The sequence below is a fragment of the Amycolatopsis sp. WQ 127309 genome, assembly GCF_023023025.1.
In the GTDB taxonomy this organism is placed as follows: Bacteria; Actinomycetota; Actinomycetes; order Mycobacteriales; family Pseudonocardiaceae; genus Amycolatopsis.
This window is the reverse complement of sequence record NZ_CP095481.1, coordinates 1193085-1249075: the sequence shown is the minus strand read 5'-3', so window position 1 is coordinate 1249075 and position 55991 is coordinate 1193085. Positions and strand designations below refer to the sequence as shown.

Annotated in this window: 55 protein-coding genes and 1 riboswitch (2 of these 56 cut by a window edge); of the genes, 31 read left to right on the top strand and 24 right to left on the bottom strand. The window is 71.2% G+C overall.

Annotated elements, in window-relative coordinates; genetic code table 11:
* Positions 1-261: the 5' end (the start) of an MBL fold metallo-hydrolase gene (locus MUY22_RS05265; protein ID WP_247057636.1), read on the bottom strand. It extends 363 nt beyond the left edge of the window; only the first 261 of its 624 coding nucleotides appear in the window; its start codon is at positions 259-261; the stop codon falls past the left edge of the window.
* A 102-nt stretch (positions 262-363) separates the two neighbouring features.
* On the opposite strand from MUY22_RS05265, the gene MUY22_RS05260 reads away from it, so the two are divergent.
* The gene (locus MUY22_RS05260) at positions 364-1578 is read left to right on the top strand and encodes an NADH:flavin oxidoreductase/NADH oxidase family protein (protein WP_247057635.1); all 1215 of its coding nucleotides are present in this window, start codon (positions 364-366) and stop codon (positions 1576-1578) included.
* Between the two features lie 15 nt (positions 1579-1593).
* On the opposite strand, the gene MUY22_RS05255 is transcribed toward MUY22_RS05260, so the two are convergent.
* The 4 genes from MUY22_RS05255 to MUY22_RS05240 all read right to left on the bottom strand — a co-directional run bounded on the left by MUY22_RS05255 (position 1594) and on the right by MUY22_RS05240 (position 6281).
* The gene (locus tag MUY22_RS05255; RefSeq protein WP_247057633.1) at positions 1594-2268 is read right to left on the bottom strand and encodes a Pr6Pr family membrane protein; all 675 of its coding nucleotides are present in this window, start codon (positions 2266-2268) and stop codon (positions 1594-1596) included.
* A 130-nt stretch (positions 2269-2398) separates the two neighbouring features.
* On the bottom strand, positions 2399-3523 hold the full coding sequence (locus tag MUY22_RS05250) for a S8 family serine peptidase (RefSeq protein ID WP_247057631.1): 1125 nt from the start codon (positions 3521-3523) through the stop codon (positions 2399-2401).
* A gap of 289 nt (positions 3524-3812) precedes the next feature.
* On the bottom strand, positions 3813-5360 hold the full coding sequence (locus tag MUY22_RS05245) for an ATP-dependent DNA ligase (protein WP_247057629.1): 1548 nt from the start codon (positions 5358-5360) through the stop codon (positions 3813-3815).
* 66 nt (positions 5361-5426) lie between these two features.
* Positions 5427-6281 carry a helix-turn-helix domain-containing protein gene (locus MUY22_RS05240; RefSeq protein ID WP_247057627.1) on the bottom strand — a complete coding sequence of 285 codons (855 nt, stop codon included), beginning with the start codon at positions 6279-6281 and terminating at the stop codon, positions 5427-5429.
* Positions 6282-6383: 102 nt separating this feature from the next.
* Between MUY22_RS05240 and MUY22_RS05235 the strand changes: the two genes are divergently transcribed.
* Entirely contained in the window at positions 6384-7409 is a 1026-nt protein-coding gene (locus tag MUY22_RS05235; protein ID WP_247057625.1) for an aldo/keto reductase, read from the top strand.
* Between the two features lie 4 nt (positions 7410-7413).
* Here MUY22_RS05235 and MUY22_RS05230 read toward each other — a convergent pair whose 3' ends face one another.
* Positions 7414-8811 carry a class II fumarate hydratase gene (locus tag MUY22_RS05230; RefSeq protein WP_247057623.1) on the bottom strand — a complete coding sequence of 466 codons (1398 nt, stop codon included), beginning with the start codon at positions 8809-8811 and terminating at the stop codon, positions 7414-7416.
* Positions 8812-9364: 553 nt separating this feature from the next.
* On the opposite strand from MUY22_RS05230, the gene MUY22_RS05225 reads away from it, so the two are divergent.
* On the top strand, positions 9365-10354 hold the full coding sequence (locus MUY22_RS05225) for an NAD(P)/FAD-dependent oxidoreductase (RefSeq protein ID WP_247057621.1): 990 nt from the start codon (positions 9365-9367) through the stop codon (positions 10352-10354).
* Position 10355: 1 nt separating this feature from the next.
* Here the strand turns inward: MUY22_RS05225 and MUY22_RS05220 are convergent, their stop codons facing one another.
* From MUY22_RS05220 to MUY22_RS05195, 6 genes are all read right to left on the bottom strand, one after another.
* Positions 10356-11108 (bottom strand): trypsin-like serine protease, encoded by a 753-nt coding sequence (locus MUY22_RS05220; RefSeq protein ID WP_247057618.1) that lies wholly within the window; start codon positions 11106-11108, stop codon positions 10356-10358.
* 9 nt (positions 11109-11117) lie between these two features.
* Positions 11118-12173, bottom strand: coding sequence for a class II fructose-bisphosphatase (gene glpX / locus MUY22_RS05215; protein WP_247057616.1), 1056 nt, complete (start codon positions 12171-12173; stop codon positions 11118-11120).
* Positions 12174-12259: 86 nt separating this feature from the next.
* The gene (locus MUY22_RS05210) at positions 12260-12487 is read right to left on the bottom strand and encodes an exodeoxyribonuclease VII small subunit (protein WP_247057614.1); all 228 of its coding nucleotides are present in this window, start codon (positions 12485-12487) and stop codon (positions 12260-12262) included.
* Positions 12484-12852 (bottom strand): hypothetical protein, encoded by a 369-nt coding sequence (locus MUY22_RS05205; protein ID WP_247063663.1) that lies wholly within the window; start codon positions 12850-12852, stop codon positions 12484-12486. The genes MUY22_RS05210 and MUY22_RS05205 overlap by 4 nt, the downstream gene beginning before the upstream one ends.
* Positions 12853-12884: 32 nt before the next feature.
* Positions 12885-14135 (bottom strand): exodeoxyribonuclease VII large subunit, encoded by a 1251-nt coding sequence (gene xseA / locus MUY22_RS05200; protein WP_247057612.1) that lies wholly within the window; start codon positions 14133-14135, stop codon positions 12885-12887.
* Positions 14132-14869 carry a lipid droplet-associated protein gene (locus MUY22_RS05195; protein ID WP_247057610.1) on the bottom strand — a complete coding sequence of 246 codons (738 nt, stop codon included), beginning with the start codon at positions 14867-14869 and terminating at the stop codon, positions 14132-14134. The genes xseA and MUY22_RS05195 overlap by 4 nt, the downstream gene beginning before the upstream one ends.
* 151 nt (positions 14870-15020) lie before the next feature.
* Here MUY22_RS05195 and MUY22_RS05190 point away from each other — a divergent pair, with 151 nt between their 5' ends.
* A complete protein-coding gene (locus MUY22_RS05190) occupies positions 15021-16019 on the top strand; it encodes a 4-hydroxy-3-methylbut-2-enyl diphosphate reductase (RefSeq protein WP_247057609.1) in 999 nt (332 codons plus the stop codon).
* 78 nt (positions 16020-16097) lie between these two features.
* Here MUY22_RS05190 and MUY22_RS05185 read toward each other — a convergent pair whose 3' ends face one another.
* Positions 16098-17033: a DUF6542 domain-containing protein gene (locus MUY22_RS05185; protein WP_247057607.1), complete on the bottom strand. Its 936-nt coding sequence runs from the start codon at positions 17031-17033 to the stop codon at positions 16098-16100.
* Positions 17034-17634: 601 nt separating this feature from the next.
* Positions 17635-18549, bottom strand: coding sequence for a DNA recombination protein RmuC (rmuC, locus tag MUY22_RS05180; protein ID WP_247057605.1), 915 nt, complete (start codon positions 18547-18549; stop codon positions 17635-17637).
* Positions 18550-18776: 227 nt separating this feature from the next.
* Here rmuC and MUY22_RS05175 point away from each other — a divergent pair, with 227 nt between their 5' ends.
* The 3 genes from MUY22_RS05175 to MUY22_RS05165 are packed head-to-tail and all read left to right on the top strand — an operon-like array spanning position 18777 to position 23089.
* Positions 18777-19928, top strand: coding sequence for an exonuclease SbcCD subunit D (locus MUY22_RS05175; protein ID WP_247057603.1), 1152 nt, complete (start codon positions 18777-18779; stop codon positions 19926-19928).
* Positions 19925-22876, top strand: coding sequence for an AAA family ATPase (locus MUY22_RS05170; RefSeq protein WP_247057601.1), 2952 nt, complete (start codon positions 19925-19927; stop codon positions 22874-22876). The genes MUY22_RS05175 and MUY22_RS05170 overlap by 4 nt, the downstream gene beginning before the upstream one ends.
* A 21-nt stretch (positions 22877-22897) precedes the next feature.
* Positions 22898-23089, top strand: a complete 192-nt coding sequence (locus MUY22_RS05165; RefSeq protein WP_247057598.1) for a DUF1737 domain-containing protein — start codon at positions 22898-22900, stop codon at positions 23087-23089.
* Here MUY22_RS05165 and MUY22_RS05160 read toward each other — a convergent pair.
* Positions 23086-24525, bottom strand: coding sequence for a DNA-3-methyladenine glycosylase 2 family protein (locus tag MUY22_RS05160; protein ID WP_247057596.1), 1440 nt, complete (start codon positions 24523-24525; stop codon positions 23086-23088). The two genes, MUY22_RS05165 and MUY22_RS05160, sit on opposite strands and share 4 nt — an antisense overlap.
* 114 nt (positions 24526-24639) lie before the next feature.
* Between MUY22_RS05160 and ychF the strand changes: the two genes are divergently transcribed.
* From ychF to MUY22_RS05125, 7 genes are read left to right on the top strand one after another with little or no spacing between them, the layout of a single operon-like run.
* Positions 24640-25722, top strand: a complete 1083-nt coding sequence (gene ychF / locus MUY22_RS05155) for a redox-regulated ATPase YchF (RefSeq protein WP_247057595.1) — start codon at positions 24640-24642, stop codon at positions 25720-25722.
* A 36-nt stretch (positions 25723-25758) separates the two neighbouring features.
* The gene (locus tag MUY22_RS05150) at positions 25759-26034 is read left to right on the top strand and encodes a hypothetical protein (protein ID WP_247057593.1); all 276 of its coding nucleotides are present in this window, start codon (positions 25759-25761) and stop codon (positions 26032-26034) included.
* Between the two features lie 51 nt (positions 26035-26085).
* Entirely contained in the window at positions 26086-26667 is a 582-nt protein-coding gene (locus MUY22_RS05145; RefSeq protein ID WP_247057591.1) for an ArsR family transcriptional regulator, read from the top strand.
* Positions 26667-27134, top strand: a complete 468-nt coding sequence (locus tag MUY22_RS05140) for a hypothetical protein (RefSeq protein ID WP_247057590.1) — start codon at positions 26667-26669, stop codon at positions 27132-27134. Before MUY22_RS05145 ends, MUY22_RS05140 begins: the two co-directional genes overlap by 1 nt.
* On the top strand, positions 27131-27514 hold the full coding sequence (locus MUY22_RS05135; RefSeq protein WP_247057588.1) for a hypothetical protein: 384 nt from the start codon (positions 27131-27133) through the stop codon (positions 27512-27514). Before MUY22_RS05140 ends, MUY22_RS05135 begins: the two co-directional genes overlap by 4 nt.
* Positions 27511-27798, top strand: a complete 288-nt coding sequence (locus MUY22_RS05130) for a DUF1330 domain-containing protein (RefSeq protein WP_247057586.1) — start codon at positions 27511-27513, stop codon at positions 27796-27798. The genes MUY22_RS05135 and MUY22_RS05130 overlap by 4 nt, the downstream gene beginning before the upstream one ends.
* Positions 27799-27808: 10 nt before the next feature.
* Entirely contained in the window at positions 27809-28174 is a 366-nt protein-coding gene (locus MUY22_RS05125) for a helix-turn-helix domain-containing protein (protein ID WP_247057583.1), read from the top strand.
* A 409-nt stretch (positions 28175-28583) separates the two neighbouring features.
* On the opposite strand, the gene MUY22_RS05120 is transcribed toward MUY22_RS05125, so the two are convergent.
* Positions 28584-28868, bottom strand: coding sequence for a 4a-hydroxytetrahydrobiopterin dehydratase (locus MUY22_RS05120; RefSeq protein WP_247057581.1), 285 nt, complete (start codon positions 28866-28868; stop codon positions 28584-28586).
* A 32-nt stretch (positions 28869-28900) separates the two neighbouring features.
* Positions 28901-29010: riboswitch (TPP riboswitch) on the top strand.
* A gap of 21 nt (positions 29011-29031) precedes the next feature.
* Here MUY22_RS05120 and MUY22_RS05115 point away from each other — a divergent pair.
* From MUY22_RS05115 to MUY22_RS05105, 3 genes are read left to right on the top strand one after another with little or no spacing between them, the layout of a single operon-like run.
* Positions 29032-30084, top strand: a complete 1053-nt coding sequence (locus tag MUY22_RS05115) for a thiamine ABC transporter substrate binding subunit (protein WP_247057579.1) — start codon at positions 29032-29034, stop codon at positions 30082-30084.
* Positions 30060-31685: an ABC transporter permease gene (locus tag MUY22_RS05110; RefSeq protein ID WP_371827583.1), complete on the top strand. Its 1626-nt coding sequence runs from the start codon at positions 30060-30062 to the stop codon at positions 31683-31685. Before MUY22_RS05115 ends, MUY22_RS05110 begins: the two co-directional genes overlap by 25 nt.
* Positions 31685-32692: an ABC transporter ATP-binding protein gene (locus MUY22_RS05105; RefSeq protein ID WP_247057577.1), complete on the top strand. Its 1008-nt coding sequence runs from the start codon at positions 31685-31687 to the stop codon at positions 32690-32692. Before MUY22_RS05110 ends, MUY22_RS05105 begins: the two co-directional genes overlap by 1 nt.
* Here the strand turns inward: MUY22_RS05105 and MUY22_RS05100 are convergent.
* From MUY22_RS05100 to MUY22_RS05085, 4 genes are all read right to left on the bottom strand, one after another.
* On the bottom strand, positions 32689-32955 hold the full coding sequence (locus MUY22_RS05100; protein WP_247057575.1) for a hypothetical protein: 267 nt from the start codon (positions 32953-32955) through the stop codon (positions 32689-32691). The genes MUY22_RS05105 and MUY22_RS05100 overlap by 4 nt on opposite strands.
* A gap of 75 nt (positions 32956-33030) precedes the next feature.
* Positions 33031-33909, bottom strand: a complete 879-nt coding sequence (locus tag MUY22_RS05095; RefSeq protein WP_247057573.1) for an ABC transporter permease — start codon at positions 33907-33909, stop codon at positions 33031-33033.
* Positions 33906-34880 carry an ABC transporter ATP-binding protein gene (locus tag MUY22_RS05090; protein WP_247057571.1) on the bottom strand — a complete coding sequence of 325 codons (975 nt, stop codon included), beginning with the start codon at positions 34878-34880 and terminating at the stop codon, positions 33906-33908. Before MUY22_RS05090 ends, MUY22_RS05095 begins: the two co-directional genes overlap by 4 nt.
* Positions 34877-35968 carry a DUF2092 domain-containing protein gene (locus MUY22_RS05085; protein WP_247057569.1) on the bottom strand — a complete coding sequence of 364 codons (1092 nt, stop codon included), beginning with the start codon at positions 35966-35968 and terminating at the stop codon, positions 34877-34879. Before MUY22_RS05085 ends, MUY22_RS05090 begins: the two co-directional genes overlap by 4 nt.
* A gap of 144 nt (positions 35969-36112) precedes the next feature.
* Here MUY22_RS05085 and MUY22_RS05080 point away from each other — a divergent pair, with 144 nt between their 5' ends.
* The 3 genes from MUY22_RS05080 to MUY22_RS05070 all read left to right on the top strand — a co-directional run bounded on the left by MUY22_RS05080 (position 36113) and on the right by MUY22_RS05070 (position 38737).
* Positions 36113-36829, top strand: coding sequence for a response regulator transcription factor (locus MUY22_RS05080; protein ID WP_247057566.1), 717 nt, complete (start codon positions 36113-36115; stop codon positions 36827-36829).
* Positions 36829-38139 carry a cell wall metabolism sensor histidine kinase WalK gene (locus MUY22_RS05075; protein WP_247057564.1) on the top strand — a complete coding sequence of 437 codons (1311 nt, stop codon included), beginning with the start codon at positions 36829-36831 and terminating at the stop codon, positions 38137-38139. Before MUY22_RS05080 ends, MUY22_RS05075 begins: the two co-directional genes overlap by 1 nt.
* A 208-nt stretch (positions 38140-38347) precedes the next feature.
* Entirely contained in the window at positions 38348-38737 is a 390-nt protein-coding gene (locus tag MUY22_RS05070) for a (deoxy)nucleoside triphosphate pyrophosphohydrolase (RefSeq protein WP_247057562.1), read from the top strand.
* Between the two features lie 59 nt (positions 38738-38796).
* On the opposite strand, the gene trpS is transcribed toward MUY22_RS05070, so the two are convergent.
* Positions 38797-39762 (bottom strand): tryptophan--tRNA ligase, encoded by a 966-nt coding sequence (gene trpS, locus MUY22_RS05065; protein WP_247057560.1) that lies wholly within the window; start codon positions 39760-39762, stop codon positions 38797-38799.
* A gap of 173 nt (positions 39763-39935) precedes the next feature.
* On the opposite strand from trpS, the gene MUY22_RS05060 reads away from it, so the two are divergent.
* Complete coding sequence (locus MUY22_RS05060; protein ID WP_247057558.1) at positions 39936-40235, top strand: YciI family protein; 300 nt, start codon at positions 39936-39938, stop codon at positions 40233-40235.
* Here the strand turns inward: MUY22_RS05060 and MUY22_RS05055 are convergent.
* Positions 40232-40384, bottom strand: a complete 153-nt coding sequence (locus MUY22_RS05055) for a hypothetical protein (RefSeq protein WP_247057556.1) — start codon at positions 40382-40384, stop codon at positions 40232-40234. The genes MUY22_RS05060 and MUY22_RS05055 overlap by 4 nt on opposite strands.
* Before the next feature lie 193 nt (positions 40385-40577).
* Between MUY22_RS05055 and typA the strand changes: the two genes are divergently transcribed.
* The 5 genes from typA to MUY22_RS05030 all read left to right on the top strand — a co-directional run bounded on the left by typA (position 40578) and on the right by MUY22_RS05030 (position 48824).
* On the top strand, positions 40578-42503 hold the full coding sequence (gene typA / locus MUY22_RS05050) for a translational GTPase TypA (RefSeq protein ID WP_247057554.1): 1926 nt from the start codon (positions 40578-40580) through the stop codon (positions 42501-42503).
* 363 nt (positions 42504-42866) lie between these two features.
* Entirely contained in the window at positions 42867-44603 is a 1737-nt protein-coding gene (locus MUY22_RS05045; protein ID WP_247063658.1) for an ABC transporter family substrate-binding protein, read from the top strand.
* 284 nt (positions 44604-44887) lie between these two features.
* Complete coding sequence (locus MUY22_RS05040) at positions 44888-46696, top strand: ABC transporter family substrate-binding protein (protein WP_247057552.1); 1809 nt, start codon at positions 44888-44890, stop codon at positions 46694-46696.
* 189 nt (positions 46697-46885) lie between these two features.
* Positions 46886-47902: an ABC transporter permease gene (locus MUY22_RS05035; protein ID WP_247057550.1), complete on the top strand. Its 1017-nt coding sequence runs from the start codon at positions 46886-46888 to the stop codon at positions 47900-47902.
* Complete coding sequence (locus MUY22_RS05030; protein ID WP_247057548.1) at positions 47895-48824, top strand: ABC transporter permease; 930 nt, start codon at positions 47895-47897, stop codon at positions 48822-48824. The genes MUY22_RS05035 and MUY22_RS05030 overlap by 8 nt, the downstream gene beginning before the upstream one ends.
* A 380-nt stretch (positions 48825-49204) precedes the next feature.
* On the opposite strand, the gene MUY22_RS05025 is transcribed toward MUY22_RS05030, so the two are convergent.
* Positions 49205-50983, bottom strand: a complete 1779-nt coding sequence (locus MUY22_RS05025; protein ID WP_247057546.1) for an ABC transporter ATP-binding protein — start codon at positions 50981-50983, stop codon at positions 49205-49207.
* Between the two features lie 113 nt (positions 50984-51096).
* Between MUY22_RS05025 and mshB the strand changes: the two genes are divergently transcribed.
* The 3 genes from mshB to MUY22_RS05010 are packed head-to-tail and all read left to right on the top strand — an operon-like array spanning position 51097 to position 53118.
* Entirely contained in the window at positions 51097-51942 is an 846-nt protein-coding gene (gene mshB, locus MUY22_RS05020) for an N-acetyl-1-D-myo-inositol-2-amino-2-deoxy-alpha-D-glucopyranoside deacetylase (RefSeq protein ID WP_247057544.1), read from the top strand.
* A complete protein-coding gene (locus MUY22_RS05015; RefSeq protein ID WP_247057542.1) occupies positions 51939-52331 on the top strand; it encodes a hypothetical protein in 393 nt (130 codons plus the stop codon). Before mshB ends, MUY22_RS05015 begins: the two co-directional genes overlap by 4 nt.
* Positions 52324-53118, top strand: a complete 795-nt coding sequence (locus MUY22_RS05010) for a hypothetical protein (RefSeq protein ID WP_247057540.1) — start codon at positions 52324-52326, stop codon at positions 53116-53118. Before MUY22_RS05015 ends, MUY22_RS05010 begins: the two co-directional genes overlap by 8 nt.
* A 9-nt stretch (positions 53119-53127) precedes the next feature.
* Here MUY22_RS05010 and MUY22_RS05005 read toward each other — a convergent pair whose 3' ends face one another.
* Entirely contained in the window at positions 53128-53832 is a 705-nt protein-coding gene (locus tag MUY22_RS05005) for a site-2 protease family protein (RefSeq protein ID WP_247063650.1), read from the bottom strand.
* A 318-nt stretch (positions 53833-54150) separates the two neighbouring features.
* Between MUY22_RS05005 and MUY22_RS05000 the strand changes: the two genes are divergently transcribed.
* Positions 54151-54438: a WhiB family transcriptional regulator gene (locus tag MUY22_RS05000; protein ID WP_247063648.1), complete on the top strand. Its 288-nt coding sequence runs from the start codon at positions 54151-54153 to the stop codon at positions 54436-54438.
* Positions 54439-54751: 313 nt separating this feature from the next.
* Positions 54752-55991: the start of a glycosyltransferase family 2 protein gene (locus MUY22_RS04995; RefSeq protein ID WP_247057537.1), read on the top strand. The gene runs 2039 nt beyond the window's last position; only the first 1240 of its 3279 coding nucleotides appear in the window; its start codon is at positions 54752-54754; the stop codon falls past the right edge of the window.

Sequence of the window (55991 nt, the reverse complement as noted above, 5' to 3'; positions counted from 1 at the left end):
GTGCAGCAGGATCGGCGCGCCGGTGGCCTCGGCGAGCGCCGGGGCGGCGTTGACGTGGTCGTTGTGCGCGTGCGTGCAGACGATCGCGACCAGTTTCCGGTCGCCGACGACGTTCTCGATCGCCTTCGCGTCGTGCGCGGCGTCGATCACGATCACCTCCGCGTCGTCGCCCACGATCCACACGTTGTTGTCGACGTCCCAGCTGCCTCCGTCGAGCTCGAAGACGCCGGAGGTCACCAGGTTCTGCACGATCGCGGTCATGCGGCAGACCCTAGTGGGCCGTCACCGCGTCGACGGCATACCGGCGGTATCTACTTTCAGGTAAGGTTACCGCCGGTAAGTACGCCACGAGGGGAGCACGCGATGACCCACGACCTGCTGGCCGAGCCGCTGAAGCTGCGTTGCGGCGCCGTGCTGCCCAACCGGCTGGTCAAGTCGGCGCTCAGCGAGCAGCTCGGCGACCGGCGCAACGCCCCGACCCGCGAGCTGGCCGAGCTGTACCGGACCTGGGCCCGCGGCGGCGCCGGCGCGCTGATCACCGGCAACGTCATGGTCGACCCGGGCGCGCTGGGCGAGCCGCGCAACGTCGCGCTGAGCCCCGACCCCGACGTCTACCGGCCGTGGGCGCGGTCGGTCGAGGGCACCGGCACGCAGCTCTGGGTGCAGCTGAACCACCCGGGCCGGCAGAGCCCGCGCTACTTGTCGCGTCAGCCGGTCGCGCCGTCCGCGGTGCCCTTCGGTGATCGAGGCGTGCGTACCGCCTTCGCCGCTCCGCGCGCCCTGTCCGGCGAAGAGATCGAAGCGATCATCGAACGCTTCGGCGTCGCGGCCCGCACGTTCGTCGATGCGGGCTTCGCGGGCGTGCAGATCCACGGTGCGCACGGCTACCTCGTCTCCCAGTTCCTCTCGCCGCTGACCAACCGGCGTACCGACGCCTGGGGCGGTGATACCGCCGGTCGGCGGCGGTTCCTGCTCGAGGTCGTACGGCGCGTGCGGGAGGCCGTCGGCGACGACGTCCCGGTGTCGGTCAAGCTCAACAGCGCCGACTTCCAGCGCGGCGGCTTCACCGAGGACGAGTCGCTCGAGGTCGTCCACGCGCTCGGCGAAGCCGGGCTGGACCTGCTGGAAGTCTCCGGCGGCACGTACGAGAAGGCCGTGATGATGGGCTCGGGCCGGGCGAGCACTCAAGCGCGCGAAGCGTACTTCCTGGACTACGCGGCGAAGGCGCGCAACGTCTCCGACGTCGCGCTGATGGTCACCGGCGGTTTCACCACGCCCGGCGGGATGGCCGACGCGCTCGGCTCCGGTGAACTCGACGTCATCGGCCTCGGCCGGCCGCTCGTCGTCGACCCCGGGCTGCCCGCGCGGTTGCTGGCCGGCGAGGAGGTCGAGGCGCAGCGGCGCTGCCCGAAGACCGGCATCCGGCTGGCCGACAGCCTGCTCGAGATCCAGTGGCACACCCGGCAGATGCACCGGATCGCGTCCGGCCGGCCGGTGGACCGGCGGGGTGCGGCGCTGACGCTCGTGCAGGCGGGGTTCACCGACGGGCTCAACGCGTTCCGCCGCGTCCGCGGTTAGCCGGCTGGAGCCGGGTCAGACGACTTCGCGCTGCGGCTCGGCGGTTGCGGCCCGGTGGAGCGCGCGGCGGTGGAACGCCCGGTCGGCCAGGAACAACCCCGCCGCGAGCGCGGTGAAGAGGACCCCGATGACGACGCAGTTGAGCGTCACGCGGCCGTAGCCGAGCGCGTCCGCGTCGACGAACGGGTACGGGTAGAAGCCGGTGAACGCGCCGCGCACCAGCGTGAACGCGAGCCACGCCGCCGGGTAGATCAGCGACCACCACACGGTGGGCCAGGTCAACGCGCCGCGCGGGCCGGCGAAGAGCCAGCCGAGCGTGAACAGGATCGGCGTCACCTTGTGCAGCATGGTGTCGGCGAACAGCGAAAGCCCGTTCAGCTCGTACAGGCCGGAGAGGGCGACCTGGTAGACGACGCCGGTCACGATGATGCCGGCGAGCGCGTCGAGCCAGAACACGCGGAACGGCCCGGTGACGCGGGCGGCGCCCAGCGCGACCAGCAGCGAGGTCACGGCGACCAGCAGGTTCGAGTCGATCGTGAAGAAGCAGAACATGTTCGCGATCCGCGCGCCCGCGGTGCGGTACTGCCCGTCGGTGTCGCCCGCGGTGGCGATCACCTGGCTGACCAGGCCGGTCAGCGCGACCACGGCGATGACCGCGAACGAGACACGCGTGAGCTTCGAACCGTGCATCACCGGAGAATACCGGCTGGTAACCGCTGGTGGCGCCCTTGTGGATCACTCGATCGTGTCGTGCTTGGCTGCCGTCGTTGAACCCGAGCGCGCCCCGGGCGGTGTGTGCGTCCGGAGCGCGCCCGGTGGCTTACTTCAGCGCCTTGACCAGCGCGGGAACGAAGACCGACGCGTCGACCGTGCCCCAGCCGCTGGCGACGTCGAAGCCCTTCGCCGCGGTGAAGCCGGTGACGCCGTCCTGGCTGTTGTCGCCTTCGGTCACGTCGATGATGCCCGCCTTGGTGCCGGCCGGGCCCAGCTTCGTGTACAGCGCCGGGTTGATCTGGCCGAGCTTGCCGCCCTTGGCCTGCACGGCCAGTGCGAGCACGCCGGCGAACAGCGGCGCGGACTGCGACGTGCCGAACACGCCTTCCATGCTGATGTCCGGGAACGAACGCATCTTGCTGCCGGTGATCTTCTTGACGCCGTCCTGCCAGTTCGGCCGCGCGTACGTCTTGGAGAGGCCGGCACCTTCGGAGAAGCCGTTGTCGGCGACGTTCACGACGTCGTCGGGCTTGGTGCGCGCGCCGGTCGTGTCGAGGTGCAGCTGGGTGCCGCCGAGCGTCGTGACGCGCGGGTCGGACGCCGGCCAGCTCGCGACGCGGTACGGGTAGTTGCCCGGGCCGTAGAGGTAGCCGCCGGTCGGGCCGTCGTCACCGGAGGAGGCGACCATCGTGATCCCGGCCTTGCTCGCGCGCTCCAGCGCCGGGTCGAGCGTCTTGATCGAGTCGAACGACGGGAAGTTCTCCTCGGTCGTGCCGAAGCTCATCGAGATGACGTCGGTCAGCTTGTGCTCGGTCAGGTAGTCGACCGCGTGCATCATCTCGGGCAGGCCGGTGAAGCCCTGCGTCTCGGCGACCGGGGTGGCCGCGACGATGATCTTCGCGTTCGGCGCCAAGGCGTGCATCATCGTGACGTCGAGGTCGGTCTCGCCGCCCCAGCCCTGGCAGGTCGCGGTGTCGACGCCGGGGTCGGTGCACGCCGGCACCGGACCGGACGGCTGCAGGATCTCGACGTTCGCCGGCGGCAGGCCGTGGTTCTTCGAGTAGGTGTCGAGCACCTGCTTGACCTGGTCGTCGCCGAACGACACCAGCGTCGTGACCGTGCTGCCCGCGCCGGTGATGCCCTGGTTCCAGAGCTTCGTCGCGTTGTAGGCGGTGCTCTCCTTCGGCAGCGTCGACATCGCGGCTTCCAGCTTCGCGACGCGCTTCTGCACGGTGTCCGCGCCGACGAACGACTGCGCGGCCGCCGAGAAGTTATGCTTCGACGGCTGGTGCCCGGCGTCCGGCGTGCTCGGCACGGGCGTCGCACCGGCGGGTGCGGCGAACGCGGTCACGAGCAGGGTCGTGCTCGCGAGCAAGCCGGCGGCAGCGCGCAGTCTCATGCTTTTCTCCCCTGGCTGAAGGAACTCCGTCAGCCACTCTGGTCAGGAAGGGGAGAAGACAACATCGACTTTCGTCTTTCCTTTTAGGAGGAAAGCGCCACCGACGCGCGAGATGTCGTTATCAAGACTTTCGTTGCCCGCCTCCTTCCGAGCGGTCGCCCTGCAACAGGCCGCGGACCGCGTCGATCGTGTCCGCGTCGCCGGCTTCCTTGTCCGGGCGGTAGCGGACCACCCGGGCGAAGCGCAGCGCGAGGCCTCCCGGGTAGCGCGTGCTGACCTGGGCGCTGTCCAGCTCGATCTCCACCACGACCTCCGGGCGGACGTACACCGTCCAGTCGTCGCGGTGGGTCTCGATCTCCTGGAACGTCGCCGTCTGCCAGGCGAGCAGCTCGTCGGTCATGCCCTTGAACGTCTTGCCCACCATGATCGGCGGGCCGCCGTCCGGGTCGCGGGCGCCCAGGTGCAGGTTCGACAGCTTGCCCGTGCGCCGGCCGTGACCCCACTCCGCCGCGAGCACCACGAGGTCGATCGTGTGCACCGGCTTGACCTTGAGCCACGCCCGTCCGCGCCGCCCGGCCGCGTACGGCGCCGCCAGGTCCTTGACCATCACGCCCTCGTGCCCGGCGTCCATCGCCGCCTCCAGCACCTCGGCGGCCCGCGCGACGCCCACCTCGCCGGGGATCACGTGCGCCCCGGCGACCTTGCGCAGCGCCGCGTTGCGCTCGGACAGCGGCGCGTCCAGCAGGTCGACGCCGTCCAAGTGCAGGCAGTCGAAGAAGTACGGCCGCAGCAACAGCGCCTTCACCTGCTCCTCGCGGGTGCTGCCGAACCGGCTCATCGTGTCCTGGAACGGCCGCGGCCGCCCGGCGTCGGTCAGGGCCAGCGTTTCGCCGTCGAGCACCACCGATTCACACGGCAGCGCCCGCACCAGCTCGACCAGTTCCTGGACGCTGCCGGTGATCTCGCGCAGCGTCCGCGTCCAGACGTGCACCTCGTCACCCTGGCGGTGCACCTGGATCCGCGCACCGTCCATTTTGTACTCGACGATCGCCTCGGCGTGCTCGGTGACGGCCTCTTCCAGCGACTCCGCCGGCGACGCCAGCATCGGCTTGATCGGCGTGCCCAGCGTCAGCCGGAACTCCGCCAGCGCCGCCTGCCCGCCGGTCAGCGCCGCGACGCCGGTGGTCGGCAGCTTGCCGGACAGCATGAACGCCCGCCGGACGTCCACGGCCGGGACGTCGGCCGCCGCCGCGACCGCGTCGACCATCACGCCTTCGAGCGCGCCCTGCCGCAGCTCGCCGGTGACCAGCCGGAACAGGAACTCCTGCTCGCCCTTCGTGAGCCGGACGAACAGCGCGCGCAGCACCTCCTGCCGCCGTGTCGACGAGCCGGTGCCCGCCGCCACGCCCGCAGCCTCGGTCAACGCCGTGTCGACCTCGGCGACCGTGATCGTGGGCTCGTCGGCCGGCGACGTGCCGAGCCCGGCCAGGGTGCGCCAGCCCGCACCCAGCCGGTCCTGCGCCGTCTGCCCGGTCAGGTAGGCGATCACCACGGGCAGCTCCGCGACCTCGGCCGCGCGCAGCAGCGTGGCCAGGAGGGCGATCTTCGCCTTCCTGGACCTCGTCGCCGCCAGGTCGGCGGACGCCCGGACTATCTCGCTGAGCAACACCCGGACATCATGACCCGCACCACCGACAATTTCTCGTCGGCGGGCTGTCTGCCCTGGTCAAGGCCACTACGAACGGAAGTTCACCGGCCGGTCGGCGCTGGGAGCTTCGGTGATCCAGCTGGCCAGCAGGCCGAGCGCGCGGGCGGACTCCGAGCCGGGTTCGGCGTGGTAGATCACCATGCCCTGGTCCGGGTCGTCGGGCAGGCGCAGCGTCTCGTAGCGCAGCCGCAGCTCGCCGACGACCGGGTTCCGCATGAGCTTCCAGCCCTGGGCCTTCTCCTGCACGTGGTGCTCGGCCCACAGCGTGCGGAACCGCGCGCTGGCCAGCGAAAGCTCGCCGATCAGCCGGGCGAACCCCGGGTCGCCGGGGTGCCGGCCGCTCTCGGCGCGCAGGTTCGCGACCAGCTCGCGGCACACCGCGTCGTACTCGGGGTGCAGCTGTTTCGCGCGCTCGTCCAGGAAGAAGAGCTTCGGCATGCTGCGCTCGTCGAGGTTGCCGAAGTCGAACGCGACCGCGCCGCCGAGCGCGTTCCACGCCAGCACGTCCAGGTAGCGGCCGAAGATGAACGCGGGCGCCTGGACGGCGTCCAGCATGAGCTGCAGCTCGGGCCGGACGCGCTGGGGCCTGAGCCGGTCGCGGCGCTTCGGCGCGGCGAGGTTGCGCAGGTAGGACTCCTCGTCCGGCCGCAGCCGCAACGCGCGGGCCAGCGCGTCGAGGATCGCGTCCGAGACGTTCTTCGCGCGGCCCTGCTCCAGCCGCGTGTAGTAGTCGACGCTGATGCCCGCGAGCTGCGCGATCTCCTCGCGGCGCAGCCCGGCCACGCGACGCCGGGTGATCCCCTGCGGCAGGCCGACTTCCTCCGGTTCGAGGGCGGCGCGACGCGCCTTCAGGAAGGCGCCGAGCTCGGCTGCGTCACTCATGTCGACAAGTATCCCCCGGATCCCGGCGGGGCAGCCTGGTATTGCCGGACCCAGGCAGGACGCGGCCTGGCTCGGCCCCGGAACCGCCCGCAGGGTGGCGGCATGAAACGACGAATTCTGGGTGGCACGGGGATCTCGGTCAGCGAGTACGCGTTCGGCGCCATGATGCTCGGCCAGTGGGGCAACCCGGACCACGAAGAGGGCGTCCGGATGCTGCACACCGCGCTCGACGCGGGCGTGAACTTCTGGGACACCGCGGACATGTACTCGGGCGGCGAGAACGAGCAGATCGTCGGGAAGGCGCTCAAGGGCCGCCGCGACGACGTCGTGCTCGCCACCAAGGGTTTCTTCCGGATGGGCGACGACCCGAACCAGGGCGGGCTTTCGCGGCGCTGGCTGACCCGCGCGCTGGAGGACAGCCTGCGGCGCCTCGACACCGACCACGTCGACCTCTACCAGGTCCACCGGCCGGATCCGGCGACCGACATCGAAGAGACGCTCTCGGTGCTCTCGGACTTCGTCCGGTCGGGGAAGGTGCGTGCGGTCGGGTCGTCGGACTTCCCGGCCGAGCAGATCGTGGAAGCCCAGTGGGTGGCGGAAAAGCGCGGCCTGGTGCGGTTCCGCGCCGAGCAGCCGCCGTACTCGATCTTCAACCGGGCGATCGAGGCCGCGGTGCTGCCGACCGCGCAGAAGTACGGCATGGGCGTGCTCACGTGGAGCCCGCTGGCCAGCGGCTGGCTGTCGGGCAAGTACCTGAAGCCGTCCGATGTGGACCTTTCCGAAGGCCGGCGGACGTTGCAGGCGCACAAGTTCGACCCCGCGCTGCCGGAGAACGCCGTCAAGTTCGAGGCCATCGCGCAGCTGAAGAAGATCGCCGACGACCTGGGCCGGCCGCTCACGCACCTGGCCACGGCGTTCGTCCGGGCGCACCCGGGCGTGACGTCGGCGATCATCGGCCCGCGCACGCCGGCCCAGCTCGACGACCTGCTGGCGGGCGCCGAGCTGGAGCTGGACGGCGATGTGCTGGACCGGATCGACGAGATCGTCCCGCCGGGCACCGACCTGAACTCCGCGGAGAAGGACTACACCCCGCCGGCGCTGGCGGACAAGCTCCTGCGCCGGCGGTAGCCGCTCACTTGCCGCCGCGGGCCATGCGGAGCACGTCGAGGGCCTCGTCGAGCTGCGCTTCGGTGAGCTTGCCGTCCTTGACGTGGCCGCGTTCGATGACGACCTCGCGGATCGTCTTCAGCTCCTTCAAGGCCTGCTTCGCGACCGCGGCGGCCTCTTCGTAACCGATGTATTTGTTCAACGGCGTCACGATCGACGGCGAGCCCTCGGCGTACTGCCGGGTGCGTTCGACGTTCGCCGTGACGCCGTCGAACACCTTGTCCGCCAGCAGCCGCGAGACGGCGGCGAGCAGCCGGGCCGACTCGAGGACGTTGCGGGCGATCACCGGCAGGTTGACGTTGAGCTGGAAGTTGCCCGCGGCGCCGGCGAAGGCGACGGCGGCGTCGTTGCCGATCACCTGCGCGACGACCTGCAGCGTCGCCTCCGGGATCACCGGGTTCACCTTGCCCGGCATGATCGACGAGCCCGGCTGCAGGTCCGGCAGCGCCAGCTCGCCCAGGCCGGTGCGCGGACCGGAACCCAGCCAGCGCAGGTCGTTCGCGATCTTGTTGAGCGACACGGCGAGCGTGCGCAGGTGCCCGGACGTCTCGACGACGCTGTCCTGCGTCGCCTGCGCCTCGAAGTGGTCGCGGGCCTCGGTCAGCGGCAGCCCGGTCACTTCGGCGAGCTCCGCGGCGACGGCTCCGCCGAAGCCATCGGGTGCGTTGAGACCCGAGCCGACGGCGGTGCCGCCGATCGGCAGCTCACCGAGGCGCGGCAGGCCGGACTTCAGCCGTTCGATGCCGAAGCGGACCTGCGACGCCCACGCGCCGGCCTCCTGGCCCAGCGTGATCGGCACCGCGTCCATCAGGTGCGTGCGGCCGGACTTCACGACGTCCGTCCACTCCGCGGCGCGCGTCTCGATGGCGCCGGCGAGGTGCTCGAGCGCCGGGATGACGTCCTTGAGTACGGCTTCGGTCGCGGCGACGTGGATGGTCGTCGGGAAGGTGTCGTTGGACGACTGCGACGCGTTGACGTGGTCGTTCGGGTGCACGTCCCGGCCGAGGGTCCTGCTCGCCAGGGTGGCGATGACCTCGTTGGCGTTCATGTTCGACGACGTCCCCGAGCCGGTCTGGAAGACGTCGATCGGGAAGTGCGCGTCGTGGGCGCCGTCGGCGACCTCGTCGGCGGCCTTGGCGATGGCGTCGGCGACGTCGGCGTCGAGCACGCCGAGCTTGAGGTTGACGCGCGCGGCGGCGGCCTTGAGCAGGCCGAGCGCGCGGATCTGGGCACGCTCCAGGCCCCGGCCGGAGATGGGGAAGTTCTCGACGGCCCGCTGCGTCTGCGCGCGGTAGAGCGCGTCGACCGGCACGCGGACCTCGCCCATCGTGTCGTGTTCGATCCGGTATTCCTGGTCAGCCATGACACCGATTCTGGACCTGTTGGCGGGCCGCCGCGTGGTGGCGTCGGCCACCACGCGCCGGAGTGGTCCGCGTGCTGAGCGGCCGCAGGACGCGCGCCGCGATGTCGCGGGTGTGCCCGGCCCCGGCAAGCAGCCCCCACCCTCCCGAGGGGGGCGTCCCCACGTCCAGTTTATCGGCGGGAGGCGACCAAACCGGCGTTCGTGACCCTGGGAAGCCGAGTTGTCCACATTCGAGATGGCCTGTGGATGTCCCGCCCCGCGCGAATGGTCCGTTCGTGCCGAATCGGCTGTCAACCGCCCACTGGCGTCAGCGCGAACGGTTCCGAGCGGGTCAGCAGGCGCTTTTCCGGCCATTTGCGAGTGGTCGGTTCGCGCCGAGTGGGGCGCGAGCGGGCCGTTCGCGCCAAGCGCGTGGGTGCGAGCGGGCCGTTCGCGACGTGGGGCGAGACCCCCCGTGGCCGCCGCGTGGTGGCGTCGGCCACCTCCCGGCCTCCGCGAGGCTAGGATCGGGTGTGTTCTCGATCACCGCCATCCACCACTGGCTGGAGCGAGCATGACTGAAGCTTCTGGGGACTCCTACGACCTCGTGATCATCGGCGCGGGCCCGACCGGCCTCTTCGCCGCCTACTACGCCGGGTTTCGCGGGCTGTCGATGGCCATCGTCGACTCGCTGCCCGAGCCCGGCGGCCAGGTGACCGCGATGTACCCCGAGAAGATGATCTACGACGTCGGCGGGTTCGCCGCGGTCAAGGGGCGCGATCTCGTCGACGGCCTCGTCCAGCAGGCCGCGCCGTGGAAGCCGACCTACCTGCTGGGGCGCAAGGCCGAGAAGCTGGAGACGCTCGAGAACGGCGTCGAACTCACCTTGGACGGCGGCGAGACCATCAAAGCCGGCGCCGTGCTGATCACCGCGGGCATCGGCGAGTTCACCCCGCGGCCGCTGCCCGCCGGCGACGGCTGGCTCGGGCGCGGCATGGTCCACTTCGTCCCGGCGCTGCAGGCGCACGCCGGGCAGCACGTCGTGGTCGTCGGCGGCGGCGACTCGGCGTTCGACTGGGTGCTCGCGCTGCACCCGGTCGCGGCCAGCGTGACGCTCGTGCACCGCCGCGCGAAGTTCCGCGCCGCCGAGTCGATCGTCCGGCAGGCGCGCGAGCTCGGCACCCGGATCATCACCGACGCCGAGGTCACGGCGTTCGTCGAGGACGCGAGCGGCGCGCTCGAAGCCGTCGACGTCTCGGTCAAGGCGACCGGCGAGGAGCGGCTGCCGGCCAACTCCGTCGTCGCCGCGCTCGGGTTCACCGCCGACCTCGGGCCGATCGAGAGCTGGGGCCTGGAGATCGACCACCGCGCCATCGCCGTCGACTCGACGATGGCGACCCCGCGCGAACGCGTCTACGCGGCGGGCGACGTCGCCGCCTACCCGGGCAAGGTCAAGCTGATCGCGACCGGCTTCGGCGAGGCCGCGACGGCCGTCAACAACATCGCCGTCGCGCTCGACCCGGACGCGCACCTGTTCCCGGGCCACTCCAGCAACGCGGAGTAGGTCAGGCCTTCGTCTTCTCCGCGATCCACGGCGCGTAGGCGACCACGGACGTGTAGATCGACGGCGCCGTCGCGCACACCGGGTTGTCGTTGCCCGGGCGGCTCGTGACGCCGGCCAGCAGCCAGTGGTCGCCGTCGCGCACGACTTCCGGGCCGCCGGAGTCGCCGAAGCACGCGCCGGCCTTGCCGCCCGGGTTGTCCGTGCACAGCTCGGCCGTGCCGTCGAACACCGACGTGCACTTCGCGCCCTCGACGATGTGCGTGTCGAGCTGCTGGAGCGCCGTCGGGATCTGGCCGCAGTTGACCTTCGGGCAGGTCTGGCCCCAGCCGAGGATGCGGGTCGCCGTCCCCGGTGACGCCGTCGTCGCGACCGCTATCGGAGCCGCCTTGACCGGCGTCGCGAGCCGCAGCAACGCGATGTCACCCGCCGGGTTCTGCGTGTCGAAGGCCGGGTTGACGATGACCTCGGCGGTCTGCGCGACCTCGCCGCCCTGCCCGGAGTCGTTCGACCCCACCCGCGGCGTCACCGCGGCCGGGGCCTTGTCGAAGACGCAGTGCGCGGCCGTGACCACCCACGTCGGGGCGATCAGCGCGCCGGCGCAGAACAGCTTCCCGGACGTCGAGTGCAGCGACACCGCGAACGGGTACGGCTGGTCGGCGACGCCGCCGCCGACGATGCCGGGTTCGGCCGCGGCGGTGCCCGGGACCAGGACGAACGCGAGGACCGTCAGCAGCGCCAGCAGTCGCCTGGTCACGAATCTCCTTTACGGCAGCGGGGGCACCACGTCGTCGTCGCCGGCGCTCAGGTTGCCGTCGAAGTCGATCGAGGAGTACGCCCGGAGCTTGTCGAGCCGGTGGTAGCCGTCGATCATTCTGACGGTCCCGGACTTGGACCGCATCACGATGGACTGCGTCGTCGCGCCGCCCTCGCGGTAGTTGACGCCGCGCAGCAGGTCGCCGTCGGTGACGCCGGTGGCGCAGAAGAACACGTTGTCGCCGCGCACGAGGTCGTCGTTGAGCAGGACGCGGTCGAGGTCGTGCCCGGCGGCGATGGCCTTCTCGCGCTCGGCGTCGTCCTTCGGCCACAGCCGGCCCTGCAGCTCGCCGCCGAGGCACTTCATCGCGCAGGCCGCGATGATGCCCTCGGGGGTGCCGCCGATGCCGATCAGCATGTCGACGCCGGTGGTCGGGCGGGCCGCGGCGATCGCGCCCGCGACGTCGCCGTCGGAGATGAAGCGGATCCGCGCGCCGGCGTCGCGGATCTCCTTGATGATCTGCTCGTGGCGGGGACGGTCCAGGACGCAGACGGTGACGTCGCCGACGCTGCTCTTCTTCGCCTTGGCGACGCGCCGGATGTTCTCCGCGATCGGCGCGCCGAGCTCCACCTTGCCCGCGGCCTCCGGCCCGACGGCCAGCTTCTCCATGTAGAACACCGCGGACGGGTCGAACATCGCGCCGCGCTCGGCGACCGCGAGCACCGCGAGGGCGTTGGGCATGCCCTTGGCCATCAGCGTGGTGCCGTCGACCGGGTCGACGGCGACGTCGCAGTCCGGGCCGTCGCCGTTGCCGACCTCTTCGCCGTTGAACAGCATGGGCGCTTCGTCCTTCTCGCCCTCGCCGATCACCACGACGCCGCGCATCGACACGGTCGACACCAGCTGGCGCATCGCGTCGACGGCCGCGCCGTCCCCGCCGATCTTGTCGCCGCGGCCGACCCAGCGGCCCGCGGCCATGGCGGCGGCCTCGGTCACCCGGACCAGCTCCATCGCGAGGTTGCGGTCGGGCGCTTCACGACGTTGTGGGGCGCTGGGGCTGGTCATGCGGGCCTCCCGGAATGCGGAGTTCGGCGGACGCCCAGTCTCTCAGATACCGCGGGTCGGTCCAGCCAAGCGCGGCATGGCAAACGTCACTGGCCGTCGCCGGACTCGTCCTCGACGGACGCCAGGGCGGCTTCGATGCGCTCGCGCGCGCCCTCGAGGTGCCGCTCGCAGACCTTCGCGAGCTTCTCGCCCTTCTCCCACAACGCGAGCGACTGCTCGAGCGACAGCCCGCCGGCTTCGAGCTCGCGGACGACCTCGACGAGGCGGTCGCGGGCCTGCTCGTAGCCGAGTTCCTCAGTGGCTGGTTCGCTCACGCTGGACGTTCTCCGACCTTCCGGGATGGGTTGTTGGCGCACACTACCGCGCTCGCCATCGCGTGGTCGTACCCGACGAACGCCAGGGCGAACTCCTGCCCGTCACCCTCCGCGATCGCCTCTTCGAGGTTCTCCTGCGCTCCGGCCACCCGCAGGCGGTGCCCGGCGCCGTCGGCGAACCACCAGCGCGAGCCGACCTGCATCGACGTCGCCTCGGACAGCCGCCGCAGCTGCGGGCCCAGGTCGCGGCGGGCGGCGGTGCCGCAGCCCGCGAGCAGCGCCGTCCAGCACTCGGCGGCCGCCCGGTCGGTGCGTATCGCCTGGTCCAGCAGGGGACGCGCGCCCAGGCGCCGGGCCGCGTCCATGGTCAATGGGAGGAACGTCGCCGCCCGTGGGTTCACTCCCGTGCTCCTTCCGCCACCGCCGTGATCGCGCCGTCGCCCACGCGCACGCGCAGCTGGGCACCGGCCTCGACTTCGGAGACGGAGCGGAGCACCTGGAGGTTGCCTTCGGCGTCGAGGAACTGCACGACGGCGTAACCGCGCTCCAGCGTCGCGGCCGGGCCGAGCGCGGTGAGCCGGGCCCGCGCGCTGGCGATCTCGGCCTGGTCCTTGGCGAGCAGCGTCAGCATCGCGCGGCGCGCGCGTTCGCGGTGCACGTCGACGTCGTCCTGGCGCCGCTGGACCGGGCCGAGCGGGTCGGCCAGCGACGGGCGGCTGCGCAGCTGCGTCAGCAGCCGGGTCTGGGTGTCGACCCAGCCGTGCAGCGCGCGGCGGCCGCGGTCGCGCATCTGCCGGACGCGCTCGGACTCCTCGCGGACGTCCGGCACGATCCGCTTGCTCGCGTCGGTCGGCGTCGAGCAGCGCAGGTCGGCGACGTAGTCGAGCAGCGGGGTGTCGGGCTCGTGCCCGATCGCGCTGACCACCGGCGTGCCGGTGGCCGACACCGCGCGGCAGAGCGCCTCGTCGGAGAACGGCAGCAGGTCTTCGACGCTGCCGCCGCCGCGGGCGATGACGATGACGTCGATGTCCGGGTCGGCGTCGTGGATCCGCAGCGCGCGCATGATCTGCGGCACGGCCTGCGAGCCCTGCACCGCGGTGTTGACGACCTTGAACCGGACGTGCGGCCAGCGTTTTTGCGCATTGGCCAGTACATCCCGCTCGGCCGCCGACGCGCGCCCGGTGATCAGCCCGACGCCCTTCGGCAGGAACGGGATCGGCCGCTTGCGCTGCGCGGAGAAGAGGCCTTCGGCGGTCAGCAGCTTCTTCAGGCGTTCGATCCGGGCGAGCAGCTCGCCGATGCCGACCGCGCGGATCTCGTCGGCGCGCAGGCTGATCGTGCCGCGGCCGAAGAAGAACGACGGCTTCGCGTGCACGAGGACGCTGGCGCCCTCGCGCAGCGGCGGCTCCATCTCGCGGATCAGCCAGTTCGGGCAGGTCACCGACATCGAGACGTCCGCGGACGGGTCGCGCAGCGTCAGGAACGCGGTCTGCGTGTTCGGCCGGGAGTTGACCTGGGTGACCTGGCCCTCGACCCAGACGGCGCCGAGCCGGTGGATCCAGTCGCCGATCTTGCGCGCGACCGTGCGGACCGGCCACGGGTTTTCGGCGGTGCTCGACGGGGCGGCCTGTGCGGGTTCGGTGCTCACGGGCCTTCCGTGCCGTCGCCGGACTCTTGCGCCTTGCGGGCGTTGGCGATCCGGCGGCTGAGCATCCCGGTGAACGACGAGCGGTCGGCGTGCGCGCGCTCGTACTCGAGGATCGTCTCGAGCTGGGGGATCGAGAACTGGCGCAGCCGGGCCCGCAGCTGCGGGAGCGTGAGCTGGTCGTAGCCGGCCAGCCCGGCGGGACCTTCGTACCCGCCGGCGCTGGTCTTGGGGGTATCGCTCTTGGTCCTCTTGTCGATCTTGGGCGTGCCGGGCTTCGGCTTGGTGACCTCGGCCGCTTTGTCCGGCGCGCTTTCCGGCGCGTCGAACTCGCCGTCGGCGTGGTCCTCGGCGAGCGCGCGCTCTTCCTCGGCCCACGGATCGCCCAGTTCCGCTTCGAGTTCGGAAAGTGACGGAACGTGACCGTTGACCTCCGAACGGGGCTCGGGCACGTCGGCGACCGGCGTGAGGTTGGGCCGGACGGGCGGAACCTCGACGTCTTCGTCGAAGGTCGCCCAGCTGGGGGTGTCCTCGACGGGCCGCAGGTTCGACAGGGCGTTGTCGCCCTTGATCGCCAGCTCGGTGACGTGCTGCTGCACCCGCATGGAGGCCTGCAGCACCTGGCTGACGACGGTCACCGGGAGCCCGGCGAGCTGCCGGGGAAGCTCACGAACCCGCTCGGCGGTGCTGACGGCGAGGCCCGCGGCGACCCGGAGGGGGAGCGGGAATGGCTTCATGCGTCCAGCCTGCCGTATTTACGCCATCCTGCCCAACCCGAAGGTGATGTTCGGGCGCGTTGCGTGACCCCGCGCACAGCACGACCGGGGGACGAAGCTCACCCGAAAGGGACTGCGGGTTCGTCGGCGGACTGCCCGTACCCTGGGTGCCATGAGTTCAGCGAGTCCCGGAATCGAGCCCGCGGGTACCCCGACGATCACCGGAACCGCCTCCGGCAAGAAGCGCGTGCTGCTCGCGAAGCCGCGTGGCTACTGCGCCGGCGTGGACCGCGCGGTGATCGCCGTCGAGAAGGCCCTGGAGGTCTACGGCGCCCCGGTGTACGTGCGCAAGGAGATCGTCCACAACCGCCACGTGGTCGAGACGCTGCGCGAGCGCGGCGCGATCTTCGTCGACGAGACGTCCGAGGTGCCCGAGGGCGCGCTCGTGGTGTTCTCCGCCCACGGCGTCTCGCCGATGGTGCACGCCGAAGCCGCCGACCGGAACCTGCGCACGATCGACGCGACCTGCCCCCTGGTGACGAAGGTGCACAAGGAGGTCAACCGGTTCGCCAAGGACGACTACGACATCCTCCTTATCGGCCACGAAGGCCACGAAGAGGTCGAGGGCACGGCCGGCGAGGCGCCGGACAAGGTGCAGCTGGTCGACAAGGCCGAGGACGTCGACAAGGTCGAGGTGCGCGATCCGTCGAAGGTGATCTGGCTGTCCCAGACGACCCTCTCGGTCGACGAGACGATGGAGCGCGTCGACCAGCTCCGCGAGCGGTTCCCCGGGCTGGCGGACCCGCCGAGCGACGACATCTGTTACGCCACCACGAACCGCCAGGTGGCGGTCAAGGCGATGGCGGCCGAGTGCGACCTGGTCCTGGTGGTCGGCTCGACCAACTCGTCCAACTCGAAGCGCCTTGTCGAGGTGGCCCTGAAGGCGGGCTCCCGCACGTCGTACCTGATCGACTACGCGCGTGAGATCGACGAAGCCTGGCTGGAGGGCGTCACCACGGTGGGCGTCACGAGCGGCGCGTCGGTCCCGGACGTGCTCGTGATGGAGGTCCTCGACTGGCTGTCGGAGCGCGGCTACGGCGACGTCGACGAAGTGACCACGGCGAACGAGAAGATCACCTTCGCGCCGCCGAAGGAGCTTCGCAAGGTTTGAGTTTCGCTGCACGTTTCGGCAGCCGAAACGCCTGAAGGCGGTCACTTCCCACGGGAGGTGACCGCCTTCAGGCGTTCGTCAGCGTTCTTCTTCGTCCCAGGGACGGTTCCGCCGCGGCGGGGCTCCTCGCCCACCCGCCGACGGACGGCGGGGCGGCGGGGTGTCCCGGCCGTCTTCGGCCGGGGGCCGCGGACGGCGGCGGGGTGCGTCGCCGCGGGGCTCGCGACGACGGGGGTCCGCCTCCTCCGGGCGGGGACGGCGGTTCGCCGGCGGGGGCTTGCGAGTGCCGCGGGTGCCCGGGTCGCGCTCGGCGGGCGCGCCCGCCGCACGAGGGGTGCGACGCTCGCCTTCCGCGGGCGGACGCGGCCGGCGCGGCGGTTCGCCTTCACGGCCACGACGGGCGCCCTGCGGCACCGGCGTCTGACCGGTGCGGCTCGAGCCGGGCGGCCGGGGCCGCCCACCCGCCGACGTCGCCGCGGCGCGAGCCGCGGGCTTCTCGTCGTCCTCGTCCGCGCGCCGGCGGTCGGCCTTGCCGCCCTTGGCCTTCACCGGGGCGTCCGGGTCCTTCTCGCGGAAGATCCGGACGAACCCGATCAGCAGCGTGACGCCGGTGGTGATCGCCATCATCGGGAAGGCGTTGATCAGCGGGGTGCCGATGTTCAGCGCCTTCGAAAGCATGTCGTCGCCCTGCGACCCGGAGGTCAGCAGGATCACGCTGGGCACGGTCACGGCCAGCACCAGCGGCGGCATCACCATCGGCCCGAAGATGCCCCGGCGCCGCACCGCGCCGACCGCGATCACCGCGCCCAGGACGTAACAGACCGTGAAGATGGCGGGGATGCTGCCCTGGCTCGGCTTGCCGACGAGGGCGCCGACGACCGCCAGGCCGAGGCCGACCAGGACCGCCGCCCACCAGGGGAGTCCACGCCTCGAACCGACGACTGGACGCTCGTCCCACGGCACGGGGACGTCGTCGGCATCTGGATCGCTCTGGCGATCGCGAATCGCGGTCACGAGACAACACCGTATCTCGTGGTTGTGAAGATCTTGCTAGCACCGCCGCAGACTTGGTTGTACCGCCACCCGGCGGCGTGAGCCGAATGGCTGCGGGCAACCGCTGCGGGCGGTCGCGATCGGCATCTCCCAGGGTGCTCGACCGGTGCCGGCCGTCACGCGCCGTTGAGCGCGTCGTCGCTGGTAGGACGGTTTCCGGACACCTCGTGGCCACCTCCCGGACAGCGCTCCGCCGGGTGGGCCGGATGGCCGTGTCCCGGTGGCGTTCGCCGAGGTGGCAAATCGCCTCATCGGGCACCACGACTCCACCGCTCGGGTACACCCGTCCGAGGCCGCGTTCACCGCGCCGGGTCAGGCTCCCGACGCCGCTGGGCTCCGCCCGCGCGGGTCGAACCTGGCGGCGAACCCGTCGAACAGCCCGGTTTCCCGGGGCCGGCCGTCAAGTCGCTCGGCACCGCGCCGGTGCTCCGCCACCACTCTCGCAGCGTTCGCCACGCCCTGCCGATCAGGCGATCGCGGCCCTCTCGGACGCGTCTCGCCGGGCCGAGCAGGCCGTCCCGCCGTGACCGTGAGTCAGCTGACCGCCCGTGGTCCAGTCCTCTCAGCTCGCCGCCAGTTCGTCTCCCTTCCGCACCTGGGGCACCGCGGCCGGGCTGCCCGACGCGTCCGTCAGGGGAGCCACCGTCACCCGGAACGTCTCCAGCGCCTCCAGTTCCCGCCGCCTCGCCGAGATGAACCGCTGCAGGTGTGTGCTGGACAGGTTGAGCGCCTCCACCGCGCCGCCCGCGGCCCGGTGTGCCGCGGCCGCGCCGGCCCGCACCTGCTCGACGTCGGCCTCCAGCGTGCGGTCGCTCGCCGCGAACAGGGCCGCCGATGCGAGCACGCCGAAACCGGTCGGGCCGCACAGGAACACCCGCCGGTCGATCAGCCAGCGCAGCAGCTCCGGGTCGGTGTCCAGCGCCGCGATCACGGCGGCGTCGGACGGGACGAACATGATCGTGCCGTAGATCGCGTCCGCCCAGCGTTGGTAGCCCTTGCCGGCCAGCTCGGCCGCCCGGGACCGGATCTGCCGGACGTGCGCGCGCAACGCGTCCAGCCGTTCCTCCGGGTTGTCGGTCTCGATCGCTTCGGCCCAGGTCGCCATGCTCGCCTTGGCGTCGACCGGCACCGTGCGCCCGCCGCCGACGCTCAGCACCATGTCCGGTTTCGCCGCGCCGCCGCCCGCGAGGTCGGTCTGCAGGGTGAAGTGCAGGTCCTCGCGGAGCCCGAGCGCCCGCGCCGTTTCGACCAGTACCTGCTCGCCCAGCTCACCGCGTCCGCTGATCGAGGCGAACGCGACTTCGTAGCGGCGCAGCGCGAGCTGCTGCTGATCCGCCTTCGCCCGCTCGGCCGCGACCAGCCGGGCCGCGGCGTCCGCGCGCCGCATGCCGTCGTTGTACAGCCGCCACAGCACGGCGACCGCGACCAGCAGCAGGACCGCGAGCACGACCGCCGCCGTGGTCAGCACTGTCGCCACCTGAATCTCCTCCCTCGGGGCCGCCTGGATCGGACCGCGCAGACATCATGGCGGACCCCACCGACAAAAAACGCGCCCGACCCGTCGCTCTGGGTAGCTGACCTGCGAACACTTCAAATTCGCGCAGGGCGTGTCCGATCAAGCCCCTGTCGTGCTCGTACACACGTTCGAGTGGGATGGCGGCGAGCCTCCGCGATTTCGTCGGAGCCGGGTCGTACCTTGGCCCCGTGAGATTCCTGCACACGTCCGACTGGCACGTCGGCCGCACCTTCCACGGTGCGGACCTGCTGGCGGAACAGGAAGCGGTGCTCGGGCACCTCGCCGACCTCGTGGCCGGCGAGGCGATCGACGCCGTCCTGGTGGCGGGGGACATCTACGACCGCGCGGTGCCGTCGGCCGAGGCAGTGCGGGTGGCCACCGCGGCGGTCGCCCGGATCCGCGCGGCCGGCGCGCAGCTGATCGTCACGCCCGGCAACCACGACTCCGCGCCCCGGCTGGGCGCGTTCGCCGAGTTCGCCGCGGCGGGCGGGCTGCACCTGCGCACCACCGTCGGCGGCCTGGCCGAACCGGTGCTGCTGCGGGACGACCACGGCCCGGTCGCGTGCTACGGAATCCCTTACCTCGAACCGGAACCGTCGCGGCACGCGCTGGGTGTGCCGGACGCGCGCGGGCACACGGGCGTGCTCACCGAGGCCATGCGCCGGATCCGCGAAGACCTCGCCGGCCGCCCCGGCGTGCGGTCGGTCGTGCTCGCGCACGCGTTCGTCACCGGCGGCGAACCGACCGATTCGGAGCGGACCATCGCGGTCGGCGGCGTCGAGCAGGTGCCGGGCTCGGTCTTCGACGGCGTCGACTACGTCGCGCTCGGCCACCTCCACGGCCCGCAGACCCTCGCCGAGCACCTGCGCTACTCCGGCAGCCCGCTGGCGTACTCGTTTTCCGAGGCCCGGCAACGGAAATCGGTCTGGCTGGTCGACTTCGACGCCGAAGGGCTGGCGGAAGTCCGCCGGCACGAGCTGCCGGTGCCGCGGCCGCTGGCCACCCTGCGCGGCGAACTCGAAGACCTGCTCGTGGCCCCGGAACACGACGCCGTCCTCGAGCACTTCCTGTCGGTCACGGTCACCGATCGCGTGCGCCCGGTCGACGCGATGCGGCGGCTGCGCGTGCGGTTCCGGCACGCCGTCCACCTGGAGTGGGAGCCCGAAGGCGGGTACGCCGGTGCCCCGCTGCGGTACTCCGACGCCGTCCGCGGCCGCTCGGACATCGAGATCACGCGCAGCTTCCTCGACGACTGCCGCGGCGCCCCGCCGAGCGAGCGCGAAGAGCAGCTCCTGTTCCACGCGCTGGAAGCGGCCGACCGGGGGGCGCTCGCGAAATGAGGCTGCACAGGCTGGAGGTCGAGGCCTTCGGGCCGTACCTCGGGCGCCAGGTGGTCGACTTCGAGGTCCTCGGCGCGGACGGGCTCTTCCTGCTCCACGGCGAAACCGGCGCGGGCAAGACCACGCTGCTCGACGCCATCGCGTTCGCGTTGTTCGGCGTGGTTCCGGGCGCCCGCAACGAGGCCAAGCGGCTGCGTTGCGATCTGGCCGTGCCGGATCAGGTCACCGAAGTCGCGCTGGAGCTCACCGTGCAGGGGCACCGGCTGAAGATCGTGCGCAACCCCGAGTACCAGCGGCCTAAGCGGCGCGGCGAGGGCACGACGACGCAGCAGGCGAAGGTGTCGCTGAGCTGGATCGGCACCGCGCCGGGCGGGATGGCGCCGGAGGGCCTGATCCGGATCGAGGAGGTCGCGCGCACGGTCGAGCGGCTGCTCGGCATGACCGCGGCCCAGTTCTTCCAGGTGGTGCTGCTGCCGCAGGGCGAGTTCGCCCGCTTCCTGCGGTCGGACACCTCCGAGCGCGAAAAGCTGCTGGAACGGCTGTTCGGCACCGAGCGCTTCGCCGACGTCGAACGCTGGTTCGCCGACCTGCGGGCCGAGCGCGGCCGGGAGCTGGAGGCGCGGCAGCAGTCCGTGCGCGAACTGCTGGCGCGGTACGCGCAGGAGGCGCAGCAGGACCCGCCCGAATCGGAGCCCGCGGAGTGGGTGGACGCGGTGCTGGCGGCGGCCACCGAGCGCGTCGGGCAGGTCACGGCCGAGGAGGAGCGGGCGCGAGCCGCGGCGCAGCGGGCGGACGTGCACCTGCAGGAAGAGCGCGCCGACGCGGAGAAGATCCGCCGGGTCAGCACCGCACACCTGCGGCTGCTCGAGGTCACCGAGCAGGCACCGCAGCGCGCCGAGTGGGCCCAGGAGGTCGCGGCGGCGCGGCGGGCAGCGGGCGTGGCCGTCGAGGCGGATCTGCTGGACCGGCGGGCCGCGGAGCTGACCGACGCCGAGCAGGCGGAGAAGGCCTGCGGCGTGGAGCTGCGGGAGTTCGGCACGCGCGCGACCGGCGACCTGAAGGCGCGGGCGGCGACGGCGCGCGAAGAGGCGGGCGCGGTCGCGGAACTGGTCGCCGAGGCCGAGCAGCAGCAGCTCGACACCATGCGGCGCGACGACCTGAAACTGTCCTCCGTCACGGCAGCGAAGCAAGCGGAAGAATTGACCGCCGAGCTGGCCGCGATCCCCGGCCAGCTGGCGAAACTGCGGGCGGACGCCCAGGCCGCCGCCGAAGCCGGCGCCAAGCTCGATGGGGCTCGCGCCCGCGTCGACGAGCTGAGGGTCGTGGCACGTGACGCCGCCGAACTGCCCGAGGCGCAGGCGAAGGTCGGGCGCGGCGAGGCGAAACTGCGTGAAGTCGTGGACACGCACCAAGCGGCCCGGCAACGGCGGCTCGACCTGCGCGAGCGGCGGCTCGACGGCATGGCGGCCGAGCTCGCCGCCGCGCTGCCCGACGGCGCGCCCTGCCCGGTCTGCGGTTCCGCGGAGCACCCGGCGCCGGCGAACCGGGACGCGATCCTCGTCGACCCCGCCGAAGAACGGGCCGCCGAGGAAGCCGAGCAGGCGGCGGACGTGCTGCGGCAGCGGGTTGTCACCGCGCTGGAGGAGGCGAAGGCGCGGCTGGCGGGGCTGGTCGAGCGGCTGGCCGGACGGACCGCCGAGACCGTCACGGCCGAGCTGTCCGAAGCCCGCGCTACGGTCGCCGCGCTGACCCAGCAGGCGGAAGCGAAGGCGAAGCTCGGGCAGCAGGTCGTGCTGCTGGAGCGGGACCTGGAGCTGCGGACGGAACGGCGTCGCCGGGCCGAGCAGGCGGTGGCCGAGGCCACGGCCGACGTCCGGGCTCTGGAGGAAAGGCTGGCCGAGCGCGAACGCCGCTTGGTCGCCGGGCGCGGCGAGTTCGCGGACGTCGGAGTCCGGCGGACGCACCTGATCGGGCTGGCCGAGGCGCTCGAAGCCGTCGCCGAGGCGCGGACAGCGGTCACCGGCGCCCGGGAACGGGTGGCGCAGCAACGCACGCTGGTCGACGCGGCGGTCGCGGCCAAGGGCTTCACGTCGCTGAAGAAGGCGCGCTCGGCGATGCTGCCGGACGAGCAGATCGAAAAGCTGGAACAGGGCATCGCCGAGGCGGAAGCGACCGCGGCGGGCGCGCGGGCGCTGCTGGCCGAGCCCGACCTGTTCGGCATCTCGCCGGACGACGTCGCGGACGTCGGCCGCGCGGCCGACGCGGCCCAGCTGGCCCGGGCGCGCGCCGACTCGGCGTACGCGGCGCTGCGCGTCGCGGCTGCCCAGCACGAAGAGCTGACCCGGCTGGCGGGGCTGCTGCGGAAGACACTCGCCGGGCTGGCGCCGGCCGAAGCGGAGTACGCGGAGCTGCGCGCGCTGGCGGACGTCGTCAACGGTCGCGGGCAGAACAGCCGGAAGATGTCGCTGCGCTCGTACGTGCTGGCGGCGCGGCTGGAGGAGGTGGCGGTCGCCGCCACGCACCGGCTGCGCACGATGAGCCAGGGGCGCTACGCGTTCGTGCACTCGGACGCGGCCGGCGCGCGCGGCACCCGCGGCGGCCTCGGCATCGACGTGCTGGACGACTACTCGGGCACCATCCGTCCGGCGAAGACGCTGTCCGGCGGCGAGTCGTTCCTGGCGTCACTGGCGCTGGCGCTGGGGCTGGCGGACGTCGTCGCCGGCGAGACCGGCGGCGCGCTGCTGGACACGCTGTTCGTCGACGAGGGCTTCGGCACGCTGGACGCCGAGACGCTGGACGTGGTGATGAACATCCTGGACGAGCTCCGCGCCGGCGGCCGGGTGGTCGGGCTGGTGTCGCACGTCGAGGAGCTGCGGCAGCGCATCCCGACGCGCCTGCGGGTCCGCAAGGCCCGCACGGGCTCGACAGTGGAAGTGCGCGCGGGCTGAGCACTCGGCCAAGATGAAGCCATGACGGACCAGCCGCCCGAGGGCCTGCCCCGCTACCGCCTGCTCACCGGCCCGGACGACGCGAAGTTCTGCCACCGGGTGAGCGAAGCCCTGGAACTGGGCTATCGCTTACACGGCTCACCGGCAGCCACCTTCGACGGTGACCAGGTGATCGTGGCCCAGGCGTTGCTGTGGCGGGGCGAGCAGGGCTAGCCGCTGTTCGCGACAGGTTCCGGCCCCGCCGGATCGGCGCGCCGCAGGTACATCCCGGCGTAGGAGCACCACGGCGTCCACTGGCGGGCCCGGTCCGCGAGGTCCGTGATGCCGAGCGCCGTCGCCCCGCGCTGCAACGCGGCGTCGTCGGTCAGCAGGACGTCCGGCGCGCCGAGGACCCGCATCAGCACGTAGTCCGCCGTCCACGCGTCGATCCCCGGGCACGCGAGCAGCTCCGCCCGCAGATCCGCCGCGTCGCGGCCGACGTGCACGTCCAGCCGGCCCTCGGCCAGCGCCGCCGCGACGCCCCGCACCGACGGCGGTCCCGCCGTCGCGATCCGGGCCGCCGTCGGGAACAACCTCGTCACTCCCGCTTCGCCGGGTACCTCCTCGCCGAGGGCGGCCGGTAGACCCCGGCCGAGCAGGGAACGCAGCAGCAGCTCCTCGCCGTCGACCGCGCCCGGGACGCGGATTCCCGGCACCGCCTCGACGATCGACGCCAGCGCGGGGTCGGCGCCGAGGACGCGCGTGACCGCCGCCGGGTCGGCGTCGAGGTCCAGCAGCCTGCGGACCCGGCTGACCGCGCTGCTCAGATCGCGCAGGTCGGCGAGGTGCAGCTCGCAACGCACGTGGTCCGGCTCCGGCGTCAGCCGCACGACGCCGGTGCCGTGCGCGAGGCGCAGCGTGCGGGTGTACGTGCCGTCGGTGACGTCCTCGACGCCCGGCACCGCCTGGTCCGCGAAGAAGCGAAGCAGCCCGAAGGCGTCGAAGGGTGGTCTGAACGGCAGTCGCAGGCTGAGCCGCGTTCCGCCTACGTCTCCCTGACGTCTACGCCGCGAAGCAGCGAAGGCGCGAAGCTGCGAAGGCGTTGTCGCGAACACTTCGCGGATCGTCTCGTTGAACTGCCGCACGCTGGAGAAGCCCGCCGCGAACGCGACGTCGGTCAGCGGCAGCTCGGACATCTCGATGAGCAGCCGCGCCGAATGCGCGCGGTGCGCCCGGGCGAGCGCGAGCGGGCCGGCGCCCAGTTCGGCGGTGAGCACGCGGCCCAGCTGACGCTCGGAGTAGCCGAGCCGCCGTGCGAGACCCGGCACGCCTTCGCGTTCGACCGTCCCGTCGGAGATCAGGCGCATCGCCCGCGCCGCCAGGTCGGCGCGCAGGTTCCAGTCCGGCGACCCGGGCACGGCGTCGGGGAAGCAGCGGCGGCAGGCGCGGAAGCCGTTGGCCTGCGCGGCCGCCGACGTCGGGTAGAAGCGGACGTTCTGCTCCTTCGGCGTCGACGCCGGGCACGACGGGCGGCAGTAGATGCCGGTGGTGCGGACCGCCATGATGAACTGGCCGTCGAACCGCGGGTCGCGGGCGGTGACGACGCGGTAGCAGCGCTCGGCGTCGCGCCAGAGCGCCGGGGCCTCGGCGACCGCCGTGTTCGGAACCATGAATCCCACCCTGCCAGCAGGTCAGCGCCGCGGCTGGCGGGAATCCGACACGGCGTTCGGCCTGGTCGCGAGCCCTGGCGGCCGCCGCGGACCGGCCACGTAGACTTCGGGGTCGTGAGCCTCACCCTCGGTATCGTCGGTCTGCCCAACGTCGGCAAGTCCACCCTGTTCAACGCGCTGACCCGCAACGACGTGCTCGCCGCGAACTACCCGTTCGCGACGATCGAGCCGAACGTCGGCGTGGTCCCGCTGCCGGACCCGCGGCTGGACAAGCTCGCCGAGCTGTTCAAGTCGGAGAAGATCGTGCCGGCAGTGGTGTCCTTTGTGGACATCGCGGGCATCGTGAAGGGGGCCTCCGAGGGCGCCGGGCTGGGCAACAAGTTCCTCGCGAACATCCGTGAGGCCAACGCGATCTGCCAGGTCATCCGCGTGTTCGACGACCCGGACGTGATCCACGTCGACGGCAAGATCGACCCGCTGAGCGACATCGAGACGATCAACACCGAGCTGATCCTGGCCGACCTGCAGACGCTCGAGAAGGCCGTCTGGCGCCTGGAGAAGGAAGCGCGGACCAAGAAGGAAGCGAAGCCCGCGCTCGAGGCTGCGCAGAAGGCGAAGGAGATCCTCGACAGCGGTCGCACTCTCTTCTCCGCGCAGAAGGACGTCGACCTCGAACTGCTTCGCGAGCACAGCCTCCTGACGACGAAGCCGTTCCTGTACGTCTTCAACGCCGACGAAGGCGTCCTTACCGACGAAGCCCGCCGCGAGGAGCTGACGAAGCTGGTCGCGCCGGCCGACGCGGTGTTCCTCGACGCGAAGGTCGAGCAGGAGCTGCTGGAACTGGACGACGAGGAGTCCGTGCGCGAGCTGCTCGAGTCGGTCGGGCAGCCGGAGCCGGGCCTGTACTCGCTGGCCCGCGCCGGGTTCCACACGCTCGGCCTGCAGACGTACCTGACCGCGGGCCCCAAGGAGTCGCGCGCCTGGACCATCCCGCAGGGCGCGACCGCCCCGCAGGCCGCCGGCGTCATCCACACGGATTTCGAGCGTGGCTTTATCAAGGCGGAGATCGTCTCGTACGCCGACCTGATGGACGCCGGCTCGATGGCGGCGGCGCGGGCCGCGGGCAAGGTCCGCATGGAGGGCAAGGACTACACCATGGCGGACGGCGACGTGGTGGAGTTCCGCTTCAACGTCTAGATCCGTGTCGGCCCCACGCCGCAGGTTGGCCGGGTGATGAGCGACCTGGCTGCCGTCCTCGAGGAGCACCTCGCCGCGCCGTTTCCGTCGGCGGTCAGGCGAGGTGAGGTTTACGGGTCCGTGTGCGCCGTGATGATCGACGCCGACATCTGCGGATGGGCGAGCCGGGCGGGATCACTGCCGCCGGGCGCGCGGATGTCCTTCGCGCGTGCCGCGGGCGGGCTGAGGTCGTCGCTGGCGGAGTTCCCCGCTGCGGGGCGGCCGTACTACGAGCGCCTGCTGGTCATCGCCGACCTCGCGCTGGCCGAGTAGCGGCTTGTTGCTGGTTGTTACTTTCATTGGACGCAGGATATACTGCGTTCAATGAAAGCTTCGCCGAGCTTGCTGCCCCTGCTGCGTTCGCGCATGCAGGGTGAGCTGCTCGCGCTCGTGCTCCTGCACCCGGATCGCGAGTACAGCATCACCGAGCTCGCCGAGGCCTGTGGTGTCACGCCCACCGCCGTTCTGCGTGAAGTCGAGCGGCTGACCGGTGGCGGGATCCTGGAAGACCGGCGGGTGGGCCGCAGCCGGCTCGTCAAGGCGCGTACCGACACCCCGCTCTACCCGCCCCTGAGCGAGCTCATCGCCGTCACCTTCGGGCCGTTGCCGCTGCTCGCCGAGGCCCTGTCCGGGCTGGCCGGCGTGCGTGAGGCCTACATCTACGGCTCCTGGGCCGCGCGCTACAACGGTGAACCCGGTCTTCCGCCCGGCGACGTCGATGTCCTCGTGGTCGGGTCGCCCGATCCGGACGCGCTCTTCGACTCGGCGGAACAGGTGTCGCGGCGGCTGGGGCGCGAGGTCAACGTCCACCGGGTCTCGCCCGAGTCGTGGGCGGCGAGCACCACCGATCCGTTCCTCACCAGCGTGCGTGAGCGTCCGCTGGTGAAACTCAGCCAGGAGACCTGATGCCGCAGTGGAACCAAGGCCGTGAACGGATCGACGCGTTCCTCGCGCGCGGCGCCATCGAGCACGTTCCGGCGTCGCGGGAGGCGGCCGAGGCCGAGCTCGTCAGGGCCCGTACGCACCTCGCGTCGGCGCGGCAGCTGCAGGACACGGATCCGGAAGGCGCCTACACGCTGGCCTACGACAGCGCACGGCGCGCGCTGGCCGCCGTCCTGCAGAACCAGGGGCTGCGGGTGACGAGCCGAGGTGGGCACGTCACCGTCTACGAGGCGGTCCTCGCGCAGCTGGATCCGCCGATGGGGCCGGTTTTGCGGCCCTTCAACCGGATGCGGGTCCGGCGCAACGAAGTCGCCTACCGGTCTTCGGAGGCGCCCTCGGTGACCGCGGAGGACGTGACGGCCGACGTGGCGAAGGTCGAGGCCCTCATCGAGGTCGCCGAGAAGGCGATCCCGAACATGCCACGCTATTGACCGCGGGACGCCGGCCGCTCACCCCGCGCGAGAGAGCGGTCCTGGACCTGCTGCTGGCGACGGACTTTCCCGGTGCCGCGGCCCTTCGCGCCCAGGCGCGCACGGCCGAGGTGACCGGCCGCTGCCCGTGCGGCTGTCCCACGATCGACCTCGCCGTCGACGAAACCGTGACGGTGGCCGACGTCGGGAGCCGGGTCGCCGTGGACGTCGACGTGGCGGACGGCGGGCTCATCCTGTTCGTCGACGAAGGCCGCTTGTCCGGCCTCGAATACTGGAGCGTGGCCGACGAGACGCCCGTCGAGTTCCCGCCGCCGGAAGAAATCCGGGTAGTGACAGCACCAGGTGAGGGCTCCGGAGTTCTGCCACCCTCGGAACCGTGAGCGTCTACGTCATCTCCGAGGTCGAGATCCTCGATGAAACCGCGGCCCAGCGCTACCGCGAACTCGCCCAAGCGTCGATCACGGGGTATCAAGGGCGCTACCTCGCGAGGGGCGCGACACCCACCGTTCTCGAAGGGGTCTGCGACAAGCGCGTCGTCCTCGTCGAGTTCCCGGACCGTGAGACGGCCGAACGCTGGTACGCCTCCGCCGAGTACGCCGAAGCGCTCGAGCTGAGCAAGACCGCGCTGCGACGGCGGTTGCTGCTCGTCGACGGCGTGGCCTAACGTCGGCCGGGTGGAGCCGCTGACCGCTGATCTCTTCGCGCCGCAATGCCCGTCGGCCGACACGCCGTTCCGGATCGGGGACAAGTGGGGCGGCATGGTCGTCGTCTGCCTCAAGGACGGGCCGCGCCGCTTCTCCGAGCTGCGCGTGCCGCTCCGGAACGTCAGCCCGAAGGTGCTCACCGAGACGCTGCGGTCCCTGGAGCGCGACGGGATGATCACCCGCAAGACCTACGACGAGAACCCGCCGCGCGTCGAGTACACGCTGACGGACCTGGGCCGGACCCTGTTCGAGCCCATGGACCGCTGCCGCGAGTGGGCGGAGAAGTACCTGCCGAGCCTGCGAGAAGCCCGGCAGGCCTACGACCGGGCGGACTAGCCGAGGAGGCCCATCAGCGCGATCGTGATCAGCACGACGGCGGTCGCGAGGGCGTTGATCCAGGCGCGCTGGGTGGCGGTCAGGGCGGCGGTGGCGGGGGTGCTGTTCATGGCGTTTTCCCTACGAGCGGGCCGATGCTTCCGCGGGTTCAGCGCGTTGACCATGCCGAGTGTTAGCAGCTGTGACGAAGCTCACCCGATCATGTCGCTGACCAGCGGAAACGGCACTCAGCCGTCCGAGTGACGGTGACTGCGGACGGTGAACCAGAGCACCCCGCCGGCCGCGGCCACCATCGTCGCGAATGCCACTGTGCCCACTACGATCGCCTGCGTCATATCTGCCTCTCGGTGCGAAGTCCTTTACCGAGAGACGCCGAACGCGGGCTTTCGTGCACTCAGAGTAGCCGGGATCACAGTCCGTCGAGGGTCTCGTTGATCTGCTTGGCCAGCGCGAAGTCCTTTTTCGTCAGCCCACCTGCCGAATGCGTGCTGAGGTGGAAGGTCAGCGTGCGCCAGCGGATGTCGATGTCCGGGTGGTGATCGGCGGCCTCGGCCAGCACCGCGACGCGGTCCACCACCTCGATCGCCTTCGGGAAGCTCGGCAGCTCCACCTCGCGCCGGATGACCTTGTCGTGCCGGACCCACCCGGAGAGCAGGGCCCGGTCGGCCTCGTCGTCGCTCAAGATTTCCGTCATGGCTCCATCGTCCAACGTCCTGGACTAAGGTGCACGGTTGCCACGGGAGTCCGGTGAGCCGGGCTGAGAGGCGGGGTGACCCGCGACCGTTAGCACCTGATCCCGGATCATGCCGGCGAAGGGAGGGCTTTCCCTCCTCGTCCGGCGAAGTGCAGGAGGGTAGATGAAACGCAGTGCTGTTCGCGCCGCGACGGCCATCGCCGTCGTCAGCGTCGTCACAGCGGCGTGTTCGCTGTCGGACGGGTCCGGTGACGCGAAGCAGACGCCCACCGTCACCCTGGTGACGCACGACTCCTTCCTGGCGCCGCAGGAGGTGCTCGACGCCTTCCAGCAGCAGTCGGGCATCAAGATCTCCGTGCTCAAGCAGGGCGACGCCGGCTCGCTGACCAACAAGCTCGTGCTCACCAAGGCGAACCCGGTCGGCGACGTCGCGTACGGCGTCGACTCGACCTTCGCCTCGCGCGCGCTCGCCGAGGGCGTCTTCGAGCCCTACACCAGCCCGGAAGCCGACCGCGGGCCGCAGCGCTACGCCGTCGACCCGGAGCACCGGCTCTCGGCGGTCGACGTCGGCGACGTCTGCGTCAACGTCGACACGAACTACTTCACGGCCAAGGGGATCCCGGCGCCGGAGTCGTACGACGACCTGGCCGACCCGAAGTACAAGGACCTGCTGGTCGCCGAGGACCCGGCGACGGCGTCGCCCGGGCTCGCGTTCCTGCTCGGCACCGTCGCGAAGTACGGCGAGGCCGGCTGGAAGGACTACTGGACCAAGCTGAAGGCCAACGGCCTCAAGGTGGTCAGCGGCTGGGAAGAGGCCTACACGAAGGAGTTCTCGGGCTCGTCCGGCAAGGGGCCGCGGCCGATCGTCGTCTCGTACGCGTCGTCGCCGGCCGCCGAGGTGGGCGACGACGGGAAGCCGCGGACGAAGGCGCTGCTCGACACCTGTTACCGGCAGGTCGAGTACGCCGGGGTGCTGGCAGGCGGCAAGCAGGAGGAGAACGCGCGCAAGGTCGTCGACTTCCTGCTTTCGCAGCAGTTCCAGGCGACCGTGGCGGCCAACATGTACGTCTACCCGGCGCGCCAGGGCGTCGACCTGCCGGCGGGCTGGGCGCAGGTCGCGCCGCTGCCGCAGAAGCCGCAGGCGCTGACCGCGGACCAGGTGCAGGCCGGGCGTGAGAAGTGGATCGGCGAATGGCGCACGCTCGTGCAGTCGTAGCGCCACCCAGGACCGCACGCGGCATCGGCCTGGCGCTGCTCGGGCTGGCCCCGATCGGTTTCCTGGTGGTCTTCTTCGCCTGGCCGGTGCTGGCGATCATCGGCCGCGGGTTCGCCGCGGGCGGGCTCGACGTCGTGCTGGGCGACCCGCAGACCTGGCGGCTGGCCGGCTTCACGGTGGCCACCGCCGCGGGCTCGACGGTCGTCGCGGTGCTGGCCGGGCTGCCGGTGGCGTTCCTGCTTTCCCGGGTGCGGCTGCCCGGCGTCGGCCTGGCGCGGACGCTGGTGCTCGTGCCGTTCGTGCTGCCGACCGTGGTGGTCGGGCTGGCGTTCCGGGCGCTCTGGCCGGACGGCGGCGTGCTGCCGATCGTGCTGGCCAACGCGTTCTTCAACGTCGCCGTCGTCGCGCGGACCGTCGCCGGGCTCTGGGCGCGGCTGGACTCGCGGACGTCCGACGCCGCGCGGGCGCTCGGCGCGTCACCGTGGCGGGCGTTCCGGTCGGTGACGCTGCCGGCGCTGGCGCCCGCGATCGCGTCCGCCGCGGCTGTCGTATTTCTGTTCTGCGCCACCAGTTTCGGCGTCGTGCTGATCCTCGGCGGCGCGCGGTACCGGACCCTGGAAACCGAGATCTACCTCCGGACGGTCGACCTGCTCGACCTCTCCGGCGCGTCGGCGCTTTCGCTGATCCAGTTCGCCGCGGTCGTCGCGGCGCTGGTCGTCGGCGGGCTGGCGCGGCGGCGCAAGGAAGGCGCCAGGATCGGTTCCGGCGCCGCGCGACGCCCTCGCGGCGGCGAATGGTGGGTCGTCGGCGCGGCGGGCGTCGTGCTGGCGCTGCTGCTGACGCCGATCGTCGCGCTGCTCGCGGAGTCGGTGTCCACTTCGGACGGCTGGAGCCTCGCGGGGTACCGGGCGCTCGCGGGCACCGGCGAGAAGGGCGCGTTGCAGGTGTCCGGCTGGGACGCCGCGCTGAACTCGCTGAAGGTGGCGATCGACGCGACGTTGCTGGCGCTGGTCGTCGGCGTGCTCGCGTCGGTGGTGCTGGTGGCGCTGCGCCGGTCGCCGGCGCGGGCCGCGCGCGGGCTCGGCGAGACGCTCGACGCCGCGTTGATGCTGCCGCTCGGGGTGTCCGCGGTGACCGTCGGGTTCGGGTACCTCGTGACGCTCGACGCGCTGCCCGGCGACCTGCGGACGTCGCCCTACCTGGTGCCGCTCGCGCAGGCGCTGGTGATCATCCCGCTGATCGTGCGGATGGTGCTGCCGGTGCTGCGTTCGGTCGACGTCCGGCTGCGGCAGGCCGCGTCGACGCTCGGCGCGAGCCCGCTGCGGGTCTGGCGGGAGATCGACCTGCCGCTGACGCTGCGGCCGCTGGTCGCGGCGGCGGGGTTCGGGTTCGTCGTGGCGCTCGGCGAGTTCGGCGCGACGAGCTTCCTGGCGCGGCCGACGTCGCCGACGCTGCCGGTCGCGATCGCGTCGCTGATGGGGCGCCCGGGGGAGCTGAACAACCAGATGGCGTACGCCGCGTGCGCGTTGCTGATGCTCGTGACGGTGCTGGCGGTCGCGCTGATCGACCGGCTCGGCCGCGGTCGGGTGGGAGAGTTCTGATGGCGCTTTCGGTGCGGGACCTGACCATCCACTATGGATCGTTCGCGGCGGTGCGCGACGCCCGGCTCGACATCGCCGACGGCGAGGTGCTGGCGCTGCTCGGCCCGTCCGGCTCGGGCAAGTCGACGCTGCTGCGCGCGATCACCGGGCTGGAGCCGTCGGCCCGCGGCACGGTCAGCTGGGACGGCGAGGACCTCGGCGCGGTCCCGGTGCACCGCCGCGGCTTCGGCTTGGTGTTCCAGGACGGCCAGCTGTTCGGCCACCGCGACGTCGCCGCGAACATCGCGTTCGGCCTGCGGATGCACGGCGTGCCGCGGGCTGCGTGGGCGGGGCGCGTCGCCGAGCTGCTGGAACTGGTCGGGCTGTCCGGCTTCGAACGGCGCCGGGTGACGGAGCTGTCGGGTGGCCAGGCGCAGCGGGTGGCACTGGCCCGCGCTTTGGCACCGGAGCCGAGGCTGCTGTTGCTGGACGAGCCACTGTCCGGTTTGGACGCCGGGTTGCGCGAGCAGCTGGCCATCGATCTGGCGGACCTGTTGCGGCGCAGCAAGATCACGGCGTTGCTGGTGACGCACGACCAGGAGGAGGCGTTCACCCTGGCCGACCGGGTCGCGGTGCTCGACGCCGGCGAGGTCCGCCAGGAGGGCGCGGTCCGGCGCGTGTGGCGCAACCCGCTGGACGACGACGTGGCGCGTTTCCTGGGAGTGACGTCGTTCGTCGAGGGGCTCGCGACGGGCGGCGTGGTCCGGACCCCGCTGGGCGACGTGCCGGCGCCGGACGCCGCCGACGGCCCGGTGCGGCTGGGGTTGCGCCCGCACGCGCTGCGAGTGGCCGGCTCGGGTGTCGCGGGTGAGGTGGTGGCGGCGGTCCACCGCCGCGAGCACGTGCGGCTGGTGGTCCGGCTGGCGGAGTCCACTGTGGACGCGGTCGCCCCGGCGGCGACGGACTTCCGGGCGGGGGACGAAGTCCGGCTGGAGCTGGACCCGGACGGCGTAGCGCTGGTCGGCTAGCGGCTTTGGCTCTCGGTATGAAACTCGGCCTTGCGTCGAGCGAGGTAGGCGGGCCAGTCGGCCTTCGCCGCGATCACGTCCGTGATGGACAGCTTGATGACGGCGCAACCGGAGAGGGAGCACGCTCTGGGATGGGTGGCGTCGATCAGCGAGATGCCGCCGATCTCGTCGCCGTCATCGATGTAGGTGCACAGCACGGGGTGGAAAGAACAGTCCTCGTAGATGTCACCCGGCCGGATCTCCCCGGGCTGGTCCGTGGTCATGACGGGAGTATGGGTGCCGAGGGTGCCCTCAGGTCAAGTCCATTGGCTTGACCCGAGGGCCCCTGCCGGGCAACCTCAGCCGTCGCGGGTGGACAACCGTGCGTAGGCCAGCGACAGCCCGATCACGATGTAGCACCCCGCGCGCAACGCGCCTTCGCCCAGCATCTGCGTGCCCATCGGGTCCTGTAGCACCTCCGCCGGGGCCAGCGACCAGTTCTGCGTCAGCAGGAACGGGTGCAGCCAGTCCAGCGACGTCAAGAACCCCAGGATCGTGAACACGATGTCCGCCGCCAGCACGGACGCCACCACCAGCATCGGGTGTTCCGTCCAGCTGGAGATCGCCAGCGCCACCGCGCCGACCGCCCACAGCTGCAGCACGACCCAGCCCGCGACCAGCAGGATCCGGGCCAGTGCGCCGCCCACCGACAGCGTGGTTCCCGACAGCGTGAACAGCGAGTCCGTGCCGTTGATGATCAGGCCCGTCACCACGCCCGTGAAACACATCGCCAGCACCGAAACCACCGACACCGTCGCGACGCCGAACGCCTTGACCGCCAGCAGCCGGCCGCGGCCGACCGGGGCGATCAGCCAGCCGCGCAGGGTTCCGTGGGACGTCTCGCCCGCGATCGCGTCCGCGCCCGCCATGGCCGAAGCCAGCGGCAGAAGCAGGGTCAGCGTCATCACGATCGCCGCGATCGGCAGTACGAAAGCGTTGTTGACGGCGGACGCCAGCAGCGCGCCGCCGCCGTCGTCCGGGCCGCCGCCGGACTGCGCGTCTTCGCTCACCAGCGTCAGGCCGATGCCGATCACCACCGGGATCAGCGCCAGCAGGCCCAGCACGGCGAGCGTGCGCGGCCGCCGGAAGATCCAGCGCAGCTCCGCGGCCAGCAGCCGGGGCAGCGGCACCGAGTCGTGGCCCGTGCGGACCGCCGGTGCCTCGAGAACCGCGGTCATTCCGCCCCCTCCGTCAGTCGCGCGAACAGGTCTTCCAGGCCGGTGCGCGCCCGCGTCGCCTCGTGGACCGCGACCCCCGCGCCCACCAGGACCTGCAGCACCCGCGGCGCCTCGGTGGCCGTGAGGTCGGCGCGGATCCCGTCCGGCGTCAGCCGCGCGCCGATCCGGTTCTCCCGCAGCACTTCCACGGCCTGCTCGGCGTCCGGCGTGCGGACCAGCAGGGCCGCGTTCCCGGACTCCAGCAGCTCCGCCAGCTCGCCCTGCGCGACGACGTTCCCGGCCTGCAGCACGGCGACGTGCGTGCAGGTCGCCTCCACCTCGGCCAGCAGGTGCGACGACACCAGCACGGTGACGCCCTCGGCGTGCAGCTCGGCCACGATCCTGCGGATCTCCCTGGTACCAGCAGGGTCGAGGCCGTTGGTCGGCTCGTCGAGCACGACCATCTTCCGCGGCACGAGCAACGCCGAAGCGAGCCCGAGCCGTTGCTTCATGCCGAGCGAGTAACCCTTGTACCGCCGGCGCGCGGCGACGCTCAGCCCGACGCGTTCGATCGCGGAGTCGACCGCGAACGGGATCCCGGACGACGCCAGCCGCGGTTCGGCCGCGGCGAAGCGCAGCAGGTTGTCGCGGCCGGAGAGGAACGGGTGGAAGCCCGGCCCCTCGACCAGCGCGCCGACGTCCGGCAACGCGTGCGCGGCGGCGTCGGGCATCTTGCGGCCGAGCAGCTCGACCTCGCCCTCGGTCGGGCGCACCAGGCCCAGCAGCATCCGGATGGTGGTCGTCTTGCCCGAGCCGTTCGGCCCGAGCATCCCGACGACCGCGCCTTCGGGGATGTCGAGGTCGACGTGGTCCACCGCGACCGTGCCGCGGTAGACCTTGCGCAGTCCCCTGGTGCGCGCGGCCAGGGGAACCGCCGGGGCGGACGTCTCCGAAGAAACGTCCGCCCCGGACTCGACAGTCGTACTGGTCACTTCTGACCCAGCGCTTCGTACAGGACCTGCTCCGGCACCGCACCGGCGGCGAACCGGCCGTCGTCGGTCAGGATCGCGCTGCCCACCTTCGTGGTGATGAGGTGGCCGCTGCCCCAGGTGCCGCTGACCTTCTTGGTGAACCGGTCGAGCAGGGCCTGCGGGTCGGCGTTGCGGCCCTGGCGGTCACCCTGCTGCTTCGGTGCCGCGTTCAGCGCGTCGGCCGGGATCGTGCCGGTGATGACGGTGTCCCAGCCGTCGCCGACGACCTTGGTGGCCTGCTTCGCCTGCTCGGCGAGGTCCTTGTCCTTCTGGTCCACCGTCGGCGTCTTCTCCTGCACCTTGGCGCCCTTCGGCGGGGTGAAGGTGAAGAGGTCGGCCGGCTGCTGGGTGAACTCGATCTGGCTGAACGCGACCTCGAGCGCCGGCGACGTCGTCCCGTTGCTCAGCACCGAAACCCGCAGCGGCATCCGCGTCTGCGAGTCGACGGCCACGCGGATCTCACGCAGCAGCGTGCGCTCGCTCGGCTTCGGCGTCAGGACCAGCTCGTAGGCCGGGCGGTCGGCGACGGTCGCGGTGCCGTCGACCGACACCGTGCTGCTCTCGCGGACCTTCGCCAGCAGCTCGGTGGCGGTCGCGACCGGGTCGGCCGTCTTCTCGCTGCCCGCGCCCTTCTGCTTGGCCACGTCCGCCGGGATGGTCACCTTGGTCGCGGTGTTGGTCTTGGAGCTGTAGTCCCAGACGGTCGTCCCGTCGTGGACCACGGTCTCCTGGCCGGTGCCCTGGGTGACGGCGAGCCGGCTCTTGCCCGCGCCGTCGGTGAAGATGTGCGCCGAGTCGATGTTCAGCGCGGACGCCCCCGGGATCGCGCTCCCCACCGCCGGCAGGCCGAGGTCGTTGCTGACCTTCAGCGTGCCGTCGAACGCGCCCGGCTTCGCCTGCATGACCGACTGCACCAGGTCTTCGGCGCTCACCTGCGGCAGTGCCGGCTTGTCATCGGCGCTGGCCGGCATCGCGATGACCGCGAGCCCGCCGACGCCGAGAGCGGTGCCCACGACCGCCGCGGTGATGCCCTTCGTCTTCGTCTTCATGCGTCTCTCCCTGTGTTCCCGAGCTCAAGTGTGCTCGGCTCCCGGCACCGACGCTTCCCTCTCGAGGCTGAGATACCCCTGAAGGTTCTCCCGCCGCGGCTGAGATCGTGCTGAGAGATCCCGCGGGACCTGCGCAAACCCGCCATGATGAGACTCGTGAAACCTCGGGTGCTGGTGGTCGACGACGAGCTGGGCGTGCGGAAAGCACTGCAACGCGGGCTGCGCGCGGAGGGGATGGACGTGGTCACCGCCGCGGACGGCCCCAGCGGGCTGCAGCTGGCGAGCACCGGCTCGTTCGACGTCGTGCTGCTCGACATCATGCTGCCCGGCTTGTCCGGTTACCGCGTGCTGGAGCGGCTGCGCAAGGACGGCGTCACGACGCCAGTGCTGCTCGTGTCGGCCAAGGACGGCGAGGTCGACCAGGCCGACGGCTTGGACCTGGGCGCCGACGGCTACCTCGTCAAGCCGTTCTCCTTCGTGGTGCTGGTGGCGCAGGTCCGCGCGACGCTGCGCCGCGCCGGGCCGGACGCCAGCCGCGGCACGCTGCGGCTCGGCGCGCTGGAGGTCGACCGCGGACTGCGTCAGGTGCACTGGAACGGCGCGGAGGTCGGGCTGAGCCCCCGCGAGTTCGCGCTGCTCGAGGTGCTCGTCGGGCGCGCGGGCACGGTCGTCACCAAGGACGAGCTGCTGCGCGCGGTCTGGGGCGAGGAGCAGGCCGTGACGCGCAACCTCGTCGAGGTGTACGTCGGGTACGTGCGGCGCAAGCTCGACGCCGTCGGCGCCGGCGCGCTGCTGCGGACCGTGCGCGGGCACGGCTACCTGGCCTCCGACGCGCAGATCGACGAGGTCATCACCCCGTGATGACCTGGTGGCGCGGGCGGTCCCTGCAGGCCCGGATCACCGTGCTGGCCGCGACGATCACCCTGGGCTGCCTGCTCGGGCTCGCCGCGCTGGCCGCGGCGCGACTTTCGCCGTTGCTCATCGAGTCGGTCGACCGCGAGCTGACCGGCGCGCTCGCCCCGGCCAGCGCCGAGGTGAGCGCCGGGCGCGCGCTGCCGACCACCGCCCCGGTGACGGTCCGGGTGCTCGACATCTCGGGCACGCCGGTCGACGGTGGCGCGCCGAGCGGGCTCAGCGGCGCCGACGTCGGGCTGCTCAAGGCCGGCCAGCCGGTGCAGCAGGACGGCGCCCGCTACCTCGGCGCCGTCGTCAGCACGCCGGACGGGACACAACGGCTGGTCGTCGCGGGCGCGGGCCTGGTCGGGTTCTCCGCCGCGGTGCACTACGGCGGGGTGTGGCTGGTGGTCGTCGCGTCGGTCGGCGCGCTGGTCGCGGGCCTGGCGACGTGGCTGGTGGTGCGCCTGGCGCTGCGTCCGGTGGCGCGGATGCGCGGCACGGTGCGGGCGCTGCCGCCGGGCGCGCGGCTGCCGTTGCCGGACTCGCACGACGAGCTGCGCGCGCTGGCGGAGGAGTTCAACGCGCTGCTGGAGCGCCAGGAGCAGGCGAGCGAACGGCTGCGGCGTTTCACCGGCGACGCGGCCCACGAGCTGCGGTCGCCGGTCGCGTCGATCCGGGTCCAGGCCGAGGTCGCCGTCACCAACCCCGATCCGGAGCTGTCGCAGGAGACGCTGGGCGACATCTTGACGGAGGCCGAACGGCTCTCGTCGTTGCTTGACGGGCTCTTGTCCCTGGCCCGCTCGGACGCGGGGGAGGTGCCGCCCGCGGAGCCGGTCGAGCTGGTCAGCGAGGTCCGCGCGGCGGTCGGCCGGCTCCCGGCGGGCGCGCCGGAGACGCGGGTGAGCAACGCGGTCGCGCAGGCCTGGGCGTGGGCGGCGCACGGCGAGATCGAGCTGGTGCTGGACAACCTGCTGCGCAACGCGCGCCGCTACGCGCGCGGGGAGATCGTGGTGTCGGTGCTGGCGTCACGCTCGTCGGTGCGGGTCGTGGTCGACGACGACGGCCCGGGCATCGCGCCGGAGCACCGCGAGAAGGTCTTCGACCGGTTTTACCGGGTGTCGGACGACCGGGCCCGCATCACCGGGGGTACGGGGCTGGGGCTGGCGATGGTCGCGGAGACGGTTCGCCGTCGTGGTGGGCGGGTGCAGGTCGGGGAGTCGCCGGACGGGGGCGCACGGTTCCAGGTCACCTGGCGTTCGGCGCCGGTCTCCTGAGGGGTGATTCGGGGGTCGGCCCCCGTGTCTGGAGGGTCGACACGCGTGATTCGGGGGTCGGCCCCCGTGTCTGGAGGGTCGACACGCGTGATTCGGGGGTCGACGCGCGTGTTTGGAGGGTCGACACGTGATGGGGGAGCCGGCTCGTGTGATTGCGGGGTCGACACGGCGCGGGCCGCGTTCGGGCTTCCGGGTAGATTCCGGGGCTGTGAACGGTGTGATCGTGGGTGCCGCCCTGGTGCGTGACGGGAAGTTGCTGGCCCAGCAGCGGGCCTGGCCGCCCGGGCACGCGGGGCAGTGGGAGCTGCCCGGCGGGCGCGTCGAAGACGGTGAGTCCGACGCCTTCGCCCTGGCTCGCGAGTGCAGCGAGGAGCTGGACGTCGTGATCGAGGTCGGGGAGCGGGTCGGGCAGGAGATCCCGCTGCCCGGGGACAAGGTCCTGCGGATCTACGCGGCTTCGCTGGTCTCGCCGGGGGACGAGCCGCGTGCAGTCGAACACCTGGCCGTGCAGTGGCTGGGCCCGGACGACCTCGACGACGTCGACTGGCTGCCCGCCGACCGCATCCTCCTGCCGGCCTTCCGCCGGCTGCTGACCTAAAGCCGTGAAGGACTCCTTACCGGCCTTAAGAGCCGGGAAGGAGTCCTTCACGGACCTCTTCAACTCGCGCCGATCATCCGCAACGCCGCCGACAGCCGGTGCGAGCCGCGCTCGGCGGCCCGGGCCGCGCCCGCCTTGCGGACGCGGTCCAGCTCCGCGACGTCGCCGAGCAGCGTCGACGCGCGTTCGCGGATCGGCCGCAGCTGCTCGATCACCGCGTCGGCGACGGCGTCCTTGACCTGGCCGTACGACGAGAACTCCGCGGCCAGGTCCGCCGGTGAACCGCCCTGGCAGGCCGCCAGGATCTCCAGCAGGTTCGCCATGCCCGGCCGGGTGTCCGGTGCGTGCACCGGCACCGAGCCGCCGTCGGTGACCGCGCGGCGGATCTTGCGGCGGATCTGGTCGGGCTCGTCCAGCACGAACACCACGCCGGCGACGTCATGGGTCGACTTCGACATCTTGCGCGTCGGGTCGGTGAGGTCCTTCACCCGCGCCCCGGCGGGCGGGAGCACGGCCTCGGGCACGGTGAACACGTCGCCGTAGGTGCCGTTGAACCGCTTGGCCAGCGTCCGGGCCAGCTCGACGTGCTGGCGCTGGTCCTCGCCGACCGGCACCTCGTTCGCGCCCTGCAGCAGGATGTCGGCGGCCATCAGCACCGGGTAGGTCAGCAGCGACAGCCGCACCCCGGCCTGGCCCTTGGACTTCTCCTTGAACTGGATCATCCGGGCCGCCTCGCCGTAGTTGCAGGTGCACTCCAGGACCCAGGTCAGCGCGCCCAGGTCGCGGGCGAGGTCGGACTGGACGAACACCCGCTCCGGGTCGATGCCGGCGGCGATGAGGACGGCGAGCTGCTCACCCGCCAGGGAGCGGAGTTTGGCGGGGTTGTGCGACGTCGTCATGCCGTGCAGGTCGGCGACGAAGTAGAGGTCGTCGGCGCCGCCCTCGGCGGCCCAGCGGCGGACGGCCCCGAGGTGGTTGCCGAGGTGGACGTGACCGGACGGGGTGATCCCGGACAGCTTGCTCATCGTGGGTCCTTTCGACGGGGACCACCCCGGCGAAGGCACGAAAAAGGCCGCCCGTCCGGGGCGGCCGCTGCTGGTTTTCAGCGCAGGGTCAGAGGGCCGCCGATGGCGGCCACCACTGGGACGTCTGCGCGTGCATGGGGTGACTGTATCCGAGCGGGTCTACCGTTGTAACCATGTTCGTCGTCGTGCTGACCTACACCGCCCCGATCGAAGAAGTCGACCTGGCGCTGCCGGATCACGTGGCGTGGCTGGAGGCGCAGTACGACCGCGGGCTCTTCCTCGCGTCCGGGGCGCGGAAGCCGCGCGTCGGCGGCGTGATCATCACGCGCCCGATGTCCCAGGGGAAGCTGGACGCGATCCTGGCGAGCGACCCGTTCGCGGTGCGGAAGCTCGCGAAGTACGAGGTCATCCCGTTCTCGCCGACCAAGACCGCGCCGGAGCTGCGGGACCTCAACGAGGCGATCAACCGCTAGGCCGCCAGGTCGAGCTTCGCCTTCTTGAGCGCGAGCACCGGGCACTTCTTGCACCGCGGCTTGGACCGGCAGCACTTCTTCTTGACCTTGCCGGCTTTCATCAGCTTGCGCACGACCTTGCGGGGGTCGTCCGGCGGCTTCTTGCCCACGCCTGCGCTCCTCGGATCGACGTCGCTGTCCGGCCCTCCAGATTAGGAGAGCCTAACCGATCTTGGGGCGTGGGGCTCCTCACAATGGGGGTGCAGGTATCCTTGGTGAGGTCCGCGTGTGACCAGAGCCGGTCACAGGATGCCTGACGGGCTTACGCGGCCACCCACACCTTTGAAGTTCAGGAGTACTCGCGTGCCCGCAGTAAGCGCTACCGTCGAAACCGGCCGGCCGACCGGTAAGACCCGGCCCGACCTGCGCAACGTCGCGATCGTCGCCCACGTCGACCACGGCAAGACCACTCTGGTCGACGCCATGCTCCGGCAGTCGGGCGCCTTCGCCGAGCGCGCCGAGCTCGTCGACCGGGTCATGGACTCGGGCGAGCTCGAGCGCGAAAAGGGCATCACCATCCTGGCGAAGAACACGTCGATCCACCGCGAGACGCCCGAGGGCTCGGTGACGATCAACGTCATCGACACCCCCGGCCACGCCGACTTCGGCGGTGAGGTCGAGCGCGGCCTGGCGATGGTCGACGGCGTCGTCCTGCTGGTCGACGCCAGCGAGGGCCCGCTCCCGCAGACCCGCTTCGTGCTCCGCAAGACCCTCGAGGCCAAGCTGCCGGTGATCCTGCTGGTCAACAAGGTCGACCGGCCGGACGCGCGGATCGCCGAGGTCGTCGAAGAGACCCACGACCTGCTGCTGGACCTGGCCGGTGACATCGAGGACGCCGACCTCGACGCCATCCTCGACCTCCCGGTCGTCTACGCCTCCGCGCGCGCCGGCAAGGCGAGCCTGGCGCAGCCCGAGGACGGCGGCCTGCCCGACAGCGAGAACCTCGACCCGCTGTTCGAGACGCTGATGCGCCACGTCCCGCCGCCCGCGGCGGACCTGGACGCGCCGCTGCAGGCCCTGGTCACGAACCTCGACGCGTCGAACTTCCTCGGCCGCATCGCGCTCATCCGCATCCACGCCGGCCGGCTCCGCAAGGGCCAGACCGTGGCCTGGATGCGCGAAGACGGCACCGTGCAGAACGTCCGGATCTCCGAGCTGCTCGTCACCGAGGCGCTCACCCGCGTCCCGGCGACCGAGGCCAGCGCGGGCGAGCTGGTCGCCATCGCCGGCATCCCGGAGATCACCATCGGCGACACCCTCGCCGACTCCGAGACGCCGGTGGCGCTGCCCCGGATCACCGTCGACGAGCCCGCCATCTCGATGACCATCGGCGTCAACACCTCGCCGCTGGCCGGGCGCAACGGCGGCGACAAGGTCACCGCGCGGCTGGTCAAGGCCCGCCTCGACGTCGAGCTGATCGGCAACGTCTCGATCCGCGTGCTGCCGACCGAGCGCCCCGACACCTGGGAGGTCCAGGGCCGTGGCGAGCTGGCGCTGGCCATCCTGGTCGAGCAGATGCGGCGTGAAGGCTTCGAGCTGACCGTCGGCAAGCCGCAGGTGGTCCTGCGCACGATCGACGGCAAGCTGCACGAGCCGTTCGAGCGCCTCTACATCGACTCACCGGAAGAGCACCTCGGCTCGATCACGCAGCTCCTGGCGTCCCGCAAGGGCCGCATGGAGGACATGAGCGGCAACGGCACCGGCCGGATCAAGCTGGTCTACGTGCTCCCGTCGCGCGGCCTGATCAGCTTCCGCACCGACTTCCTCACCGAGACCCGCGGCACCGGCATCGCGAACCACGTGTTCGAGGGCTACTTCCCGTGGGCGGGCGAGATCCGCACCCGCCACAGCGGCTCCCTGGTCGCCGACCGGACCGGCCCGGTCACCGCGTACGCGATGATCCAGCTGGCCGACCGCGGCACGTTCTTCGTCGAGCCGGGCGCCGACGTCTACGAGGGCATGGTCGTGGGCGAGAACCCGCGCTTCGAGGACCTCGACATCAACATCACCAAGGAGAAGAAGCTGACGAACATGCGTCAGTCCTCCGCCGACGTGATGGAGACGCTGGCCCGGCCGCGCAAGATGGGCCTGGAAGAGGCCCTGGAGTTCTGCTCGGTCGACGAGTGCGTCGAGGTGGCCCCGGAGGTCGTCCGCGTCCGCAAGGTCACGCTGGACTTCAACACCCGGGCCAAGGAGCGCTCGCGCGCCAAGAGCCGCGACAACGTCTGATCCGATACGCGAAAAGGGCCTTCCGGCGAGTTGCCGGGAGGCCCTTTTCGCGTGCGCCGGTGACCCTGTGTCCGAAACACCCCGGCCCAGCGTCACCGAATTCGAGTATCTTCTCCTTATATCTTTATAGGCGTCCCGCCTGGTGTTCACCTCCGCCCGGCGCCGTCTCGTGTCCGGGCCGTGTTCGTTCCGCCGTTCCGGAACGGTCCGGGAACCCGGACGGTGGTCCGCGCGTCCTTCTCCATAGCGCCACGATGGGGCGCCGGACCCGGCCGATCCGGGTATGGGAATCTCGGTTCCGGCGGCGGTGGTGGTCATGGGAACATGGCTGACCCGATCGGGGAGAATCCGGAAGGACTGGGCGTGCGGGTGAATCGCAAGGCGGGGCCGGTACTGGCACTCGCGGCCGTGGTGCTCGCCGCTTGCTCGAACACCCCGCCACCGCCGGTCGTGTCGTCGTCGGTGGCGCCGGTCTCGACCACCGGCAAGACCCCGTCGCAGATCGTCGTCGGCGTCGACGACGTGCTCGGCGGGTACAACCCGCACAACCTCGCGGACTCCTCGCAGGTGACCTCGGCGCTCTCGCAGCTGCTGCTGCCCTCGGTGTTCCGCCAGAAGGACGACGGCGCCACCCTGCTCGACAAGAACCTCATGAAGTCCGCCGCGGTGCTCTCGCAGCAGCCGTTCGTCGTCGCCTACGACATCCGGCCGGACGCGTCCTGGTCCGACGGCGCGCCCATCGCCGCCGAGGACTTCGACTACCTGCGCACCCAGATGCGCGACCAGCCCGGCGTGATCGGCCCGGCCGGCTACCGGCAGATCACCGACCTGCAGTCCCGCGAGGGTGGCAAGCGCGTCGAGGTCACCTTCGCCAAGCCGTACCCCGGCTGGCAGACGCTGTTCTCGGACCTGCTGCCCGCCCACCTGCTCAAGGACGCCCCCGACGGCTGGCGCGGGGCCCTGGCCACGAACTTCCCGGCCATCGCCGGCCCGTTCTCGATCAAGAGCCTCGACACCGCCCGCGGCGAGGTGATCCTCGAGCGCAACGAGCGCTACTGGGAGAAGCCGGCGGCGATCGACCGGATCGTGCTGCGCCGGTCGGACCAGAACACCCTGCTGGCCGCGCTGCGCAGCGGCAACGACCAGTTCGCGCTGGCCCGGACCACCGGCGACGAGCTCAAACTGCTCGGCGAGCTCGGCTCGGCCGTCCAGCTGCACACCGTGGCCCGGCCGCTCGTCGCCGACGTGCTGCTGCGGCCGGTCAGCGCCACGCTGCAGGACGCGCAGGTGCGGGCCGGGGTCGCCGCCCTGCTGGACCGCACGAAGCTGATCACGGAGGGCGTCAACGGCGGCCCGTCGGCGGCGCTGCACGCAGACGCCCAGGTGAAGGCGCCGTCGGTGGCCGGGTACACCGCGACGATCCCGCCCGGCCCGCCGACCGCGCCCGACGTCGCGAAGGCCGAGGAGTCGCTGAAGGCGGCCGGCTACACCAAGACCGCGGGCACCTGGCGCAAGAACGGCAAGGCGCTTTCGCTGGTCATCGCCTCGCCCGGCACCCAGGAGCCGTACGCGTCGATCGCCAAGGAGCTCACCAGCGAGCTGGCCGCGCAGGGCATCGAGGTCAACGCGATCACGCCGCAGCCGCGGGACCTGTTCAGCGGCCTGCTCGCGATGCCGGTCGTCGGCGGGGTCCAGCAGCCGGCCGGTGACTCGGCGGGCAACGTCGGTGTCGACATCGCGGTCGTGCCGCAGGCGGTCGGCGGCGACACGGCCTCGGTGCTCGCGTCGACCTTCGGCTGCCGGCCCGAGCAGACGGCGACGGGGGCGGACACCACGAAACCGGTCGTTCCGGGCAATTCGGCGGGCTTCTGCGACGCGGCGCTGCAGCCGTCGATCGACGCCGCGCTGTCGGGCGCCACGCCGATCGCCGAGGCCCTGACCACCCTTGAGCCTGAACTTTGGCGTCAGAACGTGGTGATTCCGCTGTTCCAGATGGCTGACACACTGGCGATCGGATCGGGCATCTCGGGCGTCACACCGGGTCCCCCCATGGTGGGCCCGTTCGGGTCGGCCGTGAACTGGACTCGCGGCCCGAAGTAATCAGTCGGCTACGCATTCAGTACTACCGAGTGATCTTTACCGACGCCTTCGGGTGGGGGGCATTGATTCCATGAGGTAACCGTCGTATTTCTGGATGTCCACTGGAAGTCACCCTTTGGTCACGATCGACCCTGAACTGGTGACTGTCGGTGCTTTTCCTTTCTAGCGTGCACCCGCAGTGCGCCAGTTGAGTGTCGCTTGGCGTGTCGTAGGCTCCGGCCCAAACCGGAGCGGTGTGGGTCCTTGTCACAATTCAAGGGCTCAGTGCTAGGAGGGCACACTTCATGAGGAGAACCAAAGCAGTCTCCGCCTTGTCGCTCGTCGCAGGCGCCACGCTGCTGCTGAGCGCCTGCAGCGGTGGTGATTCGGGTTCGGGTAGCACCGACACGAACGGGTCGTCGACCGACGTCAAGGCGATGGCTGTCGGCAAGGCCGAGACCGGTGACTCGTTCAAGCTCGCGGACGTCAAGGGCTGGGACGGCACGGTCACGGTCGGGATCGACGACGGCTATTCGGGGTACAACAACAACACCCCGGACACCAACAGCTCGTACAACACGTACATCTTGACCGCCGTCATCGAAGACTCCTTCGTCCTCGACGGCAACAACAAGGTGCTGCTCAACAAGGACATCCTCGACTCGGCCGACGTGACGACCAAGGACCCCCAGGTCGTCACGTACAAGATCAAGCCGAACCTCAAGTGGTCCGACGGCGAGGCCTACAACTGCAAGGACTTCTACCTGGCGTGGCTCGCGCAGAGCGGCCAGGCGAAGGGCGCGGACGGCAAGAACCCGTTCAACGCCGCCTCGACCACCGGTTACGACAAGATCAAGACCGCCACCTGCAAGGACGACCTGACCTTCGAGACGGACTACAGCGAGCCGTACCTCGACTACAAGGGCCTGTTCAGCGGGGTCGCGGTGCTGCCGGCGCACATCCTCGAGAAGGGGACCGGCATCCCGGACATCACCAAGCTGGCGCCGACCGGTGACCCGGCCCTGGTCGCCAAGGCCGGCGACTTCTGGACGAACAAGTGGAAGGGCTTCGACAAGGCGCTCATGCCGGCCTCCGGCCCGTACATGATCGACGCGTTCGACGCCAACCAGAAGGCCGTCACCCTCGTCAAGAACCCGAACTGGGCCGGCGGCAAGGGCGGACCGAGCAAGATCATCGTCCGCGCCATGGAAGACACCAAGGCCATGGCGACCGCGCTGCAGAACGGTGAGATCGACGTCGCGGCGTCGACCCAGCCGGACGCCACCGCGGCCCAGACGCTGAAGGGCCTCTCGGCCCAGGGTGTCACCTACGGTTCGGCTCCCCAGCTGACCTACGAGCACCTCGACCTGCAGTTCAACCGCATGTTCAAGGACGACGCGCTCCGCAAGGCGTTCTTCGAGTCGGTCGACCGCAAGGCGATCACGGACAAGCTGCTCAAGGAAGTCCAGGCCGACGCGGCCCCGCTGAACTCGATCGTGTTCTTCCAGGGTGAAGAGGGCTACACCGACCTGTACGGCAGCAAGGCCGGCCTGGGCGCCGAGGCGGCGGCGAAGACGCTGACCGACGCGGGCTGGGTCAAGGGCGGCGACGGCATCTTCGCCAAGGGCGGCGTGCGCGCTTCGTTCAAGATCACGCATAACCAGAACGCGCGCCGCAGCCAGACCGTCGAGATCATCATCTCGCAGGCCAAGGCGGCCGGTATCGAGGTCAAGGACGAGACCGACGCCAACTTCCTCAAGGGTGGCCGCGTCTCGACCGGTGACTACGACATCGCCCTCTTCGGCTGGTCGTCGGCTCCGTTCAAGTCGCAGTCGCGGTCGATCTACGTCTGCCCGACCAACGGTGGCGACCAGAACTACCAGAACCTCTGCGACCCGAAGATCGACGACGCGTTCAAGTCCGCGGTGAGTGCCACGGACGAGACCGTCAAGACGCAGAGCTACCAGGCCGCGGACAAGGCGATCGCGGACAAGTACGCGACCATGCCGCTGTTCCAGACGCCGTCCATGTGGGCGTTCAAGGGCATCGACCGCGTGTACATGCAGTCGTACAACGGTGTCCTGTGGAACGCCGGCGAGTGGGAGAAGAAGTAACGGGGCTCGCCCTGACGCTTCTTTCCCCTCGCTCCAGATGACCTGGGAGGTACCGGGGCCCGGCCACGAGCCGGGCCCCGGTACCCACCGGAAGTAGCTGTTGACCGTAGGGTTACCACCACTACGGTAGACAACCGGGTAGCGGTCCAGCGCACTTCTGACGACCAGGCCCGGATGAGGAGCAGTTCGTTGAACCTGGTGATCTACATCCTTCGCCGTCTGGCGATATCGATTCCCGTCCTGCTGGTCGGGACCTTCTTGTCGTTCGTGATGGTCGCCGCCACCGGTGACCCGCTGGGCGAGATCCGCAACAACCCGCTGATGAGCAAGGACGCGATCGACGCGCTCTCCCACAAGCTGGGGCTGGACCAGGGCGTCATCCCGCGCTACTTCACCTGGCTCGGGCACTTCCTGACCGGCGACTGGGGCACCTCGATCGCGCAGGGCAACGCCCTCGCGCCGGTCGCGCCCAAGGTCACGGCCGCGTTCGCCGTCACGCTCAAGCTGGTCGTCGGAGCCGAGATCCTCGCGCTGATCATCGGCATCATCGTCGGTGTGCTGGCCGCGGTGAAGCAGTACTCGATCATCGACTACATCGCGACCACCCTGGCCTTCCTGCTCTTCTCGATGCCGATCTTCTGCGTCGCGATCGTGCTGAAGCGCTACGCGATCGAGATCAACGGCTGGGTGCGGGACCTGGGCCTGTCCGACGTCCTCGGCAATCCATGGCTGCGCACGATCAGCCCGGAGCAGCTGAAGACCGACGGCGTCGGGGACTTCATCACCAGCACGGTCGGCGCGTACCTGCTGCCGACGCTCTCGATCATGGCGATCAGCTTCGCCGCGTACAGCCGTTTCCAGCGGGCCTCGATGCTCGAGGTCATGAGCTCGGACTACGTGCGCACCGCGCGCGCCAAGGGCCTGGCCAACGGCCGGGTCATCTTCCGGCACGCGTTCCGCAACGCCCTGATCCCCGTGACCACGCTGTTCTCGGTGAACTTCGGCTCGGTGCTCGCCGGGGCGATCATCACCGAGACGGTGTTCAACTGGCACGGCATGGGCACGCTGCTGGTGGAAGCCGTCACGAAGAACGACACGCAGGTGCTGATGGGCTGGCTCGTGGTCATCGCCTCCAGCGTGGTCGTCGCCAACCTGATCGCCGACCTGATGTACGGCATCCTGGACCCGAGGATTCGCGTTGGCTGACTTGAACTCACTTCTCGCGAGCGAAACCGCGACGGCCGACGGCACGCTGCCGCCGGAGGCCCTGCCCGAGCCGCGGAGCCAGGGCAAGCTGGTCCTGCGCAAGTTCCTGCACCACAAGCTGGCGATGGCCTCGACCGCGGTGCTGGTGCTGATCATCCTGCTCAGCATCCTGATGCCGATCTTCTGGCCGCACAGCTACGAGGACAGCTCCTTCCCGTCCTTCGCGAAGCCGAACGGGGACTTCCCGCTGGGCACCACGCAGGTCGGCAAGGACATGGTGTCGCAGATCCTGCGCGGCACCCAGTTCTCGCTGCTGATCGCGCTCACGGTGTCGATCCTGTCGACCTTCGTCGGCGTCGTCCTCGGTGCACTGGCGGGCTACCTGCGCAGCTTCACCGACTCGGCGATCTCGCGCGTCACGGACCTGTTCCTGATCATCCCGCAGATCGCCGCGGCGGCCATCCTCGCCAAGGTGTTCGGCGGCGGTGCCTGGTACATCGTGGCGCTGGTGCTGGCGGCCTTCGGCTGGATGCAGATCGCCCGAATCACCCGGGCCGAGGCGATGTCCCTGGCCCAGCGCGAGTTCGTGGACGCGGCTCGCGCTTCGGGCGCCGGCACGTTCCGGATCATCTTCAAGCACCTGGTGCCGAACATGGTCGGCAGCATCACGGTCAACGCGACCCTCGCGGTCGCGCAGGCCGTGCTGGCGGAAGCCGCGCTGTCGTTCATCGGCCTCGGCGTCCAGCTGCCGGACACCTCGCTCGGCCGCGTCATCCTGGAGAACTACGCCCAGCTGCAGACGCGGCCGGCGCTGTTCTTCGGGCCGTTCATCGTGCTCGTGCTGATCTCACTGACGATCAACTTCATCGGTGACGGTCTCCGCGACGCCTTCGACCCGCGACAGCGGAGAATGAAGGCCTGAACGCACACCGCGGGGGTGACCGGATTCCGGTCACCCCCGCGGTCGTTTCGGCGCAGTCCAGGCGCACAGCGCGCGCGATCGCCGGCCGCGCTCCAGCCGGCTGGCGCGGAAGGTGCCGGCCGCGTTCCGGACGCCGATCGCCACGACGCCGGGGTTTCAGTTCCGGCACTGTCCATCATGGCCGTCACCTTCGCCGCCTGCAGCCGCTTCCAGCGCGCGTCGATGCCCCGGAGGTGCCGGATGCCGACTACGTGCGCACAGCGCGCGCCAGGGGTGTCACGAACACCTTCAGAGCCACGGTGCCAGGCGCCGGCTTGCCCAGGAACACCGAAGGCCGCCACCCGAGCCGGGTGGCGGCCTTCAGCTTGTCTCAGCGAGCCTCAGTCGGCGACCGGCGCCAGCCGGCCCGCTTCCCAGGCCGCGCGGCGCTCGGCCTGCAGCACCGGGTCGGCGACCGGGGCCGCCGACAGCAGGCGCCGGGTGTACTCCTGCTGCGGCGAGTGCAGCACCTGGTCACGGGTGCCGACCTCGACGAGCTTGCCGTACTGCATCACCGCGACGCGGTCGGCCAGCAGGTCGACCACCGCCAGGTCGTGGCTGATGAACAGGCACGCGAACTGCAGCGACTGCTGCAGGTCGAGGAACAGGTCCAGCACGCGGGCCTGCACCGACACGTCGAGCGCCGACGTCGGCTCGTCGGCGATCAGCAGCGCCGGGTCGAGCGACAGCGCCCGGGCGATCGCGACGCGCTGGCGCTGGCCGCCGGAGAGCTCGTGCGGGTAGCGGTTCATGTAGTGCCCGCCCAGCTCGACCTTGTCGAGCAGCGAGCGCACGCGGGCCGAGAGCTCCTTGCCGGCCAGCACCTTGTGCAGCACCATCGGCTCGGCGATCGACTCGCCGATCGTCATCTTCGGGTCCAGTGTGGACGCCGGGTCCTGGAACACGATCGAGAAGAACCGGCGCAGCGGGCGGATGTCCTTCGCGGACATCGTCGTGATGTCACGGCCCGCGATCGCGATGGTGCCCTGGGTGGCCCGGAGCAGGCCGACGGCGCAGCGGCCGACGGTCGACTTGCCGGAGCCGGACTCGCCGACCAGGCCGACGATCTCGCCCTTGGCGATGGTCAGCGAGACGTCGTCCACCGCGCGGTTCTTGCCCTGACCGCGGCGGCCCGGGTACTCGAGGACCAGGTTCTTGATCTCCAGGGCCGGCGCGGCCTCTTCGATCACGGCCTCCAGCTCGGCGTCGGCCAGCCGGATGTCGTCGGCGATCTTGGCCGCCTCGGTGCTGTCGGCGTCGATCCCGGTGTCGAGCAGGCGACGTCCCTCGGGGCGCTGGCCCAGGACCGGCACCGCGGCGAGCAGCCGGCGGGTGTAGTCCTCCTTGGGCGAGGCGAACAGGTCGCGCACCGGCGCCTCTTCGACGATCTCGCCCTGGTACATCACGATGACGCGGTCGGCCATGTCGGCGACGACGCCCATGTCGTGCGTGATCAGCACGATCGCGGTGTCGAGGGTGTCGCGCAGCTTGCGCAGCAGGCCGAGGATCTCCGCCTGCACGGTGACGTCGAGCGCGGTGGTCGGCTCGTCGGCGATGATGACCTGCGGGTCGCAGGCGATCGCCATGGCGATGACGACGCGCTGGCGCAGACCGCCCGAGAGCTGGTGCGGGTACTGCTTGAACCGCTGCTCCGGGTTCGGGATGCCGACCATGTCGATCAGCTCGACCGCGCGCTTGTCGGCGGCGGACTTCGAGATGTCCTGGTGCGACCGCAGGGCCTCGCGCAGCTGCCAGCCGATCGTGTAGACCGGGTTCAGGGCCGTCATCGGCTCCTGGAAGATCATCGCGACCTGGTTGCCGCGGATCTTCTGCATGTCCTTCTCTTTGAGGTCCGCCAGGTTGCGCTCGCCCAGGCGGAGCTCGCCGCCGATGCGGCTGGTCTTGGGCAGCAGGCCCAGCACCGACATCGACGTGACGGACTTGCCGGACCCGGACTCACCGACGACGGCGACGATCTCGCCGGGCTTGACGTCGAACCCGATGCCCTTGACCGCGTCGACGACGCCGTCCTCGGTCGGGAACGAGACGCTCAGGTCGGAGATGGACAGAACGGATCCCGACACGTCGGCGACGTTCGCCGAAGTTGCTTCAGTGCTCACCAAGATGCCCTTCGTGGGGGTACAGACCATCGCGACGCGGCGGTCGCGACTCGCGCGAGGATAACCGAGGGTGTCCCCGACTTGGGTCGGAGCACGGGAATTACGCTCAACCCGTGATCTCTCCGGTACCGCGAAGACTGCTGCTCGTCCACGCCCATCCCGACGACGAGAGCATCACCACCGGCGCCACGATCGCACGATACGCCGCCGAGGGCGCCGAGGTGACCGTGGTGACCTGCACGCTGGGTGAGGAAGGCGAGATCGTCCGCGAGCTGCCGGAGCTGGCCGGGCTGGGGGCCTGGGCCGCCGACCAGCTGGGCGGCTACCGCGTCGCCGAGCTGAAGGCCGCGTGCGCCGCGCTGGGGGTGTCGCGACATCGTTACCTGGGCGGGATCGGCCGGTGGCGCGATTCGGGCATGGCGGGCACACCGGCGGCGTCCCACCCGCGGGCGTTCACGAGCGGCACCATCGAGGAGCAGGCCGCGCAGCTGGCGGCGGTCCTCGACGAGGTCCGGCCGCAGGTCGTCGTCACCTACGACGCGTTCGGCGGCTACGGCCACCCCGACCACATCCGCGCGCACGAGATCACCATGGCCGCGGCGCCGCGGGCGTCGTCGGTCGCCCGGGTGTTCCACACGGTCGCGTCGCGTGACGACGTCCGCGACGGCCTCGCCGAGCTGCGGGCCGCCGGGACGTCCCGCTTCCCGGTGCCGCCGGACGCCGAGCTGCCGGTGACGCCGGACGAGGAGATCACGACGGTCCTCGACGTCGCCGCGCACCTGCCGGCGAAGCTGGCGGCCCTGCGCGCGCACGCGACGCAGCTGACCGTCGTCGAGGGCGCCGTCCCGCACTTCGCGCTGACCAACGAGCTGGCGCAGCCGATCCCGGCGCGCGACTGCTTCGTGCTGGCCCACGGCCCGGCCGAGGGCGCGGCCGGCGACCTGTTCGGTGGACTGTGACCACGCCCGACCGGCTGACCGGGACCCAGATCGCGTTCCTCGTGCTGCTCGCCTTCGACGCCGTGCTGCTGGGCGTGCTGGAGCTGTTCTTCCTGCCGCTGCGGATCGGCGTCGTGCCACTCCCGGTGACGGTGCTGGTCGGCGCGGTGACGACACCGTGGCTGGTATCGACCACCGCGAAGCTGGTGCGGCCGTCTCTTTCGTGGGTACCCCTCGTCGTGTGGGTGCTCGTCGTGTTCGGGTTCGGCATGCTGGGTCCGGGTGGTGACCTGGTGCTGATCCAGGACTGGCGAGCGCTGCTGCTGCTCGGTGCGAGCGCGCTGCCCGGCGCGATGGTGCTCGGCGGTGGGCTGGGCCGTGCGGCGGGAAGGAAACCGGGACGTGGCTGAGGCGATTTCCGACAAGCAGGTCGTGGCGGTGCTGCGGCCGTTCGTCCGGGCGTGCGGCCCGATGCTGGACGCGCTGCGCGAGTCCGACCCGTTCGGGCTGCAGGCGCGCGACCGGCGCGAGCACGACGACCTCGCCGAGGTCGAGTCCGGCCTCAAGGCGAAGCTGATCCACGGGCTGACGTCGGTGAAGGTCCCCGGCACGGCCGCGTGGGGCCGGATGACCGGCTACGACCGGTCGAGCTGGTGGATGAACCGGGTCGGCCGGTTCACGGCGCTGCTGACGTCGATCCCCGGCCTCGGCGGCGCACTGGCCGACCGGCTGCCGGTGCAGGACACCCTCGGCGCGGCGTCGCAGGGGCTGCTGCTGTGCGCGATCGCGGGCGAGTACGGCGTCACCGACGTCGGCACCCGCGTGCGGCTGATCGCGTCGGTGCTGTTCGAGCGCGACATCGATCCGGATCTCGCGGCGGGCAAGCACGCGGAGCACGACGAAGCCGCGGAGGCGGAAGAAGCCGCGAGGCTGACCGAAGAGCTGACGGCGTCGGAGAAGAAGCACGGCAAGGCGACGGTCAAGGCCGCCGCGGGCACGCTGTGGCGCCTGGGCCGCGGCCTGATCGGCATCACGGGCGAGCTGGAGAAGCGGCCGCGGGGCAACCTCGTGCACCGCGCCTTGGGCATGCTCCCGGTCGTCGGCGCGGCCGGCGACTACTTCGGCGAGCGCTCCGGGCTGAAGGAGGTCTGGAAGCGGGCGCACACCTGGCTGACCGAACAGGCGCCCGCCCGCTGACCCGGCGCGTCAGTTCCAGAAGCGGAAGACACTGGCGCCCGCGCGGGCACCCTCTTCGAAGCCGCCCAGGCCGTTGTAGATCCAGAACGCGCTGTCCCACAGGGCCGTGCTCGCCGGGGTGAAGAACCAGAGGATCGCGAACAGGATGATCGGCGCCCACGGGCGGACCTGCGCGCCGAACGCGCGGGCCTGCGGCGGCAGGTACGGCTCGATCGCGCCCCAGCCGTCGAGGCCGGGGATCGGGAGGATGTTCAGGATGAACGTCAGGATCTGCAGCAGCGCCAGGTAGGACATCGCGACGACCAGGCCGCCCGCCATCGGCACCAGCGCCACCACGAGCGCCAGCGCCGCGCCGACCGCGAGGTTGCTCAGCGGCCCGGCCAGCGAGACCCACGACGACGTCCCGCGCGAGCGCAGCGCGCCCCGGTTGATCCAGACCGCGCCGCCGGGCAGCGGGATGCCGCCGATGATCAGGAAGATCAACGGCAGGACGATCGACAGGACGGGATCGGTGTACTTCCGGACGTCCAGCGTCAGGTAACCCTTGTGGGCGACGCTGGCGTCACCGCCCCGGTAGGCGACCATCGCGTGGCCGAACTCGTGCAGCGACAGCGACGCCACCCAGCCGGCGGCGACGAAGATCACGACGCCGGCGATGAGGAGTGGATCGCGATCGCCGACCAGGACGGTGGTGACGTCGCCGAAGGCGGCCATCACGCCACCGGCGACGGTGAGGGCGAGGATGCCGAGGAAGACCGGGCTGGGGCGCGTCGCTGACTTCTGCACGCTTCCAGTCTTCCGTATGCCCGGTGTGAAGTTACCGGCGTGTCCCCTTGCGCGATCGGGCCGAAGGGTCCCCCGAACTCGCTACTCCGCTTGACCTGACCGCACTACACGGGTGTAATCACAGTGATGTCATTCGTCGTCGAGGGGACGACGGGTGTCGTTTCACCACCGCCAGCCTGGGGAGTGCTAGGGAGCGAGGAGGCGGACGTGCGGTTGGAAGCCGATGGTAAGGAATGGGGGCACGTCATGAGTTGGGGCGAGATCCCGGAGCAGGCTCTGGGAGATCTCACCGAGCTCATCGATGCCACCGAGGAAGAGCAGGACTGGCAAGAACGCGCTCTGTGCGCGCAGACGGACCCGGAGGCGTTCTTCCCGGAGAAGGGCGGCTCCACCCGTGAAGCCAAGCGGATCTGCCTGGGTTGCGAGGTCAAGGACGAGTGCCTTGAGTACGCGCTGGCCAAGGACGAGCGCTTCGGCATCTGGGGCGGTCTGTCCGAGCGGGAGCGCCGGAAGCTGAAGAAACGCGCTGTTTGAAGCGTGTCCGAGGGGTGAGTTGCGTCCGCGGAAAGCGCGAACCGTGCTCGCGCTTCAAGTGCCTTCTGGGGGTGCAACCCCCAGACCCCGCCCGGGGGCACGCCCCCGGACCCCCGCTGTAGCCGGCTCGCGTGGATCAGCCGGCTCGGCGTCGGGTCACGGGCTGGGTCTTGGCCGGCTCGGCTTGTGTGATGCGCCCACGCAGTTCCGCTGCGTGGGCGCTCTGCGTTGCGCACGGCGTGGGTTCACCATCGGGTGACGGACCAGGGCCGTAGGGTGGCCGCACCGACCGCCGCCTGATCAGGAGCGTTTGTTGCCCCGCACCGTCGCGCCGCCCGCCCTGCGCACCGCGCCCGTTCTGGCCATTGTGGTCTGTCACAACGGCGAAAACTGGCTGCCGCTGGCGCTTTCTTCGTTGCGCCGCAGCACCGTCGGTCCCCGGCACGTGCTCGCCGTGGACACCGGATCCACCGACGCGACCCCGCGTCTCCTGGCCGCCGCGGCCGATCCGGGCAGCGATCCCGACGCACCTCCGGTGCTCTCCGGCATCGTCACGCTTTCGAGTGAAACCGGCTTCGCCGCCGCGGTGGCGGAAGCCGTTGACCACGCCACCGAGCGCTGGGGCGACCCCGGCGCGTGGCTCTGGCTGCTGCACGACGACTGCGCGCCCGAACCCGACTGCCTCGACGAACTCCTCAAAGTCGCGACGGCGCAACCGTCCGCGACCGTGCTCGGCGCGCTCGGGCTCGACTGGACGGACCCGCGGCTGATCGTCGAAGCCGGCCTGTCGACCGACGCGTCCGGGCACCGGCAGCAGGTCGCCGCGACCGGCGACGACCCGGCCGAGGTGCTCGCCGTGCCCAGCGCGGGCTCGCTCGTGCGCCGCGACGCGTGGGACTCCCTCGGCGGGTTCGACCAGGATTTCCCGTTGCTGCGCGAAGATCTCGACTTCGGCTGGCGCGCGAACGCGGCCGGTGGGCTGGTGCTGTCGGTGCCGGCCGCGCGGGTGCGGCACGCGCGCGCCGTCACCACCGGCCAGCGGCCCGCCGACGCCGTCCCCGCGTCGCTCGCCGCCGCGAACCGCGCCCACGGGCTGCGGGTGTTCCTGGTGAACTGCTCGCCGTTTTCCTTCTGGCTGGGGATGATCCGGCTCCCGCTGCTCTCGGTGCTGCGCGCGCTGGCCTTCGTCCTGCTGCGCCGCACCGGCGAGGCGCGGGCGGAGTTCGCGGCCGCCGCGTACCTCCTCAGTGGACGCGGCGGATTGCGCGCCGCCCGGGCGCGCCGACGGCGGAATCCGCGGCCCGGCACGGTTCGCGGCCTCTTCACCGGTCGCGGGACGCGGTTGCGCAACGCCGTCCGCGCCGGCGTCGTCGGCCTCGTGCGCCGCGGTGTGGAGAACGACGTCGCGCTCGGGACGGTTCCCGAAACCGTCGAAACCGAGTCCGCGTGGGTGACGCCGGAAGCGCTCGACGCGCGCGAGAACCGTCCGGTCGGGCCGGACGCGCTGCCCGCCGGCGCGTTGCGCGGGGTCAGCTCCCGCGGGTCCGGGCTGC

What these genes read in the sequence shown, in the direction of transcription:
- MUY22_RS05260 (WP_247057635.1), top strand. Translation starts at nt 364, where the DNA reads ATGACCCACGACCTGCTGGCCGAGCCGCTGAAGCTGCGTTGCGGCGCC.
- MUY22_RS05255 (WP_247057633.1), bottom strand. Translation starts at nt 2,268, where the DNA reads ATGCACGGTTCGAAGCTCACGCGTGTCTCGTTCGCGGTCATCGCCGTG.
- MUY22_RS05240 (WP_247057627.1), bottom strand. Translation starts at nt 6,281, where the DNA reads ATGAGTGACGCAGCCGAGCTCGGCGCCTTCCTGAAGGCGCGTCGCGCC.
- MUY22_RS05235 (WP_247057625.1), top strand. Translation starts at nt 6,384, where the DNA reads ATGAAACGACGAATTCTGGGTGGCACGGGGATCTCGGTCAGCGAGTAC.
- MUY22_RS05230 (WP_247057623.1), bottom strand. Translation starts at nt 8,811, where the DNA reads ATGGCTGACCAGGAATACCGGATCGAACACGACACGATGGGCGAGGTC.
- MUY22_RS05225 (WP_247057621.1), top strand. Translation starts at nt 9,365, where the DNA reads ATGACTGAAGCTTCTGGGGACTCCTACGACCTCGTGATCATCGGCGCG.
- glpX (WP_247057616.1), bottom strand. Translation starts at nt 12,173, where the DNA reads ATGACCAGCCCCAGCGCCCCACAACGTCGTGAAGCGCCCGACCGCAAC.
- MUY22_RS05205 (WP_247063663.1), bottom strand. Translation starts at nt 12,852, where the DNA reads ATGGACGCGGCCCGGCGCCTGGGCGCGCGTCCCCTGCTGGACCAGGCG.
- MUY22_RS05195 (WP_247057610.1), bottom strand. Translation starts at nt 14,869, where the DNA reads ATGAAGCCATTCCCGCTCCCCCTCCGGGTCGCCGCGGGCCTCGCCGTC.
- MUY22_RS05190 (WP_247057609.1), top strand. Translation starts at nt 15,021, where the DNA reads ATGAGTTCAGCGAGTCCCGGAATCGAGCCCGCGGGTACCCCGACGATC.
- MUY22_RS05170 (WP_247057601.1), top strand. Translation starts at nt 19,925, where the DNA reads ATGAGGCTGCACAGGCTGGAGGTCGAGGCCTTCGGGCCGTACCTCGGG.
- MUY22_RS05165 (WP_247057598.1), top strand. Translation starts at nt 22,898, where the DNA reads ATGACGGACCAGCCGCCCGAGGGCCTGCCCCGCTACCGCCTGCTCACC.
- MUY22_RS05160 (WP_247057596.1), bottom strand. Translation starts at nt 24,525, where the DNA reads ATGGTTCCGAACACGGCGGTCGCCGAGGCCCCGGCGCTCTGGCGCGAC.
- MUY22_RS05150 (WP_247057593.1), top strand. Translation starts at nt 25,759, where the DNA reads ATGAGCGACCTGGCTGCCGTCCTCGAGGAGCACCTCGCCGCGCCGTTT.
- MUY22_RS05145 (WP_247057591.1), top strand. Translation starts at nt 26,086, where the DNA reads ATGAAAGCTTCGCCGAGCTTGCTGCCCCTGCTGCGTTCGCGCATGCAG.
- MUY22_RS05140 (WP_247057590.1), top strand. Translation starts at nt 26,667, where the DNA reads ATGCCGCAGTGGAACCAAGGCCGTGAACGGATCGACGCGTTCCTCGCG.
- MUY22_RS05120 (WP_247057581.1), bottom strand. Translation starts at nt 28,868, where the DNA reads ATGACGGAAATCTTGAGCGACGACGAGGCCGACCGGGCCCTGCTCTCC.
- MUY22_RS05115 (WP_247057579.1), top strand. Translation starts at nt 29,032, where the DNA reads ATGAAACGCAGTGCTGTTCGCGCCGCGACGGCCATCGCCGTCGTCAGC.
- MUY22_RS05110 (WP_371827583.1), top strand. Translation starts at nt 30,060, where the DNA reads ATGGCGCACGCTCGTGCAGTCGTAGCGCCACCCAGGACCGCACGCGGC.
- MUY22_RS05105 (WP_247057577.1), top strand. Translation starts at nt 31,685, where the DNA reads ATGGCGCTTTCGGTGCGGGACCTGACCATCCACTATGGATCGTTCGCG.
- MUY22_RS05100 (WP_247057575.1), bottom strand. Translation starts at nt 32,955, where the DNA reads ATGACCACGGACCAGCCCGGGGAGATCCGGCCGGGTGACATCTACGAG.
- MUY22_RS05095 (WP_247057573.1), bottom strand. Translation starts at nt 33,909, where the DNA reads ATGACCGCGGTTCTCGAGGCACCGGCGGTCCGCACGGGCCACGACTCG.
- MUY22_RS05085 (WP_247057569.1), bottom strand. Translation starts at nt 35,968, where the DNA reads ATGAAGACGAAGACGAAGGGCATCACCGCGGCGGTCGTGGGCACCGCT.
- MUY22_RS05080 (WP_247057566.1), top strand. Translation starts at nt 36,113, where the DNA reads ATGATGAGACTCGTGAAACCTCGGGTGCTGGTGGTCGACGACGAGCTG.
- MUY22_RS05075 (WP_247057564.1), top strand. Translation starts at nt 36,829, where the DNA reads ATGACCTGGTGGCGCGGGCGGTCCCTGCAGGCCCGGATCACCGTGCTG.
- trpS (WP_247057560.1), bottom strand. Translation starts at nt 39,762, where the DNA reads ATGAGCAAGCTGTCCGGGATCACCCCGTCCGGTCACGTCCACCTCGGC.
- MUY22_RS05060 (WP_247057558.1), top strand. Translation starts at nt 39,936, where the DNA reads ATGTTCGTCGTCGTGCTGACCTACACCGCCCCGATCGAAGAAGTCGAC.
- MUY22_RS05040 (WP_247057552.1), top strand. Translation starts at nt 44,888, where the DNA reads ATGAGGAGAACCAAAGCAGTCTCCGCCTTGTCGCTCGTCGCAGGCGCC.
- MUY22_RS05005 (WP_247063650.1), bottom strand. Translation starts at nt 53,832, where the DNA reads ATGGCCGCCTTCGGCGACGTCACCACCGTCCTGGTCGGCGATCGCGAT.
- MUY22_RS05000 (WP_247063648.1), top strand. Translation starts at nt 54,151, where the DNA reads ATGAGTTGGGGCGAGATCCCGGAGCAGGCTCTGGGAGATCTCACCGAG.